Source organism: Geobacillus sp. FJAT-46040, assembly GCF_002335725.1.
Lineage (GTDB): Bacteria > Bacillota > Bacilli > Bacillales > Anoxybacillaceae > Geobacillus > Geobacillus thermoleovorans.
Genome location: NZ_NISS01000001.1, coordinates 2,331,598 through 2,378,853 on the forward strand (window position 1 = coordinate 2,331,598; position 47,256 = coordinate 2,378,853).

41 protein-coding genes and 10 pseudogenes are annotated in these 47,256 nt (G+C 42.2%); 13 read left to right on the forward strand and 38 right to left on the reverse strand.

The features are described 5' to 3' along the window. Positions 1 to 798 (forward strand): annotated as a pseudogene (locus CD000_RS12345) (IS66-like element ISGst1 family transposase); the annotation flags it as partial. A gap of 933 nt (positions 799 to 1,731) precedes the next feature. On the opposite strand, the gene CD000_RS12350 reads toward CD000_RS12345, so the two are convergent. From CD000_RS12350 to CD000_RS18850, 4 genes are all read right to left on the reverse strand, one after another. Continuing rightward, positions 1,732 to 3,252 (reverse strand): recombinase family protein, encoded by a 1,521-nt coding sequence (locus tag CD000_RS12350; protein WP_011230104.1) that lies wholly within the window; start codon positions 3,250 to 3,252, stop codon positions 1,732 to 1,734. Further along, positions 3,239 to 3,397 carry a hypothetical protein gene (locus CD000_RS19215; RefSeq protein ID WP_233130442.1) on the reverse strand — a complete coding sequence of 53 codons (159 nt, stop codon included), beginning with the start codon at positions 3,395 to 3,397 and terminating at the stop codon, positions 3,239 to 3,241. Before CD000_RS19215 ends, CD000_RS12350 begins: the two co-directional genes overlap by 14 nt. A gap of 94 nt (positions 3,398 to 3,491) precedes the next feature. Then, positions 3,492 to 4,325: a recombinase family protein gene (locus CD000_RS12355; RefSeq protein WP_233130443.1), complete on the reverse strand. Its 834-nt coding sequence runs from the start codon at positions 4,323 to 4,325 to the stop codon at positions 3,492 to 3,494. Further along, positions 4,322 to 4,486, reverse strand: coding sequence for a hypothetical protein (locus tag CD000_RS18850; protein ID WP_011230102.1), 165 nt, complete (start codon positions 4,484 to 4,486; stop codon positions 4,322 to 4,324). The genes CD000_RS12355 and CD000_RS18850 overlap by 4 nt, the downstream gene beginning before the upstream one ends. A 164-nt stretch (positions 4,487 to 4,650) precedes the next feature. Here CD000_RS18850 and CD000_RS12360 point away from each other — a divergent pair, with 164 nt between their 5' ends. After that, positions 4,651 to 4,998: a helix-turn-helix domain-containing protein gene (locus CD000_RS12360; RefSeq protein WP_011230101.1), complete on the forward strand. Its 348-nt coding sequence runs from the start codon at positions 4,651 to 4,653 to the stop codon at positions 4,996 to 4,998. A gap of 87 nt (positions 4,999 to 5,085) precedes the next feature. Here the strand turns inward: CD000_RS12360 and CD000_RS12365 are convergent, their stop codons facing one another. Beyond that, the gene (locus tag CD000_RS12365; RefSeq protein ID WP_011230100.1) at positions 5,086 to 5,328 is read right to left on the reverse strand and encodes a hypothetical protein; all 243 of its coding nucleotides are present in this window, start codon (positions 5,326 to 5,328) and stop codon (positions 5,086 to 5,088) included. Positions 5,329 to 5,460: 132 nt separating this feature from the next. On the opposite strand from CD000_RS12365, the gene CD000_RS12370 reads away from it, so the two are divergent. From CD000_RS12370 to recJ, 3 genes are read left to right on the forward strand one after another with little or no spacing between them, the layout of a single operon-like run. Then, positions 5,461 to 6,915, forward strand: coding sequence for a recombinase family protein (locus CD000_RS12370; protein ID WP_096225774.1), 1,455 nt, complete (start codon positions 5,461 to 5,463; stop codon positions 6,913 to 6,915). A 14-nt stretch (positions 6,916 to 6,929) separates the two neighbouring features. Then, the gene (locus CD000_RS12375; RefSeq protein ID WP_021322496.1) at positions 6,930 to 7,331 is read left to right on the forward strand and encodes a hypothetical protein; all 402 of its coding nucleotides are present in this window, start codon (positions 6,930 to 6,932) and stop codon (positions 7,329 to 7,331) included. Continuing rightward, on the forward strand, positions 7,312 to 8,973 hold the full coding sequence (gene recJ, locus CD000_RS12380; RefSeq protein WP_011230098.1) for a single-stranded-DNA-specific exonuclease RecJ: 1,662 nt from the start codon (positions 7,312 to 7,314) through the stop codon (positions 8,971 to 8,973). The genes CD000_RS12375 and recJ overlap by 20 nt, the downstream gene beginning before the upstream one ends. A 229-nt stretch (positions 8,974 to 9,202) precedes the next feature. Here recJ and CD000_RS12385 read toward each other — a convergent pair whose 3' ends face one another. The 21 genes and pseudogenes from CD000_RS12385 to CD000_RS12495 form a co-directional block, all read right to left on the reverse strand. Continuing rightward, a complete protein-coding gene (locus tag CD000_RS12385; RefSeq protein WP_011230097.1) occupies positions 9,203 to 9,694 on the reverse strand; it encodes a GNAT family N-acetyltransferase in 492 nt (163 codons plus the stop codon). Between the two features lie 127 nt (positions 9,695 to 9,821). After that, on the reverse strand, positions 9,822 to 10,616 hold the full coding sequence (locus CD000_RS12390) for an arsenite methyltransferase (protein ID WP_011230096.1): 795 nt from the start codon (positions 10,614 to 10,616) through the stop codon (positions 9,822 to 9,824). A gap of 13 nt (positions 10,617 to 10,629) precedes the next feature. Further along, positions 10,630 to 11,350 (reverse strand): annotated as a pseudogene (locus CD000_RS12395) (permease). 109 nt (positions 11,351 to 11,459) lie between these two features. Then, the gene (locus CD000_RS12400) at positions 11,460 to 11,906 is read right to left on the reverse strand and encodes a MarR family winged helix-turn-helix transcriptional regulator (protein WP_011230094.1); all 447 of its coding nucleotides are present in this window, start codon (positions 11,904 to 11,906) and stop codon (positions 11,460 to 11,462) included. Positions 11,907 to 12,054: 148 nt separating this feature from the next. Continuing rightward, positions 12,055 to 12,477: an arsenate reductase (thioredoxin) gene (arsC, locus tag CD000_RS12405; RefSeq protein WP_011230093.1), complete on the reverse strand. Its 423-nt coding sequence runs from the start codon at positions 12,475 to 12,477 to the stop codon at positions 12,055 to 12,057. A gap of 20 nt (positions 12,478 to 12,497) precedes the next feature. Then, positions 12,498 to 13,559 carry an ACR3 family arsenite efflux transporter gene (gene arsB, locus CD000_RS12410; protein ID WP_011230092.1) on the reverse strand — a complete coding sequence of 354 codons (1,062 nt, stop codon included), beginning with the start codon at positions 13,557 to 13,559 and terminating at the stop codon, positions 12,498 to 12,500. A 39-nt stretch (positions 13,560 to 13,598) separates the two neighbouring features. After that, the gene (locus CD000_RS12415) at positions 13,599 to 13,946 is read right to left on the reverse strand and encodes an ArsR/SmtB family transcription factor (RefSeq protein ID WP_011230091.1); all 348 of its coding nucleotides are present in this window, start codon (positions 13,944 to 13,946) and stop codon (positions 13,599 to 13,601) included. Between the two features lie 420 nt (positions 13,947 to 14,366). Next, complete coding sequence (locus CD000_RS12420) at positions 14,367 to 15,239, reverse strand: DNA-binding protein (protein ID WP_011230090.1); 873 nt, start codon at positions 15,237 to 15,239, stop codon at positions 14,367 to 14,369. A 184-nt stretch (positions 15,240 to 15,423) separates the two neighbouring features. Next, positions 15,424 to 17,082, reverse strand: coding sequence for an IS1634 family transposase (locus CD000_RS12430; RefSeq protein ID WP_096224667.1), 1,659 nt, complete (start codon positions 17,080 to 17,082; stop codon positions 15,424 to 15,426). A 340-nt stretch (positions 17,083 to 17,422) separates the two neighbouring features. After that, positions 17,423 to 19,561 carry a heavy metal translocating P-type ATPase gene (locus CD000_RS12435; protein ID WP_096225775.1) on the reverse strand — a complete coding sequence of 713 codons (2,139 nt, stop codon included), beginning with the start codon at positions 19,559 to 19,561 and terminating at the stop codon, positions 17,423 to 17,425. Continuing rightward, positions 19,554 to 19,922, reverse strand: a complete 369-nt coding sequence (locus CD000_RS12440) for an ArsR/SmtB family transcription factor (RefSeq protein WP_011230088.1) — start codon at positions 19,920 to 19,922, stop codon at positions 19,554 to 19,556. The genes CD000_RS12435 and CD000_RS12440 overlap by 8 nt, the downstream gene beginning before the upstream one ends. Before the next feature lie 223 nt (positions 19,923 to 20,145). Continuing rightward, positions 20,146 to 21,497: pseudogene (locus CD000_RS12445) on the reverse strand (Nramp family divalent metal transporter). Between the two features lie 325 nt (positions 21,498 to 21,822). Then, on the reverse strand, positions 21,823 to 22,869 hold the full coding sequence (locus tag CD000_RS12450) for a flavin-containing monooxygenase (RefSeq protein ID WP_011230086.1): 1,047 nt from the start codon (positions 22,867 to 22,869) through the stop codon (positions 21,823 to 21,825). Between the two features lie 25 nt (positions 22,870 to 22,894). Then, complete coding sequence (locus CD000_RS12455; RefSeq protein WP_011230085.1) at positions 22,895 to 23,842, reverse strand: cation diffusion facilitator family transporter; 948 nt, start codon at positions 23,840 to 23,842, stop codon at positions 22,895 to 22,897. Between the two features lie 14 nt (positions 23,843 to 23,856). Continuing rightward, entirely contained in the window at positions 23,857 to 24,165 is a 309-nt protein-coding gene (locus CD000_RS12460; RefSeq protein ID WP_011230084.1) for an ArsR/SmtB family transcription factor, read from the reverse strand. Positions 24,166 to 24,456: 291 nt separating this feature from the next. Then, entirely contained in the window at positions 24,457 to 25,179 is a 723-nt protein-coding gene (locus tag CD000_RS12470; protein ID WP_012749256.1) for a ZIP family metal transporter, read from the reverse strand. Between the two features lie 136 nt (positions 25,180 to 25,315). Next, the gene (locus CD000_RS12475; RefSeq protein WP_011230081.1) at positions 25,316 to 25,789 is read right to left on the reverse strand and encodes a PCYCGC domain-containing protein; all 474 of its coding nucleotides are present in this window, start codon (positions 25,787 to 25,789) and stop codon (positions 25,316 to 25,318) included. 317 nt (positions 25,790 to 26,106) lie between these two features. Then, positions 26,107 to 26,526 (reverse strand): annotated as a pseudogene (locus tag CD000_RS12480) (transposase); the annotation flags it as partial. A 230-nt stretch (positions 26,527 to 26,756) separates the two neighbouring features. After that, positions 26,757 to 27,389, reverse strand: a complete 633-nt coding sequence (locus CD000_RS19220) for a hypothetical protein (RefSeq protein ID WP_021322734.1) — start codon at positions 27,387 to 27,389, stop codon at positions 26,757 to 26,759. An 88-nt stretch (positions 27,390 to 27,477) separates the two neighbouring features. After that, the gene (locus CD000_RS12490; RefSeq protein WP_011230079.1) at positions 27,478 to 29,349 is read right to left on the reverse strand and encodes an RNA-binding domain-containing protein; all 1,872 of its coding nucleotides are present in this window, start codon (positions 29,347 to 29,349) and stop codon (positions 27,478 to 27,480) included. A 312-nt stretch (positions 29,350 to 29,661) separates the two neighbouring features. Beyond that, positions 29,662 to 30,456 (reverse strand): annotated as a pseudogene (locus tag CD000_RS12495) (SpoVR family protein); the annotation flags it as partial. Between the two features lie 161 nt (positions 30,457 to 30,617). On the opposite strand from CD000_RS12495, the gene CD000_RS12500 reads away from it, so the two are divergent. Next, positions 30,618 to 31,226: a DedA family protein gene (locus tag CD000_RS12500; protein ID WP_096225776.1), complete on the forward strand. Its 609-nt coding sequence runs from the start codon at positions 30,618 to 30,620 to the stop codon at positions 31,224 to 31,226. Positions 31,227 to 31,255: 29 nt separating this feature from the next. On the opposite strand, the gene CD000_RS12505 is transcribed toward CD000_RS12500, so the two are convergent. Continuing rightward, on the reverse strand, positions 31,256 to 31,504 hold the full coding sequence (locus CD000_RS12505) for a hypothetical protein (RefSeq protein ID WP_025039331.1): 249 nt from the start codon (positions 31,502 to 31,504) through the stop codon (positions 31,256 to 31,258). A gap of 180 nt (positions 31,505 to 31,684) precedes the next feature. On the opposite strand from CD000_RS12505, the gene CD000_RS12510 reads away from it, so the two are divergent. Then, positions 31,685 to 31,942: a YhdB family protein gene (locus CD000_RS12510; RefSeq protein ID WP_013146280.1), complete on the forward strand. Its 258-nt coding sequence runs from the start codon at positions 31,685 to 31,687 to the stop codon at positions 31,940 to 31,942. A 47-nt stretch (positions 31,943 to 31,989) separates the two neighbouring features. Here CD000_RS12510 and CD000_RS12515 read toward each other — a convergent pair whose 3' ends face one another. Both CD000_RS12515 and CD000_RS12520 read right to left on the reverse strand, forming a co-directional pair. Beyond that, on the reverse strand, positions 31,990 to 33,747 hold the full coding sequence (locus CD000_RS12515) for a phospho-sugar mutase (protein WP_096225777.1): 1,758 nt from the start codon (positions 33,745 to 33,747) through the stop codon (positions 31,990 to 31,992). Positions 33,748 to 33,863: 116 nt separating this feature from the next. Then, positions 33,864 to 34,310, reverse strand: a complete 447-nt coding sequence (locus CD000_RS12520; protein WP_011230073.1) for a CBS domain-containing protein — start codon at positions 34,308 to 34,310, stop codon at positions 33,864 to 33,866. Positions 34,311 to 34,483: 173 nt separating this feature from the next. Here CD000_RS12520 and CD000_RS12525 point away from each other — a divergent pair, with 173 nt between their 5' ends. Together CD000_RS12525 and CD000_RS12530 are read left to right on the forward strand one after the other, a co-directional pair. After that, positions 34,484 to 34,921 (forward strand): disulfide formation protein C, encoded by a 438-nt coding sequence (locus tag CD000_RS12525; protein ID WP_011230072.1) that lies wholly within the window; start codon positions 34,484 to 34,486, stop codon positions 34,919 to 34,921. Continuing rightward, positions 34,918 to 35,394 carry a thioredoxin family protein gene (locus CD000_RS12530; protein ID WP_096225778.1) on the forward strand — a complete coding sequence of 159 codons (477 nt, stop codon included), beginning with the start codon at positions 34,918 to 34,920 and terminating at the stop codon, positions 35,392 to 35,394. The genes CD000_RS12525 and CD000_RS12530 overlap by 4 nt, the downstream gene beginning before the upstream one ends. A gap of 35 nt (positions 35,395 to 35,429) precedes the next feature. On the opposite strand, the gene CD000_RS12535 is transcribed toward CD000_RS12530, so the two are convergent. Continuing rightward, positions 35,430 to 35,828 carry a YhcU family protein gene (locus CD000_RS12535; RefSeq protein ID WP_095858886.1) on the reverse strand — a complete coding sequence of 133 codons (399 nt, stop codon included), beginning with the start codon at positions 35,826 to 35,828 and terminating at the stop codon, positions 35,430 to 35,432. Positions 35,829 to 35,966: 138 nt separating this feature from the next. On the opposite strand from CD000_RS12535, the gene CD000_RS12540 reads away from it, so the two are divergent. After that, positions 35,967 to 36,878, forward strand: coding sequence for an RluA family pseudouridine synthase (locus tag CD000_RS12540; protein WP_096225779.1), 912 nt, complete (start codon positions 35,967 to 35,969; stop codon positions 36,876 to 36,878). A gap of 70 nt (positions 36,879 to 36,948) precedes the next feature. On the opposite strand, the gene CD000_RS12545 is transcribed toward CD000_RS12540, so the two are convergent. The 6 genes and pseudogenes from CD000_RS12545 to CD000_RS12570 form a co-directional block, all read right to left on the reverse strand. Next, entirely contained in the window at positions 36,949 to 38,295 is a 1,347-nt protein-coding gene (locus CD000_RS12545; RefSeq protein ID WP_096226290.1) for a hemolysin family protein, read from the reverse strand. Positions 38,296 to 38,393: 98 nt separating this feature from the next. Next, positions 38,394 to 39,086, reverse strand: a complete 693-nt coding sequence (locus tag CD000_RS12550; protein ID WP_033009347.1) for a zinc metallopeptidase — start codon at positions 39,084 to 39,086, stop codon at positions 38,394 to 38,396. Positions 39,087 to 39,233: 147 nt separating this feature from the next. Then, positions 39,234 to 39,902: pseudogene (locus CD000_RS12555) on the reverse strand (aldo/keto reductase); the annotation flags it as partial. A 148-nt stretch (positions 39,903 to 40,050) separates the two neighbouring features. Continuing rightward, positions 40,051 to 41,099: pseudogene (locus CD000_RS12560) on the reverse strand (RNA-guided endonuclease InsQ/TnpB family protein). Positions 41,100 to 41,104: 5 nt separating this feature from the next. Next, positions 41,105 to 41,500, reverse strand: coding sequence for an IS200/IS605 family transposase (gene tnpA, locus CD000_RS12565; RefSeq protein WP_081106632.1), 396 nt, complete (start codon positions 41,498 to 41,500; stop codon positions 41,105 to 41,107). A 361-nt stretch (positions 41,501 to 41,861) separates the two neighbouring features. Next, positions 41,862 to 42,383: pseudogene (locus tag CD000_RS12570) on the reverse strand (cation:dicarboxylate symporter family transporter); the annotation flags it as partial. Here CD000_RS12570 and CD000_RS12575 point away from each other — a divergent pair. Continuing rightward, positions 42,379 to 42,864, forward strand: a pseudogene (locus CD000_RS12575) (response regulator); the annotation flags it as partial. The pseudogenes CD000_RS12570 and CD000_RS12575 sit on opposite strands and share 5 nt — an antisense overlap. Positions 42,865 to 43,149: 285 nt before the next feature. Continuing rightward, positions 43,150 to 43,839: a hypothetical protein gene (locus CD000_RS12585; RefSeq protein WP_096225780.1), complete on the forward strand. Its 690-nt coding sequence runs from the start codon at positions 43,150 to 43,152 to the stop codon at positions 43,837 to 43,839. A gap of 70 nt (positions 43,840 to 43,909) precedes the next feature. Here the strand turns inward: CD000_RS12585 and CD000_RS12590 are convergent. Beyond that, positions 43,910 to 44,062 (reverse strand): annotated as a pseudogene (locus CD000_RS12590) (sporulation protein YhbH); the annotation flags it as partial. A 417-nt stretch (positions 44,063 to 44,479) separates the two neighbouring features. Here CD000_RS12590 and CD000_RS12595 point away from each other — a divergent pair. Further along, positions 44,480 to 45,856, forward strand: coding sequence for a hypothetical protein (locus tag CD000_RS12595; protein WP_143425244.1), 1,377 nt, complete (start codon positions 44,480 to 44,482; stop codon positions 45,854 to 45,856). 402 nt (positions 45,857 to 46,258) lie between these two features. Here CD000_RS12595 and CD000_RS12605 read toward each other — a convergent pair. Continuing rightward, the coding region (locus CD000_RS12605; RefSeq protein ID WP_096225782.1) for an IS701 family transposase at positions 46,259 to 47,256 on the reverse strand (998 nt) is incomplete at its 5' end.

Sequence of the window (47,256 nt, forward strand, 5' to 3'; positions counted from 1 at the left end):
CTTGCCAATATGGTGAAACGAGGACGCGAATCGTTGGAATCAAATATGGACATCATCGAAGACGCCTTACTTGAATCCAACATCCTGCATGTCGATGAAACGAGTTTGCGCATCAATGGGAAACTCGCATGGGTGCATGTCGCGTGTACATCGAGATATACATACTTGGCTCCTCACGCTTCTCGTGGAAAAAAAGCGACCGATGATATCGGGATTCTTCCCCGATATGAAGGGACGATGATGCACGATGCGTTCGGTACGTATCCGAAATACACACATGCCACCCATGCCCTTTGTCATGCCCACCATTTGCGTGAGTTAAAAGGATTCATCGAACAGGGGCATACGTGGGCGATGCGCATGACCACGTTTCTGTTAGCCGCCAAGCAAGCCGTCGAAGCCCATCACGGTGCACTTTCCGAAGAAGAAGCGAGACGGTGGGAACGAGTGTATGATCGCATCCTAGAAAGAGCACAACACCGATTAGAAACGATGACGCCTCTTCCGAAAAAAGCACTCGCTTTTGTTCGACGCCTTCAAAAACGAAAGGAAGAAGCGCTGCGTTTCTTACGTGAAGTACATGTTCCCTTTGATAACAACCAAGCCGAACGCGATCTTCGCATGGTCAAAGTCAAAGAGAACATTTCGGGTACGTTTCGCGAAGAAACATTCGCGCAGTCGTTTTGCATCGCAAGAAGCATCGTTTCCACACTGACGAAACACGAAAAAAACGTGTGGGATTCGTTATGTCTTCTGTTGGCAGGCGAAACGATCGATCGAGTTCTTTCCGCTACCTAGGGCATTTTCTATGACCGAAATGCCCTATTTGTGCTGGGCTTTTTTATACACTAGCACTGGGGTGAATAGTTACAACAAGGAATTCATAATTAAAAAATTTTATAAACAGTACCAAAAATAAAGGAAAATAAGACATAAAAAGAAATAATAAACGAAACCAAAATGGAATTAACAATTAAACCTCCCCCAATTGGCAGATACCACCAATATTTTAACGAATAAATTACCTTTATTTCAACAAAAACCCATTTAGTATTCTGATTCTTTTTAATATAAAACCTTCATATCCCTCAACTACCTCCTTGCCGAACTGCAAATCCTTGGATTTTCCTTGTTACTACTCCAAAACCGAACAATTTTGCTTGTTCGCCTAATCTAATTTTGAATCAAGGTAAATTTATGATCATAACATTAGTGATGTAACTTTACTTTAGTCGCTAAAAAACAAGGAAGTTCTCTCCTCCTTGTTTAAAGTTGTAATGAGAATAGAATTAGATCTTGTTGTTTAGTTTCGATTTCTTTTTCTAATTCTCATTATTCTGTTTTAAGCATTGACACGGTATTGCACTAACATATTCTTCAACACAGTTGGTCTAATCATCTTTGACATTGGATCGATAAGATGTAACAGTAATACTTAACCAACCTAATTACCGAGTTTCCAAATCTCCTCTATCCAAATAACCGAGAACTGTTAAAAAAGGACTTCCTTGTCCATAATAAAATTAGGACAAACCCCAGCTTGTCCCTTGAAATCAAAGGTTTTTCTTGAATTTCAGTCGTATCAATATCGGTAATTTGGGGCTGATCGCGATCGGGTCCTACCCTTAATTACCGAGAAAAATTGCTTTACCTACCAATATATGCACCTAATCACCGAGATATGTTATTACATAAATAAAAAAATCTCCTGCAAATGAGGAGATTTTTGTATCATTTATCATCTAAATTGAAACGTAGTTTACATTGCAAATGTCCTTTTTTATTAACCATAATTTCTTCAAATAAATACAGGAACAACGCTCGCATATCTTCATTGCAGCTAGAGACAGGAGCCTGAAATTGTTTTAAATGATCTCTAATTAAATTTTCATTTTTTTGAACCTCTTCTAAGAATTTTATTTTTGCCTCTTTTTCCTCAATCCAACGTTCAATTTGATGAACTTTGTTTAGGATTCGATCTTTTGTAATGATCAATATTTTGATGTGAGGTTCCTTTTCTTCCTTCCTTTTAAAGGCTTTTTCAATTTCAATATCGCAAAGCTGGAGTTTTCGTTTTTCTGTTTGCCATGACACTTTTAAATCCTCAATACTTTTCTTGATGTTGCTAATTTCTGTTTCCACTTTTTCCTGAACAGCCGAGATCAGTTTCTCTGTATCTACACCTTGATAACTTCTGAATACTTTTAATACCGTTTGATGTGCATCATCTGCATCTATTTTATAATTGCATGATTTGCATAAATACACTTTCTTTCCATATACTTTTCCCTGGTTGCTCGTCGTTCGCTGATCTTTTCCAATTAACCCCCCATTACAATTTTGGCACTTTAACAAACCTGTTAACAGAAAAGATGTTTTAAAGTGTTTCGGTGGAATTTTTCTCTCGTTCTTTGTTTTGTATAGATTCCAGCAATATTCCCATTCTTCAATCGTTAAAACCGCCGGAATAAGTGGACTTTTTTTCATTATCCACTCACTTCTGTCTTTTAACGCATTGTGTTTCTTTTCGTGCTTTCTTCTGATCGCGATATAACCTGCATAAAAGGGATTCGTAATGATGTTTTTTACACGGTCCTTAGTCCATGCTTTTCCACGATAACTGTTTTCAGGAAGCTGTCTGGCAATAGATGAAAAACCATGATGATTTTTATATAACTCAAACACTTTTTTCACCAATTCTATTTCAGCTTCCACTATATCAAACTTTTCAGTTCCTCCTTCCTTTTTGGAAGTATACTGATACCCAAACGGAGCCCTGCCACCTGTCCATCGTCCATTTTTCGCCAACGTTTCAATTGCATTTTTTGTATTGATCCGGATTTTATCCAGCTCATATTTGGCTATTCCATCTTTAATCGCTCTAAAAATAGTGTCGCCAAAATCATATAAACTTTCTGTTTCACTTTCGATGATTGGGATATCTAATATATGCATCGTTGCGCGTATCAGATCATGTTCTTCAGGTATGCGTGCAATACGGGAATGTGAGTAGATAATAACGAAGTCAAATTTCTTTTCATAAGCTGCAGCAATCAATCGCTTATATCCTTCACGATCTTTTTTTCGTGAAGACACTCCCTCGTCCAGAATTTCCTCCACAATTGTACACTGATATTTTTCGGCTAAATCATAGGCGCTACGACGCTGTGTTTCCATTGTCTGCTTATGCGTGGAATGCCGACCATAAAAAACCCCCTTCATGCCGGGTGTCAAAATCTTAGATAAGTCCAATTTCTTCCCTTCCCTCCAATCCTGTAAATAATGGATGACGGAAAATAATTTCAATTTTCTCTTTACTGACCCGAACACGAGAGATAATGTCCTGCAGCAATTCTATTTTTTGATCGTCTTCCATGTCCGGATCAATCATTTTCAACGATGATTCCTGTTTCCAATCATGTATCGTCTTAAACTTTTCGCTTATTTCGAAAATCCTGGATTCTAATTCGGATTTAACAAACAAGCTTTGTTCATATTTCTTTAACATCTGTAACATCGACTTGTTTAATTGAAGTATCGACAATCTTAAGATGCGGCACATCTTTTTCAATTTCTTCTCCCTTTATGTGAGATATTCTTTTTCCTTTGTAAATAGGGTTTGTAAGAACGTTTTGCATATTAGAATAGTTCCATTCCTTATTATCTTTAAAGCGCAGTCCCAATTCGTTTACTATCTCTACAAATTTTGTGAGGGAGCTAAAATCTTTTTGCAAAAATAAATCATAAACGTTTTGGATTGTCTTTACTTCCTCTTCAACTAAAATCCAATCAGACTCCTCCTTATCCTCTTCAAGATCCTCTCGGGGTGATCGATACCCAAATGGAATACGTCCCCCAGCATGTTTTCCTTCTCTTGCTACAGTTACTTTAGAATCTTGCAATTTTTGAACCAATTTTTCAGCATCTTCCTGGTTCATGGCGGCGACAATCCGTTCAATTAATTCAGCCTCCGCCGTATACATCATAGGAAATTCAAAGTCCGCTGCGAAAATGACATTTACCTTATGCTGCCTTAGTAAATCATATAAACTCATATACTGTTGTACATTTCGTGCCAAGCGGCAACGGCTGTACACAATTAAATTTTTTACCCGCCCCTTTTTTATTTCTTCGATTAGCTGCGCCATGCCCTTTCTCTCTTCCATTTTCTTTTTTCTGGCGGACGTTTCTCGATCCATAAACTCATCATCGATCAATAAACGGTTTTTTGCTGCTACCTCATGCACATGCTGCATTTGCATTTCAATGGATAACTTCTGCTTTTCTTTGCTAATCGAGTTGCGGTAGTAAGCAACCGTTTTCAATCATCCAACACCTCCGAGTCCCTTTTCGTTTCTTGCCTGTTCTGTATTTGCTTCAAAATAATATCTGTGTACAAGTCAAACCACTTTTCAGCTGCCTCTGGATCATGAACATATTGAATAGAAACGACTTGGCAAGTTACTTTTGGGATTTTTCTTTTCATTTCTATCTCTCCTCAAAAAATTTATGATGTTTTTCTAAAACTTAAGCTTACAAACAGGATTTTTTTGGATGAATGTTGAAATACAATAAAGCCTTTGTTTCTAACCAAACCTGTATTTCTTTGAAAATACATGCGTCTAGCCATTTTTATGGAGGAATTCGAATATGTTGCAACATATAGGAGAACGAATTCGTGTGCTAAGAAAACAAAAAGGAATCAGTTTAAATGCTTTCGCTGAACGGTTAAATGTTTCTCCCGCTTATCTCAGCAATTTAGAAACGGGTAAAACAGATACCATTCAGCTTTCACTTCTCGAAAAACTTCAAGAAGAACTCTCACTCCTTCCTGTTGAAACAACACATTCCAGTGATAGCGAATTCGATATTCGGATCCAGCATGTCATGAAACAACTAAAGGAATTGGAACAAAAGCACCCTGAAGTCGCTGATTACCTCCTTTCCACACTGGAACGAGGAGTTCATTTGTTTTTAAATGAAAACTCCACTCGCTAATTTTATGATAAACAAATTTTGGGAATTTTATTCACTATAATAAACATACGTTTATAATCATGAATAAAATTAACAAAAAAGGAGAGCCTAACCATCGATCGGTTGGCTCTCTTTTTGTTGGAAGGCAACTTGAATCTGTTTGGCTTGTTCCTGACCGATTTCTTTATGCAATAGGTGATGAATTGCGCTTCCCTTAAACTTCTGTTCCCATGCAACCATTTTTTCTTGGATCATTTGAGCAACGGGGTGACTATGAAGATCGTGGATGTCGTCAAATGAAAATTTTCCTAAACTGCTATTTACGGAGAAGCGAACTTTTACATCTTCCATCGGTATTCCCCCTTTGCTCATACATATGCAGAAAGTGAGGTAGGACAACCCTGCAAATCGGTCAAACTCATTGTTTGGTTCATCCAAACATATATATGGGATATGGGACAAACAGTGTTGGAGGCAATCTGTATGAAAGACACTTTTCAAGAAAGATCGATTGCTTTATATTGCCGCGTTTCTACGGACGAACAAGCTCGGGAAGGGGTTTCACTCGATGAACAACAAGAACGGCTAAAAGCTTATTGCCGAGCCATGGGATGGAGTGAAGAACCTCTACTTTTTATAGATGACGGTTATTCTGCTAAGAATCTTGATCGTCCGGAATTAAATCGTTTATTAAAGGAAGTAAAAAAGGGGACGATTTCCAAAATATTAGTCACGAAATTGGACCGTTTGAGCCGACGACTATTGGATCTTTTGAAATTAATTGATATGTTCCAGGAGCATAACGTTTCATTTATTTCGATTAGTGAATCGTTTGACACCAATACTCCATCCGGTCGTCTCACCTTACAGGTTTTAGGTGCGGTTGCTGAGTTTGAACGAGAACGAATTCGGGAACGTGTTTTTGAAAACATGCTGCACGCAGCCAGACAAGGAAAATGGTTAACACAAAGCCCTTACGGTTATCGGTTACAGAATAAAGAGTTGGTTATTTATGAACCGGAAGCACAAATCGTTCGAAACGTTTATGATTGGTACCTTAATAAAGGGCTCGGCTACTATGCGATTGCTAAAAAGCTAAATGAAGAAGGAATACCTTCTCGTCAGAAAAAAGAATGGTCGATTCGGGCTATTAAACTAATGCTTACGAATCCCGTATATAAAGGAACCCTGTTTTGGAACCGCATGGATTCCAGTAAATCGAAGCGGGTAAAAAAAGATGACGCTGATTGGGTTGTCCTTGAAGACGCTTGTCCAGCTATTATTGATCAAGCTACATGGGAACAAGTACAAAAAAGAGTAAATAAAAAACAAATGGCACCTCGAGCACAGACAAGTCCGCATTTGCTTGGTGGACTATTAAAATGCGGCAGATGTGGTTCAGGAATGAGCATTGGTTGGTCAGGTTCAGCGAAAAATCGCTATCGCGTTTACCGTTGTTCCGCTAACAAAAACAAAGGAACGTGTACAAGCAAACAGTACCGCGCTGACGATGTGGAATCATGGTTTAAACATGGGTTATTAAAGTTAGCCGATTCGATTAACTCCCAAATGATTCCTCATCTTATTCAAAAGGCTGCTGAAAACGAAGAGAGCACAATCGAGCAAAAAATTCGAACCGCTAAAAACCGTTATAAACGAAAAGTGGAAGCGTACACTGCAGGACTCATTGAATTAGAAGATTTAAATGAAGAAAAAAAGCGGATGGAACAAATCATTGCAGAAGTTCAAAAAACGGAAAATGCTTCTTCGGTGGATGTAAAAAAGCTTGAGGCAATGGTGAAAGAAAAAATGAACAATGTGATCGATGCAATCGATGTTTTACCAGTCCCGGAAGCAAAATCATTAATTAAAACGATTGTTGAAAAAGTGATTTTACTTGATGAAAAGGATATTGAAATCGTATTAAACATTCAGTAAATGGAGTTGACAGCATGAAACCGATCACCTTACGCCAATTGCTCGATACTAATCAATTTCAGAATCTGCTTCATCTAAAAAAAGAACTGATCTCTTACAAAAATTCGGGTGTCATTTTTTATAAAGAAGTGATGAGTTCGCTTGAAATCGACACGCCATTCGAGTTGTATTTTGTGTTGTCAAAAGGAGGAATTGAATACGAGAACGCATTCCCGATGCCAATTAATTTTTACAGAGAGTATTTAACATATAACCGTCCTCTAGAGTACCTTGCGTTTTTTTATCAAGAATACTACGGAACAAAAAACATCCCATCCGACCGATTTTTTCAAACATTAAACGTTTTTCAAGCCAAAAAATATGTTTGGTTTTACAACTCACGAGAGGACGGTAAGTATGGATTGGGTACCGTTTGATACATCACTAGAAAAACATCCCAATAAAGCTTTGATCACCTATATGGCAAGACAGTTTGATATCGAACCGGTACTGATGCACCACTTGTTTATTCACGGCATCGACAATTGCGAAAAAGTATCACGATTCATATTTCCGACCATAGATGATTTTCATGATCCATTTCTGATGAATGACATGAAAAAAGCGATTATACGCATTATTAAAGCCTTGACGCAAAAAGAAAAGATTTTCATTTATGGTGATTATGATGTAGATGGAATGACAGCAACGGCTATCCTGTACAAAGCTTTAAAGAAATTTAAAGCAGATGTCCATTATCGATTGCCACTTCGCAGTGAAGGGTACGGTTTGTCCCCGAAAGCAATGGAAAAAGTTCCGGAAGACACCACTTTAATTATTACAGTAGACAATGGATCAAGTGCCCACCCTGCCATGGAAGTGGCAAAAAGAAGAGGCATGGATGTCATTGTTACGGATCATCACGAAGTTTTAGGTCCGCATCCCGACTGTTATGCGTTTATTAATCCAAAGCGTCATGACAACACTTATCCTTTCCCGCATCTGGCAGGTGCGGGAGTCGCTTTAAAAGTCGTACAGGCACTATTTATGGCAGGAAAAATTCCTTGGGATAAACATGTTTACGAATTTATTGAGTTTGCCACGTTAGGTACGATTGCGGATCTAATGCCTCTCAAAGGAGAAAATCGTATTATTTGTAAACTTGGATTGCAAAAAATGAACTATACACCAACCCCTGTATTAAAAAAACTCTTTGAGATGTTACGAATTAAATATGTCGATAGTTCCACCATTAGCTTTCAAATTGGACCGATTTTTAACTCGTCGGGACGAATTGGTGATCCAAACCAAGCTGTGGATATCCTAGTCAACCCTTTATGTGCAAAAGCCGATCTTTATTCATTAATTACTTTAAATAAAAAGCGGCAACAAATGACAAAAGAACAATTCCAACGTATTGAGGAACAAATTATTCAAAATCAATGGTACAAACAAAATGTTATTGTTGTTTGCGATGATTTTCACAGCGGAATTATCGGTCTCATTGCTGCAAAAATAGCCAATAAATTCAAAAAGCCAGCGATTGTGATTTCCTTGACAGGAGCCGGTTCTGCCAGAAGTGTAAATGCGACGGATTTTTCCATGATTAATGTGATTAAGAAATGCTCCCATTTCTTAACCAAATACGGTGGTCATCGAGCCGCTGCTGGTTTTTCGATTAAACCCGATTTTGATCATATTCATGCTTTTAGAGAAGCGATTCAACTAGCAGCCTTAGACGAACCGCCACTAACTCCAAAATTAAAATATATTAGTACAATTCCCTTACATCAGTTCCCTATGCATATTTTTGATGACTTAGGCGTTTTAGAACCATTCGGAATGTCATTTCCAAAGCCGTTGTTTTATTGCTCACCGCTGGTAATCAAGCAATTCCAAGTATTCGGAAAAAACAATGAACATTTAAAATTAATAACAAATGATAAAAAAGCCATTGCCTTCTTTAAAGGAGCAATGGCAAACAAACTCCAACAACAATCGTTAGCTGAATGTCTTTACACTCCTAGCTGTCCGATAAAAAAAGATTTTTTAATTCATGATCTTCGTTTCATCCAATAACAAAAGAGCCTTGGAAAAAGTTAAATACAATTAACAAAATATACTGTTTTTTGCAGAGGAGGACATAACCCACAACGAGGGGCTGTACATTGACAGAATGGTATATGGAAATAACACAATTGTATTTGGATCTAACTCTAGTGGCAGATTTATTTTGGTTCGCTATGAATCCGAGAATAATCTGCCACTTTTATATATACAAAGTGATTACATAATATAAAATTCATAATCAGTCTATACCTACAACTGGACTGCGACGCTCAAGCAATACCACATCACGCCATACCCCATTTAACTTTCCTATACGTTGTCGGATACCAACTTCACGAAATCCAACACTTTGATGTAAACGTAAACTTGGTATGTTTTCAGGGAAAATCCCTGCTGTTAATGTCCAAAATCCTTTTGCCTCGGATTCTTTGATCATAGCTTGTAGAAGTTTTTTTCCCACTCCTTTTCCCCGACTCACATCTCGAACATACACACTCACCTCTCCCACCCCTTCATACACGCAGCGATCCGATACTTTACTTATCTTACACCAGCCTTGAATGCCTTCTTCGTTTTCAGCGACCAAACATAAATTTGCGGCAATGGTCGATTCCCATTTTTCAAACGATGGTGCTGTCGTTTCAAACGTTGCTTGTCCTGTCGCAATTCCTTGCTCGTAAATTTCCTTCACTTGCATCCAATCCTCTTTGCGAAAGCTACGAATGTTCATATGAAAAATCCCTCCTTATTTTCATACAGAAAAGGCACTAGGAATCGCCTAATGCCTTTTCCATGTAACATTAGCAACACTCACGCTTTTCTTCCCCAACGAGTTCCGATCTGTTACACCACATTTTTTAAGGTTTCATTGCTTTAATGATCGCAGAAACAATGTAATCCTCGATGTTCGCTCCAGGCACCCAATCTTTGATAAACTCCTTCGATTCATCTTTTGGTTCAATGGTGATCTGTGTGAATCCACTCTGTTGTAACATGGATTCCAGTTCACCAATCGATGCTGCTCCTGATACGCAGCCCGAATACAAGACATCCATATTGTTTTTGATTTCCGATGGAAGTTCTGCCGTCGCCACAACGTCGGAAATGACAAGGCGCCCTCCTGGTTTCAGCACACGATAGGCTTCCTTGAACACCTGGGGCTTATCTGGAGAAAGATTAATGACGCAATTGGAAATAATGACATCCACCGAACCATCTGCCACCGGTAAATATTCGATTTCTCCTAACCGAAATTCAGTATTGGTAAAGCCACCCTTGGCAGCATTGTTGCGTGCTTTGCTGATCATTTCTGGTGTCATATCCACACCAATGACGCGCCCGGTTTCTCCGACCTGACGAGCAGCCAAAAAGCAATCGAAACCGGCACCACAACCAAGATCCAACACCACATCTCCGGGGTTCAATTCCGCAATTGCTAGCGGGTTGCCGCAACCAAGTCCAAGATTAGCTCCTTCTGGCACGGCAGATAATTCCTCATCCGAGTATCCTAGTTTTGCTGATACCTCATTAGGTGTACCACAACATCCGGAAGAGTCTGAACAACAGCTTCTAGAATTTACTTCCTGCAGCGCAATTTGCTTATAGCGGCTGCGGACATTTTGCCGGATTTGATCGTTATTAACGTGATTCATAAGTTATCACTCCTTAAATGATATAGAATAAAAATCCTGATAACGTTGCCATCGTCATGACAGAACCTACAAACGCAAAGACCAGCTTCTTTCTAAAGATACTGTGTAATCATGTGATCTCCGGTAAGCTTGCCCCTGCTGAGCTAACCATCGGCGCCATAACAGGTCCTAATGCCATGCCTTTTGCAATCAACATTTGTGAAATGGGAATCATCGTGAAAAGGCGGATATACAAAGGAATTCCGATGATTGCTGCAAGTGGAACAAGCCACCACTTATCACCCCCCATATAGGTTGAAATCCATTCTGTCAGTACAGCACCATGAATAATGGCTTCAATGCCTGCACCCAAAAGCAAATATGGATAAACCGTTTTTATTAAGTGAAAGGTCTCCTGTAAAGCTTCTCTCATGTTTCGTTTCTTTCCGATCTCTACTTCTCCTTTTTTTACTCCGAGTGTCGCAGCCATGAGTGTCAATATGATTGGATCGAGCACAGGAGAATCAAAGAGAAAAATCATCACAATACCGAAACGGACCTTCTGGTTTAAAAGCGATACGACAACTGGGATCGTAGAACATGAGCAAAACGCAAACGCGACAGCAACCAATGCTCCGAATAACGGATGGCGCTTTGTTAACAAACTTTGCATTTTATCATAAGGAATATATCCTTACTGAAAAGTGAATGACGAACGAAATAGCCAAAAACAAAAGAGTTAATTCTAACGCAATATAAGAGAAAGTCTTGAAAAATCGCTATGCTCATTGATTATCTCTCCTTATTTTATTTGCAAATTACAACTATATGTTTAACAAACAGGCAAGCCTAGATATACTTGCCTCAAAATAACGGTTTACAACATACACTTGATTTTGCCATACACTCATTCAACAATTTAATCGAACGAATCACGGTTTCTTTCTCAAATTCCGTCATATGTGAAAACACTTCTTCTAGATATCGATTTATTTCTCGATCAATGGTTGTTGCGATAAACTTTCCTTCGGTGGTTAACGATAACGTGTATACTCTTCGATCTTCAGGAAGCGGCGTTTTTTTTACTAATCCCTTTTTCACTAAATTTTGAATCTGTCTGCTGAACGTGGTAATATCCATTCCTAATGCTTCAGCCACTTGTTGCATGGAGGGATGTTCTCTTTTGTCAATTTCATAAAGAATATGGCTTTGAACGAGAGAAATATCTACATCATCAATCGAACAGCAATTTTTATTTAGCAATCCAAAACGACGTGTCATCACTTGAAACAACTCTCTAATGTTTTCCATTTTTTCACCTCTATAATTATTTATATCACATTATTTGCATATTGCAACTTTTTAATTTAGAAAATAGAATAAAATTTCACCAATTTTTATCATGATTTCCCCTCCTGTAAAATCAGCCGAGAAGATTCTTCTCGGCTGTCATTTAGTCTTATTCGCCTGTTTCAGCAAATTTTTTGATGCGCGCGCCGATTTCATCGCGAACACGACGGAATACAGCTAATTTTTCCTCCTCCGTTCCTTCCGCCTTTGCCGGATCATCAAATCCCCAATGAACACGTTTCACATTTGGTGGGGTTACTGGACAATGGTCCGCTGCATGACCACATAATGTTACTACCAAATCCGCTTTATTTAAAATTTCCGGATCAATGATATCCGATGTCTGGTTCGAAATATCAATTCCTACTTCTTTCATGACTTTTACCGCGTTTGGATTTAGTCCATGCGCTTCAATACCGGCGCTGTACACTTCCCACTCGTCGCCAAGATATTTTTTTGCCCATCCTTCTGCCATTTGGCTGCGGCAAGAGTTACCTGTGCATAAGAAGTAAATGATCTTTTTGTTTTTCATATTTCCTTCCACCTCTGTTGTTAGTATGATACTGATTCTGTTTTAAAGTATTTTCGTTGAAACCATAGTGCCACGTTGACTAACGCAATCATGACAGGCACTTCCACCAGTGGTCCAATAACAGCTGCAAATGCTGCACCGGAATGGATCCCAAACACGCCAACAGCTACGGCAATCGCTAACTCAAAGTTATTACTGCCGGCTGTAAAGGCAAGTGTTGTGGTTACAGGGTATCTCGCTCCAAATTTCCTCCCTAAGAAGAAGGAAACGAAGAACATCAACACAAAGTAAATCAACAATGGAATGGCAACTCTCACTACATCCAACGGCAAGCTTACAATGACGTCTCCTTTTAAAGAGAACATGACGATAATCGTAAACAACAAAGAAATCAATGTAATCGGGCTGACTTTTGGAATAAATACTTTTTCATACCATTGTCTGCCCTTTGCTTTTACTAACAAAAAGCGCGTCAACATTCCGCCAAGAAACGGAATTCCTAAGTAAATAAACACCGACTTAGCGACTTCCATCATTGTAATATTAACGACAGCACCTTCTAGTCCTAACCATTCTGGAATGATCGTCACAAACACATACGCATAAACAGAGTAAAATAGCATTTGGAATACAGAGTTAAACGCCACCAATCCAGCTGCGTACTCCCTGTCTCCTTTCGCTAAATCATTCCAGACAATCACCATCGCAATACAACGTGCCAGACCGATCATGATGAGTCCGACCATGTATTCCGGTTTATCCGGTAAGAATATGATCGCCAACAAAAACATAAGAATCGGTCCAATAATCCAGTTTTGTACGAGCGATAACACTAATACTTTCACATCTTTAAAGACGCGCCCAATCTCCTCATAACGAACTTTTGCTAACGGAGGATACATCATTAAAATTAAGCCAATCGCAATTGGAATTGATGTGGTCCCTACCTGCAAACTGTTCATTCCGTCTACAAAGCCTGGAAAGACAAATCCTAAGCCAATTCCTGCTGCCATAGCAAGGAAAATCCAAAGCGTGAGGTATCGATCCAAAAACGATAGACGTTTTTTCCCCGTATTATTCATTTTTTCCCCCCTAATAATTTAAATTAGTAGATTAGTAGGTTAACAACCGCAACGGAGCGTAGGGTTGGTTTCCTCAATCTTACGAATATTCTCTGTTTGATCTGGAATATGTTGCAGAATATCTTGGATGAAATCATATAACTCATTTTGTGAATTGAGGGAATAATAAATCCACTGTCCCCTCTTATCTTCTTTTACTAATCCTGCATCTTTTAACTTGCGAAGATGCTGACTAATAGCCGGCTGACTCATGTCAAACACCTCAAGAAGCTCGCATACACAACACTCACGTTGTTTTAAAATTGCCATGATCGTTAAACGTGTTTTATCACCAAGCAACTTTAAAACGTGTGATGCTTTTTCTATTTCCACTACTGTCTTTTGCATGGAAACACCTCCTATTCTTTTATGATTATATAGTTATTTACTTATATATATGAGCGAAAATGAAATATGATACTCCTAAATCCCTTTATTTGCAATTTTGTTCCTCTCACACTAAATAATGATGTCACATCTTTCATATCCACGAAATGGATATGGTAGTATAACCATACTTACTCTTCCCTTTAATAAGTATATAACTACATACTTATATAAAACAAGAGAAAAAAACGACTTTAACATAATCTTTACAAATTCAAACGAAAGTGTGAAATTCGGAAGTAAACTTGCCTTATCTCGTCTCCATTTGTTGTTATTCTTCAGAACGAGAGATTCTCCTCCTCGTCATAAATTTCTTTTATTTGTTTCGGTTCGTTTGTTAACTCCATTTCAAATCCTTATTTATTTGATAAGTAAAAAAGACTAACGACTCGAGTCGTTAGCTAACACTGTTTCGTCAACTGAATTCAGGATTTGTTCTAATTTGGTTCGGATCGCGTTTTTAAGCATGGATCTTAAATTTTTTTTATACTTCTTCTTAGTCAATGGACAAATATATTCTCCATCATCAATAACCTCGTTTTTTAACTCTCCATCTTCATTGAAAAACAACGTATATATTTCGTTGATTAGTTTATTTTCTTGCTGTATGTAGTTTATTGTTTCACTTTTGTATCCCTTGATCACTTTTTCGAAAATCATTTTAAAATCTTCAATAGACATCTCTTTCTTTAATTTGCGTTCCATTGTTTTTGGTGTTTCATTACTACTTTCTTGTTGATTTTTCTTTTCTAATTCTTGATACATCTCATCCATTTGCTCATATAAACCGATTAAAAAAGCATTTTCTTCTTCCAGTTTTTGAACTTTAACCGTTAATTCAGTGATTTGCTCGTAAACCAAGTTCAACTCATCCTGCATATTAATGAGTTGATTTTCTAATTGATTCTTCTCCTCCATGAGCTGTTTCATTAATTCTTCCGAGTGAGTGCTATCACCTTTAACTTCTTCAGAATCCAATTTATTATGCTTTTCACGATGGTCATTCGCCAACATTGAAAAAGAGTTTTCTACATACCATTCATAAACTCCCATTACTTCAGGCAAACCTGGTCTCTGTTCTTCAATAAACTCGAATAAATCATCGTGATAAATTCGCCAACCCTCCTTTCGATTTGCCGAACGTTCTGCTTTAATCTTTCCTTCTCTGATCCAACGAGTAACCATTTGAATTGAGTCAGTAATGTAATATTCCTGAAGTATTTTTAGTGCTTGGTGAACATTATATACTTCCATCTCCTTCTCCCCCGCTCAAAATTATTTAAAATAAAAATATGTTGGTAATGTTATACCTCACATTTCGCACCCTAACAAGGTCAAAACAAAGGATTTTTTATTTAGTTTTTCAGAATAACTTTTTGACCAACACAACGAGCGATGGCAATCCTTTTTTTACCATCGCTGGTCGTTCCGTATGACGTTACACGTAAATGCTCTCATCCAGCCCCAACCCCTGCAGAATCCTTCGTTGTTCAGGGGTGAGGGAGCGATCCAGTGAGCGTTGGATGCGTCCATCCGGCAGCTTGAACAGGACGACGTTCACATATTGAAACAGCTGAAAAATCGCCTGTCCCGTCGGCCGGGTCAGCTTGCGGCCTCCAGGAGCCTTCAACGGGTGTTCTGGAGTAATAAACTGACGCACTCGGCGCTGAAAAACGCGGTAAATCGCCAAGGCCAACAGAAACAAATAGCCTAATACTGCGACCCGTTCTGGTTTTTTGACGTAAATCTCATCCGTGAAAAACGGATCTTTCAAAAAAGCGAAGTTCATTTCCACCGAGATCTGCCCTTTATACAGCTTCAAGATCTCTTGGGCATCCATGGGTTGGCCCTTCCATTCCTTCGGAACGGTCGTGACGAGGACAAACCGGGACGCTTTCCGTCTCGCCTGTTCCCACGCGTCTTGGTCGAATTCGACGTCAAGGTGCAAGAAATACAGCGTCTCCACCTCGGGTTCCGCCCCTTTTTTCGGCCGTCCGCGCCGTTTTTTCAGGCGTACGATCTCTTCGACCGCGGCCTCAACCCGATGAAACCGGGGGCGAAGGGACGCCTTGAGGGACGCCAAGGCTTGTTCGGCATCTTCCCGGCAGGAGAAGGGGTGACGCTCCCAACGGGCTTGTTCCTCGCGAAGAAGCTCCGCTTCTTTGGTTCGTTCTTTTTCAAGCGTCTTTCCTTTTCGCTGGTCGAGTGCGCTCGATTCAACAACGATCAGCCGAACGGGGTGGCCTTCATACGTCGAGGCCGTTTCCCATACCCGGTACGTGGCGCCGTTTCTCTCCGCCAACGTAAAGGGATCGCTCCACGTCGTGTCCTCAGCATCCGCTTCGGCCAGCGCGGTTTTCACGATCCGGAGCGACGAAGGGCCTCTGGTGATCAAAAAGGCGTTGGCCGCTTTGGTTTGCGCCAGGGTCTCTTTCGTCATCGCGGCGGAATCGGCCACGTAAATCCATTCGTCTTCGATTTTGGCCTGCTTCAGCTGTTCATGGACACGAGACAGCACCTCGGGATTCCATGTTTTGTCCGGCAGGTTGCCGTCGTGCACATCGCCGTAAAACGGGATGCCGTCCTCGTTGCCGACCAGTCCGAAACCGATCTGTTTTTGCCAACGATGATGGCGGTTGTAGCCATGTGTGATCTGCAAAGCCTCTAATGAGGCCGATTCATACGCGCCGTAAACCGTCTTGTCCGTCGTATCGGCGTGAAAGGCTCGGAGGGAAAGGCCTTCTTTGCGATAAATGTGAATCAAGCAAGTGCTGATCACCTTGTGAATATCCGCCTCATACAGGCGGTCGAGATGACGAGCCAAGGCATCGTCGTTCAACCAGGAAGGATGGAGACCGGGACGGATGAGTTTCTCTAGATCGATCTCCTGAGCCCATCGTTCCACGTGAACGAGGGCTTGCCGGCCGTCAAACATATTGTAGATGATGGCCTGAACGGCATCGCTGACTCGAGTCTGGCACTGTGGATCAACGGGAACGAGATGGTCAATCAATTGGGGCAGGCCCAGTTTCTTGAATAGGGCACTTATTATATTCAAATAATGATTGCGATAGACCTTTTTGACTTGAACGTTCATAAGAGAAAAACTCCTTTACGTTCCTTGTGTGTCAAGGATTCATTCGACATCGGAACGAAAAAATCCTCCCGATTTTCGTCGAGAGGGTGCGAAATGTGAGTTATACCTATGACATTACCTAAGTAATTTTAGGAAAATAAGAAATGCTTGGCTTTAAGCGCCAAGCATTTTTATTAAAATCCCATTTAATTAATTAAGATCTCTAAAATTTAGGTCATTTGTTTTGTTAGTTTTGACTGTTTTTAATCAGGGCTTTGTTAAATTTCAATGTTGATTTTTAAACCACACAAAAAGACCGAAATAAATTCGGTCTTTTTGTGTGTCTTCTTCAACTATTGCATTATTCTTTCACATTTAGCAATCGCATGCTGTTTAATGTTACGATTAATGTTGCTCCCATATCCGCAAATATCGCTAACCATAACGTTAACCAACCAGGTACAATTAACAATAACGCCAGCACCTTAATGCCCAAAGAGAAGGTAATGTTTTGCTTAATAATTGCTAAAGCCTTGCGGCTCAATTTAATCGTATATGGCAATTTACTTAAATCATCAGACATTAAGACAATATCGGCTGTTTCAAGGGCTGTATCGGTTCCAGCACCACCCATTGCCACACCAACGGTTGAAGCTGCAAGAGCTGGTGCATCGTTCACACCATCTCCAACCATCGCCACGCTTTGATGCTTGTCGCGAAGCTCTTTGATGAAATTCAGTTTATCTTCTGGAAGTAAATCGGCTTTAATATCGGAAACACCGACTTGTTTTCCGATGGCTTCGGCTGTTCTTTGGTTATCTCCCGTCAGCATCACCGTTTTTTCAATACCGACTTGATGAAGTTTTCGAATAACCTCTTTGGATGATTCTCTTATTTCGTCTGCCACGGCAATTAACGCCAGAATTTCTTTTTCCGTTCCTAATGCCATGACCGTTTTCCCTTGTATTTGAAGGGTTGTAATTTGTTCTTTTATTTCTGATTGGATGCCATTTGGAAGAAGTTCTTCAAAAAGACCTGGACTTCCGACATAATACATTGCGTTATTTACTTTGGCTTTGACCCCTTTACCTGTAATGGATTGGAATTCTTCAACCGATACATCATTAAAATTCAATCCATCTTCTTCTGCTTTTCTTATAATGGCGGAAGCAAGTGGATGTTGTGAGCCTTTTTCAATGGCTGCTGTAATGGTCATTAGTTCATTTTCATTGCCATTATAAGTGACTACATCGGTGACGGAAGGAATACCTTTTGTTAATGTTCCTGTTTTATCAAAAGCAATCACTTTTAAGTTTCCTGCTTCCTCTAAATAAATACCACCTTTAATTAACACACCGTTTTTCGCTGCATTTCCAATGGCAGTTACAATCGAAACAGGCGTGGAAATAACCAACGCACACGGACAACCAACCACTAATACAGCTAGACCTCGATAAATCCATTCGCTCCAATCAGCACCCATAAATAATGGAGGAATAACGGCTAGTAAAAGAGCAAAAATGATAATGGCTGGTGTATAGTATTTGGCAAAACGATCTACAAACGCTTGAGAAGGTGCTCGTTCTGCTTGAGCTTCTTCCACTAAATGGATGATTTTCGAAAGAGTTGTATCTTCCACTCGTTTTGTAACTTTTACTTCCAATAACCCTTCTTCATTCAATGTTCCTGCAAAGACTTCATCACCGACTGTTTTGGTTACTGGAACACTTTCTCCCGTAATGGCAGCCTGATTTAGCGTAGATGTACCCTTGATGACGATTCCATCCATCGCTAATTTCTGACCAGGCTTTACGATCATAATATCTCCGACTTGAATATCGTCAACAGGGACCATCATTTCTTCATTTCCGCGACGAATTAATGCTTCTTTTGGAGCAATATCCATCAACGATTCAATGGATTGACGAGCTTTATCCATGGAATAACGCTCTAAGGCTTCGCTAATGGCGAATAGAATAACAACCGTTGCACCTTCTCCCCATTCACCAATCGCTGCAGCTCCTAAAATCGCCACTGTCATCAGCGTATTCATATCAAAATTCAATCGAACTAGGTTTTTGAAACCTTTTATAAATAACGAATATCCACCGATTAAAATTGCTGCAGCATATCCAATTGTCGCAAAGATATGCTCTTCTCCGTATTGCTTCCCTAAAAACCAACTGATCACAAGCAAAACGGCGGAAATATACACTTTAATGTTCTCTTTTTGCTTCCAAAAAGGTTCACGCTTGACTGATTTTTCTTTATCTTCCCGAACCTTTAAGTTTTCAAAAGCTCCTGCTTTTTCTAATTCTTCGATGGTTGTTGTACCCCAAACGGTAATTTTAGATGCTCCAAAGTTTACTTTAGCATCTTGAACACCTGGCAATGATTTTACATTATTTTCAAACTTTGCCGCACAGTTTGCACAAGTAAATCCTTGAACACGGTAGGTTTTCGCTTCTGATTTAGATAATTTTGCTTGTTGTTCAGACACGGACTTTCACCTCTTTATCATGTGCTAACGCAATCATGATTAACTGCTTAATATGGTCATCATCCAGCGAATAAAATGCTAGCTTTCCTTCTTTTCGATACTTTACAATCCCTTGTTTATAAAGAGTCCGTAAATGATGGGAAGTGGTTGCAACAGAAGCCCCAATGATATTGGCAATATCACATACACATAACTCTTCATCTTGGCAAAGTGAATAGGCAATTTTTGCCCTATTTTCATCTGCCAGTGCTTTAAACAACAGGACAACACTGGATATATCTTCTTTTTGCAATTCCCCTTGTATTCGATTGACTTTTTCTTCGTCATAACAATAAATTTCACATGTATCTTTCTTACTCATTCATTATCCCCCTTTCATATTCAAATTTCCGTTTGAATATATTATACCTCATTTCTTTTATTATTCAAACATTTATTTGAATGAAAAACAAAAAAGAATTGGATGTAAAAAATCAACCTAATATTTACCAGGCATTTCATTTAATTAGCTACATCAAAAAATTCTATTAGCTAAAAACAATAAACCTCATTATCCGCAAAAAGATAATGAGGTTTACTATTTCTTAACCAAAGAATGTTTGGAACAATAAATATGCGTTTAAGCTGATAATCACCATCGCTACCATCCAAGCAAGAACTTTCAACCATAATGGATTTGCGAACTCGCCCATTTTCTTTTTATCGCTAGTGAATTGAACGAGAGGCACTACCGCGAAAGAGAGCTGTAAAGAAAGAATAACTTGGCTCAAAATAAGTAATTGAGCCGTTCCGCTTTCGCCATAAAGAGCAGTTACAACAACGGCTGGGACAATGGCAATCAATCGAGTGATCAGCCTTCTTAACCAAGCAGGAAGGCGAATGTTTAGAAAACCTTCCATCACAATTTGACCAGCTAAGGTTCCTGTTAATGTGGAGTTTTGACCAGAAGCCAACAAAGCAACTCCAAATAAAATACTTCCAAGTGTTGTTCCAAGCAGTGGAGCAAGCAAGTGATAAGCATCTTCAATCTCCGCAACATCTTTCATTCCTGCTTTATGGAATGTAGCAGCAGAAACAATAAGGATAGATGCATTAATAAATAAAGCGAAAAAGAGTGCAATGGTTGAATCCCAAGTGGCATATTTGATCGCTTGTCGTTTACCCGAGCTGGTTTGTTCGTATTGACGTGTCTGCACAATGGAAGAATGCAGATAAAGATTATGAGGCATTACGGTTGCACCTAAAATACCGATTGCAATATAGAGCATGGATGGATTGTTAATAATCTCTGGGCTTGGAACAAATCCCTTCAATATGCCACCTACATCTGGCTTAGAAAGAAAGATTTCAGTCACAAAGCAAGCACCAATGGTTAGAATTAAAACAATTACCAACGTTTCAATATAACGAAACCCTTTATTCTGTAATAGCAATACGACCAGTACATCCAGAGCTGTAATAATCACTCCATATATTAACGGAATGCCAAACAACAATTTCAAAGCGATTGCCGAACCGATCACTTCGGCTAGATCACAAGCTGCGATTGCCAACTCGCATAAAACCCATAAGATCATTGCTACAGGCTTGCTGTAATGGTCGCGACAAGCTTGGCTAAATCCCTTCCCGTTACAATTCCCAACTTGCCAGCCAATGCTTGAAGCAATATTGCCATTAAATTGGAAAGCAAAATAACGGAAAGCAACGTGTATCCGAACTGGGAACCTCCTGCGATATCAGTCGCCCAGTTTCCCGGGTCCATATACCCCACGGCAACTAAGTATCCTGGTCCAGCAAACGCAAGAAACTTTTTCATCCAAGAACCCGTTTTTGGTATACGCAAACTTCTATATACTTCGGGCAATGTTGGTTGTGTCCGTTTCTTTCTCCAACCTTCCTCAACGACTAACGGCAGTTTTTTTATATTTTCACTCATGATGATCACCTCATGATTGGTTTTCGCTAAATATTTTGCATTAAGGAAACTTTTGGGGTAAAAAAATTTGCTCCTACAACTTAGAATTAGATATATGTAAGAGCAAAGAAAATGTTGCCTAAATAAATTGTACATCAGAAACTTTTTTAGTCAATGGAAACTTTTATCGTTTGTTAGTTTAAGATCGCTAAAATATTGAACAAGGTACTGACCTTGTTCAAACCATTTAATGATATTTGAAGCTTATGTTTGAATGAATACTCTCCCACTTACGCTAAGCTTAGAAGGGCTATAAAAAGTTCTAACCACAACATTGCAAGCACCTTCAATGGTTTAAAATATCATTTATCAAATACTCTGCATCGGCACCCACTCCTCCAATAAGAGCAGATCCCCTTCGATACTGCCACGGCAATCCCAAGAAGTACAATCCTTTCACAGAAGTTACCCCTCTTTGGTGAATGGGCTTTCCTCTATGGTCTAAAACATTCGGAATTTGAATCCAACTGTAATCAGAATAAAATCCAGTTGCCCAAATGACATTTTGAACTTGAATTTGACTGTTATCTGCAAAAGAAATAACATCTCCTAAAATACTTTCTGTTCTGGGTTTAATTTTAATTTTGCCTTCTTGTATTAAATGTTTCAGTTCTTTACCGAAAATAGGGTCACTTTGCTTACTGATAAACTGACCTAACGAGCTGTTGATATGGACATTTAATAAACCTAATTTTTTAAACCACCAGAAAATACTTTTACCCATTATTTCAAGTGGAAAGAACTTCATTTTATGACCTACAGATAAATAAACTTCTCTGTCTTCGGACAATTCAACAGCAATTTGTGCCCCTGAATTTCCCGCACCGACTACCAAAACAGAGCCTTCTTGTAATTGAGATGGATTCAAATAACGGGATGTATGCACTTGATACACTTTATCGGATAAGCTTTCTGCAAATGGTGGAATGTATGGCTTTTGGAAAGGACCCGTTGCTACAACCACTTTCTCTGCCACATAATTACCATTATTGGTTGTAACTTTAAAAATCTCATCTTCTTTTTGAAGGGAAATGACTTCTGTGTTCAGATGAATAGGTAATTCAAATTTTTGAGCATAATCCTCTAAATAATCGGCAATTTCATCCTTGGTTGGATATCCGTTCGGGTCACCCTTTAAAGCCATTCCTGGCAAAGAACTGAACCAGCGAGGAGTAAAAAGAACTAAGGAATCATATCGGTTTCTCCAAACATCTCCGATTCGATTTTCCTTGCCAACAATGGCAAACAATATATTATTTTGTTTCAGATAATATCCCATCGCTAGTCCTGCCTGACTAGCACCGATAACCAGAACATCAACGATGTGTTGCATTTTATCACCTCTCTTCTGAAAAGGATTAAACTTTCATTTCCCCGTGATGGATTTGAGAGGTTTCAATTTGAATGGTTGCATGCTGAATTTTAAAGTGGTCCTCAATAAAATGGATCGCTTCTTGTAAAACCTTTTGGCTGTCTTGATGATCTTCAATCAAAATATGGCAACTTAATGAGTCTAACCCTGAAGTAATTGTCCAAATATGAAGGTCGTGAACGTTAATCACTCCTTCAATACTTTCTAAGGCTTTTTTCACTTCATTTTGGTCAATGGTAATTGGCGTTCCTTCCATCAAAATGTGAACCGTATGTTTAATCACTCCCCAAGCGCCTTTCAAGATTAATAAGGCAACCAAAATGGAAATAATGGGGTCAGCGACATACCAACTAAAGAGCCACATGACAAGCCCAGCGATGATAGCACCTACGGAACCCAAAGCGTCACCGATCACATGAAGATAGGCACTACGCAGATTGACATTATTTTTTACATCCCCTTTTTTCATTAACGCCCAGGCACTTAAAAGATTGGCAAAAAGTCCAATGGACGCAATCAGCATCATAGAGCCGCTAGCCACGGTTGGAGGATTGTAAAAACGTTCAATTGCTTCCCAAATAATAAATCCAGCGATAACAAACAAGGTAACTCCATTAAACAAAGCGGCTAAGATTTCAAAACGATAAAAGCCATACGTTTTATTGGGGGAAGCTGGTTTGGTGGCAAACCAAATTGCCACTAAGCTAAGAACAAGTGAACTAGCATCACTAAGCATATGACCAGAGTCAGAAAGAAGGGCTAGGCTGTTTGTGATTAAACCTCCGAAAAACTCTAACAACATAATTCCAGCGGTAATGAGAAGGGCAATTGTAAGCCCTTTTTTATTTCCTTCTCTACTGTGATCATGGTGATGTCCGTGGTGATGGTGATGACCATGGTGGTCGTGAGAATGATGGTGGTGATGATGATGCATGATAAAATACCTCCTTAATGATGTTCAGAATGGTCAATGGCTTGTTTTAATAATGAAATAACATGTTCGTCATCGCAGGAGTAAAACAGTGTTTTTCCTTCACGGCGATACTTAACCAGTCTCAGATTTCGTAACATACTAAGTTGATGGGAAACGGCTGATTGAGACATTTCCAACACTTCTGCAATGTGATTGACATTGCACTCTTCTTGCGATAACAAATAAAGAATTTTGATTCGTGTTGGATCGGCTAATACCTTAAATATTCGCGATACATTTTCAATGGTTTCAGATTTTAAGAAAGAATGGTCTTCCATCTTCATGATGATTCCCCTCACTTTATTTATTATATATGAGCATATGTTCATATGTATGTATCATATTTTATATTCATTTTTTTGTCAAGTTTAGGAAATGTTTTTTCATGAAAATGGGTTATTTAGCTCATAATGAATGGAAGGAGGATGATGACAACCGTTCAGGTGGAAAAATCGGACTTGCAACATGGCGATTTAAGGGTATAAAAAGGACAGCAGTGAGCTGTCCTTTCGAATATCAGCACATCTTTTGTAAATTCTTCTTCAAGTTCCCGTATGACGTTATCCTCAAGTTTTTTACAGAAAAAACAAGTAAAATGAAACCAATATAAAACCGATTATAGCCATGATAACACAGTATATTTTGGTAGATGCGCGTAAAGCTGTTCCAAAAATTTCTTTTCCCGTCACGGAAAGCATTACCCCCATCGCCAATGCGATAATCATTGCTACTAACCAAGGAACCCCCATTCCGTAATTGCTTCCGATGAATGCTCCAACTCCTATGGGGGCGGAGGCTATGGTTGCCCCAAGTATGATGCTGAGAATTCCAAACCCAGCCATCAGCAAGGGAGTAAAAACAGCAATACCTTCTGGAATATTGTGAAGCATAATCGCAGTCATCATTGGTTTAGTCAATGAATCGTGAGTATTGGCTCCAAGTGCGATGCCTGTTGGAAAATTGTGTAGGGCAATACTGAATGTTAAAAATAGACCAGAATGTACAAATAAGTCTTTTTTAGCGTCATTGGTAATAATGATCACATGATGGGAAACCTTTTCTAGATGCTTATAAATAAAATAACCAAAAATCAATCCGACAATAGCAATAAACCAACCTCCAATTTCTATGCTTTCAGGCAAAATTTCCATCGTGACCAGTCCAAATATCATACCACTACATACTGAAAAAATGGTTGGCGTTCCTTTTTGCCAGCCTTTAAACAACCAAGCAATCACTCCGCCAGATAACATTCCAATAGCAGAAGCAGAAAACCCTAAAAGCCAAAGTGAGTTCATCCATCATCCCCCTTGTACTAAGTTGTCTTTACTTTTATATCTGCCAAACTTATAAAATATGCCTTAAGAAAACAAAAAATCCTCCACCGTGGGAGGATTGTAAAGCCTTCGTTTTCGGAAAAGTGAGGTTTGTTTATTATAAAGGCATTGGAGTTTTAGTTGGTTTTGCGTAACCTTCTTTGTACTTTTCATCAATGTAATGGCGAATTTCCTTTATAGACTTACCTTCTTGTTTCATTTTAATGGATTCCGCTGCGATTTGTAAGCAAACACCACAACGAGTACCGTGGTCATCCCAGACAACAGAACCATCTTTATTGATTTTTTTGACAAAGCAATTCATACTACTTTTATGTCCCGCACTCTCGGCACAACCGCAATAACAAGGAATCCATTGTAACAACTCTATTGATTTGCCAGCAGCTTGATATACCAAGCGGACCTCTTCACTTTGACCTTTCAAAAAGGTCGGTAAAACGTCAGCAGAAGCAGTTTTTTCTTGCAAATCCCCATTGGAAGAATGCTCTTGATGTGATTGTTCTTTATTGGAACTGCAAGCCGAAATGATCAAAGTGAGCAGAAGTAAAACAATCATTCCCTTATATTTCATCCTTGTCACCTCTTATAACATTAGACATGACTAATATATCATAAGGGGTGGACATATTCAGCGTAATAATAAATTGTTCAAAATATTGTCAATTTATAAAGCTAAATCAACATATTATATTAGTCAACTATAATATGATCAGTTATAATAGGTACCGTCAAGAATTTTGTGTAATGCAAGATAGATAGGGTATCTCTGAAATGGATTTGGAATGGATAGGGGACTAGTTTCCTCCACACGAGGGACTGAATATTCAGTCTATTGCGCAGAAAGGGAGAATCCCCTTATCGTATTGGTTTGATATTTACATTATTTGGTTAATTGTAACGTTCTTCAAACATTCGCTCGAGGGCTTCCTGTGCTTCGGCAAATCCTCTTAACTTTCGCCCTGCCCATTTCTCATTAAAATCTTGGATGGTCAAATACACGACTTTTTCCGCGGCTTCTAAACTGCTCAAACTGTTCATCGGCTTTAGACGTTTCCGAATCTCTTTGATCGTTCGTTCAATGGCATTGGTTGTATAAATCACACTTCGAATACTGCTCGGATAGTCCATAAAGGTGAGAAGGACATCCAACTCATTTGCCCACGATTGGACTTCCCTTGGGTATTTGTGAGACCATTTGGATTGAAACTGTTGAAACATCTCCAATGCGATTTCTTTATTCGGAGAACGATAAATGAGTTTCAGGTCCTCCGCCATTTCGAATTGATCTTTTTTCCGAACACAACGGAGATAGCAGCCGTTTCTCCTATTCGGTGTTCGAGCCTGTTCGATTTCGAGGAAATGTTTGATTTCTTCCCGCATAATCAGCTCTAATTTTTCTTTCACAAATTGACGAATAACACTTTCCAGTTGATTTGCCCAGTCGACATTCGGTATACTTCTTTTAGACATAGGTAGGGTTCTCCTTTCTCTAAGATTTTTGGTCCAATCAGAGAATACCCTACCTTTTTTCTTTTGTTCTAGCAAAATGTTTTACACAAACTTTTATACATCACCAATCGGTCAGGGTGACTTTTTGGTAATACTGCTTGCTGATATAACTTGTGTTTAAGCATTGAATGGATTGGCAATTTGCGAATTTTTTCTATGTTTATCAAACTTCCTTCATTTTCCCGGGCTTTTTTGATTATGTCAAAAGGAATATCCGGATGGACAAAATAATTTTCAATCTCAGCTTGAGTAACTCCCAGCTTTCGGGCTATCGTGACAACCTTTACTCCGCTATTAACCATTTGATCAATCAACATATGTTTGTCCAACCACTTTGTTGTTTGATGATGGAACATCCTCCGTAGCAACTTAATTCTTTGTTCTGTTTCATTCGAATATCGCTGAATAACGCAAAATATTTTTGGGCACCTTTTATGCATTTCATTCATTTTTTTATATGCTAAGTATTCTGGGTACCCCGCAACTAACCAATATTTATCTTCCGTTCGATCCTTTTCAACAATAACATGGCTGCTTAACTGATCCCCTCCCTCTAATATTTTGACCATTTTCTCTACTGCTCTTTTTGAAACATTTTCAACGTATATGGGGACAATTTTATCTAATTCAATGGATTCCATCCAAATCCCATCAAGCTTCATTCGTACCCCTCCCCATCATATTTTGTAAAACTATATGAGAAGGGAAATTTGTCTAATAACAATAAACCAGCATTAGGAATCCAATATCCTAATGCTGGTTTGTAAAAAGAGATCGTGTCATATATGCTTGTTTCGGATGGTTTATTTGCTCTGGATATAGCGGTTCTAATTTCCCTTCCTTAAGCAATCGTGAAATGTACTTTTTGCGAAGAGGATCCATCTGCCTATTCAGTAATTGACTTAATTCTTTGAGCGTTAACGGCTTAATTGCACAAAGATTTAAAATGATCTCATCCATTTCGGAAGGATTTAATCTCTTTTTCTTCCTTGCTAATTCAGAAATATCCAATAGCACTTTTTCATGATCTTTTGTTTGTTCGTTTTCGTTAGGTCCGGAGTTAGCAGCGTTAGGTCCGGAGTTATTAACATTAGGTCCGGAGCTTATCCGATTATATCTGGAGTTCCCTATAGACTTTTGATGAAACATTTCCGTTAGCGTATATTTTGTACCTCTTCCTTGTCCATTTGGTTCTAAATATCCTTTTTCCACCAGTCCGGATAATAATTTGCTTATTTCATCACTCTTTTTATCTGTCAGGCTTTGCAATCTCGTATTGGTCACATAATTTTCTTGATGTGCCGTCACTAAAATTAATACTTCATCATTGGTTAAAAACTTATAATGTTTCCCAAGAACTGCTTTTAGAAAATCGACGCTTTCCTGCGGTAATAATGAAGTTGTTCGCAACGTAAGAATCGTGCGATCCGGCTGAAATTCTTCAATTAATTCTGGGGCAGTCCAATGTTGTTCTTTCCACGCCAAATGAATATTCTCAATCCCCGACCCTGCCCGTTCACCAAGTCCGATTAACATAAACATTTTAAAAATCGTTGGATTTCTCGGATCACTTATTCCACCTTTCAGTGCTTGTTGCAAAGGAATCCGAAGAACACCCGGGTTGGAAAATCGAAATAACATCTTTTCCTTTTCGATAACAATTCCGCGTTGCCCGTAGTAATCGGCATGAGCCAACGTATTGACTAAAGCCTCACGAAGAGCAGCGTGCACCCTTGTATCATCCTTGCGAAAAAGCCCCTCCATTTGAAAAGGAATGTTTAAATCATCCGTTAGTCTACGGATGACTTTAAAATAAAAATCATACAAATTCCCCGACCAAGTGCCGTCGGAAGAAATAATCCGATCTGTCCATCTCTCCCCCGGCACATCCGAACTCTTTTCCCGATATTCTAAGAAATACTGCGGTAAATACTCTGTAATGCTGCGCTCTTCCCCAAACATGAGCAACCCGGCTAATGTTAGCCCTTCCTCGTTGGTTTCGCGTAGCCTTCCCAAAGCTCCAATTTTATATAAAAATTCCTTCAGTTCTAAACCATTCCAAGGATGATCTGGTTTCAAAGAAGAAAAGCGATTTCGATAACTTCTCACCGATTCCATATTCAAATCATTTAAACCGTAATTGGGAAGAACTTTGCTGTCTTGAGGAATTGGAGATTGGTCCGCTATCATTCGCTGTACTTCTTCTTTTGTACATTTATAGTCTCCTTCATAATTGCGGCGATATGTACCTGTAAAAGGATTATGACCAATATAAATTGGCTTGTCCTCACGTGAAGCTCTTGGAACATAAATTTTCACGATTTCTTTTCCGTCAACTTCAACAATTTCTACATTTCGATCCACTAAGATATTTTTACTAATCCTTTGTGGATTATTAATTCCATCCCAAAAGTCTTTAACTAACTTTTTTGCATCAACATCGACTGGGAAAAACTCTTGTCCTTTTTGCTCGACCCCAAGCAAAATAATACCGCCATTTGTATTCGCAAAAGCAGAATACGTTTCCCAAACATCTTTCGGTAACCCGCCTTTGGCTGCCTTACATTCCAATTCGGCATTTTCTCCATCGTCTATAATACGCAACAAATCCTTCGCGTCCATTCCGCCATATATCCCCTTTAAATTTCTAATATTTAATACAAATTATTTGACAACGAAAAGAAACAATCCTTTTAACATTCAACAAATTATACAATTTTCCATTTGTCAAAGAAATTTATGATTCACTAAGACAAAAATGTATTACAAACGTTATTTTAGCATGATCACTAAACATTATCGAACCATACAGCAAACCATTAATCAAATGAGCAATAATTAAAAATTGCAACATCAAACAAATAAAAAAATCACTTCTGTATACAAGTGATTCCTCATTTACATATTTAAAGCTCCTTTGCAAAACGAAGCTCAGCCTTCGTTCATGATTTTTGTCTCTAGCTGCGGCCAAAAATAGAGCATTTCCTCGCGCATCATCGTCAAAATGTCGCGCTGCCAGTCCTCAAGTTCACGGCTGTATTCTTCGATAAACAGCAAAACGTCTTTTTCCGGCTGCGGCGGAAACTTGCGGCGCTTTTTCCGCGGCGGCGCTTTCGGTTTGTTTCGCTCATCGAGCGTCCATAAATCGTCATATGGCGTGGATGTCTTAGGCGGGGCTTCTTCCTCATACACCTCTGTATCCTCCCACGTCCATGACAACTTTGGCCGCAACAGCGACGGATCGATATGCTCCTGAATGGCTAAGACGGCATCCAGAAACTTTTCCACTTCCCATTTTCCGTATTGGTGCTCATAATGTTTGATCCGCTCTGCTGTCGCCGCCATGCTTTCCACCATATCCCGCTTCGTGTTGCTGAAGCGGACGTTGTTTTTGAAAAAGTCGCTGTGCGCCAATACATGAGCGACGATCAGCTTATTTTGGATGAGCGTATTCGTATCGAGCAAAAACGCGTAGCAAGGGTCCGAATTGATGATGAGCTCGTAAATTTTGCTTAACCCTAAATCATAATGAAGCTTCATTTTGTAAAACTGTTTCCCAAAGCTCCAGTGGGAAAACCGCGTCGGCATCCCGTAAGCGCCAAACGTATAAATAATGTCAGCCGGGCAAATCTCATAGCGCATCGGATAAAAGTCAAGGCCAAATCCTTCCGCAATTTCCGTAATCTCCGCAATGGCCCGTTCCAGCTCTTTCAGCTCGTCCTGCCGCATCCATCTCCCCCCTCTTTTTCCTCTTATCACAATGTATGAGGGAAACGGCGTTTTGATACGTTCCATCGTTTGGCATGAACGCGCAGCGCCCCATTTTCATTTGTGGACCGTTGGCTTATAATGGTCATATACAAGAAATCGCGGCAAAGCGTGGGGGTCATTTGCAGCACTATTTGCATTATCTTATCGAACACTTCGGCTACATCGGCATTATGGTTGCGCTGATGCTCGGCATTGTTGGGCTGCCGATCCCCGACGAGCTGCTGTTGACATATGCCGGTTACCGCGTTTCAACGGGGGCGTTTTCGTATCCGCTCGCCTTTCTCGCCTGTTGGTTCGGGGCGATCGCAGGCATTTCACTCAGTTATATCCTTGGCATCACATTAGGGCTGCCGTTTTTGCATAAATTCGGTGCCAAATTCCATCTAACCGAGAAACGGCTCGAGCAAACGAAAGCGCTTTTTTCAAAACTTGGCCCAGCGGTATTGTTCATTTGTTATTTCATCCCCGGTGTTCGGCATCTCGCCGCCTTTTGGGCCGGCACAAACGCCTACAGTTTGAGAAAGTTTGCCTTGTTTGCCTACAGCGGGGCGATGGTGTGGGTCGCCGTCTTTTTAACGATCGGCGCCGCCTATTTTGAAAGCCGCTGGATGGCCGTCAAGCAGTACATCCACGCCTACCGTCCGTTCTTATTTCCCATCTTTTTGGCCGCTCTTGGCTTCGCCATCCTTTATTGGTACATGCAACAAAAGCGGAAAACACCGGTGTAATCCCGGTGTTTTCCATTTCTCGATGCACGCTATACGTTCTCGCGCGGACCGCGGTGATACGTTTCTGTCAGCAATCCCATAAACAGGCCGAATCCGAACATAAACATCGAGGCCCCGATAATGCCGAGACTGATGATCGTCAAGAAATAGTCTTTGTTGTAAGCGCTTGCGATAAAACTAAGCAAAAACAGTACGACTCCGACAATCAATCCCACTGACGCCATCCATTTGCACATGTTGATCATTTCTTGCCCTTCGTGCCGTTTGTTCATTCTCATCATCCCCTTATTTTGAGGATACTACCCTTGTCACAAAATTGCAACATTTATTTTTCCTTTTTCGTTTTCATTTCGGTTATAATTTATATTTTGCCTTCTGTCGCAACATTTACAGGGCAACAAAACGCCTTCCCGTCATACACTAACAATGACTCCTTCTTGATAAAGGAGGCATGCCGCTTGAACACCGTCGACTATGATAAGGCGCTCTATTACACGCATCGCTCCGAATGGGACAATTTGCTCATTTTAATGGTGCGTACGCCTGATGATATTCTGTCAAAAAAAATTGAAAAGTTTCTCCACGCTTATAATTTTGAACATGACTACTCCGTCATCCAGGAGCGGTTGCACGCCTTGCTTCGCTATATTGACCATGCACTTGAAGTGAGCGAACAAAAAATGGGAGTCGAGCAGTACGCGCAGTTTTACTCGTAAAACGAACGGGGAATTGGCCGATGCCAATTCCCCGCAGATTGTGCTGATCATTGCGCATAAGAAGGAGAAACGGTGCTGAGCACATCCTTTACGCGCTGCATGACGGCTTCTGTTAAGCGGGCTAGTCTTTCTTCGCTGTCCTCCAGCGACGTCCCTTTGACGCCGAAGTACGCCTTCATTTTCGGCTCCGTCCCTGATGGACGCAGACAAAACCACGAGCCATCCTCCAAGATATACTTGAGCACATTGGATGTCGGCAAATCAATGGCCGTTTTTTCGCCGGTCAACGTGTTCGTCCGCTCTTTCGTTTTGTAATCCTCAATCACCGTCACCTTTTTCCCCGCGGCCTCCACCGGCGGCTGTTGGCGGAACGACGCTAAAATCGCGGCAATCGCCTCTGCTCCTTCTTTGCCTTTCAGCGTGAGCGATCGTTGTCCCTCGCGATAATAGCCGTACTGGTCAAACAATTGCAAGAGCGCCTCATACAACGATAGCCCTTGCTTTTTATAAAACGCGCACACTTCCGCCGCGAGGACAGCCGCCTGCACGGCATCTTTGTCGCGGACAAAATCGCCGATCAGATACCCATAGCTTTCCTCATATCCGAACTGGAACGCATATTGCCCTGTTTGTTCGTATTCCTTCATTTTTTCGCCGATAAATTTGAATCCAGTGAGTGTATCGACAGTCTCAAGGCCAAATGATGCAGCGATTTCCCGGCCAAATTCGGATGTCACGATCGTTTTTAAGACAACACCATTTTCCGGCAGAGTGCCTTGAGCTTTTCGTTGCGACAGCAAATAGTGGAGCAACAAGCCGCCGGTTTGATTGCCGGTCAGCACGACATAGTTTCCCTTGTCATTTGTAACCGCCACTCCCATCCGGTCGGCATCCGGGTCAGTGGCGATCAACAGATCGGCGTTCACTTGCTTGCCCAACTCCATCGCCATAGCGAAGGCCGCGTGTTCTTCCGGATTGGGCGAGGCGACCGTCGAGAAATTCGGATCCGGCAGCTCCTGCTCTTTGACGACAAAGACGTTTTGGTAGCCGAGCTCAGCGAGCGCGCGGCGCACCGGTTTGTTTGACGTGCCGTGAAGCGGCGTAAACACGATATTGATCGCCGCTTCCCGAGCGAGCTCCGGATGGATGGAAATCGTTTTGACCGCATGGATATAAGCATCATCGACTTCGCTTCCGATGATGCGAATAAGGCCTTTTTCTCTTAACGTTTCCTCATCTTCCACATGAATGGCGAGCTCATTTTCGACTTCATTGACATAGCGGATCACTTGGTCGGCGACAGCAGGCGGCAACTGTCCCCCGTCCTCTCCATACACTTTATAGCCGTTATATTCGGGCGGATTATGGCTAGCGGTGATGACAATGCCGGCAAACGCCCGCAAATAGCGAACAGCAAACGACAGTTCCGGCGTTGGACGCAATTCATCAAACACGTATGTTTGAATGCCGTTCGTCGCCAACGTTTTCGCCGCCTCCATCGCAAATTCCGGCGACTTATGCCGGGAGTCATAGGCAATGACGACCCCGCATTGCTTCGCCTCATCCCCAAACGATTGTATGTATCGCGCCAATCCTTCCGACGCTTTTCGCACCGTATACATGTTCATTCGGTTCGTCCCCGGGCCAATCTCGCCGCGCATGCCGCCGGTGCCGAATTCGAGATTTTTGTAAAAGCAATCCTCCAGCCATCGTTCATCATTGCGGCGTTGTTCCAACAACCGCTTCAATTCCGGATCGAGCTGCGGCTCACGCAGCCATTGTTCGTATTTTTGTCTCCACTCCATCCCTGTTCCCCCTTGATTTTCATTTTCCCTGTTTATGTATTCGCTCCCATCATACAATATACCTGCCAAAAGAAAAAGGATGCCCTGGAAAAAATGTGGGCATCCTTTTTCCCCCATTACCCTTGCGGCTGCGACGGCTCCGAAATGTTCGTCAACGCCTGTTCAGCCGCTTCGTTTGATGCGCTGTTCGTCGCAATATCGCCTAGCGCAACAATGCCTTGAAGCTGGTTGTTTTCCACGATCGGCAAACGGCGAACTTGATGTTGGGCCATGACATTCGCGGCTTCCTGTACGCTCATATTCGGCGTACCGGTGACGACTTGGTTCGTCATGACCTCCGCTACTTTGACGGTCGACGGGTCTTTTCCTTGGGACGAAACACGCAACGTAATATCGCGGTCCGTAATCATCCCTTTGACTTGCCCGTTTTCCACAACCGGAAGCGCCCCAATATTTTTTTGGCTCATGATTTGCGCTGCTTCTTGCACCGTTTGGTTCGGCGAAATCGTTGCGACGTTTTTCGTCATAATGTCCTGCACTTTGTTTCCGCTGTTGTTCGTCAATGTGATCCTCCCCTTTCACCGATTAGTATGGCTCGTTTGTCGAGCAATATAGATAGAAAATGTTGTTTTCTTTCCTGCCCTTTGCCGGTTATGAATGAACGTGCCGTTTTCCATCCCTTATAATGGAGCTAACGGAGGCAAGATCGGGAACATGATGGGAAGAAGGAGAGAACATGGAACGAGAAAAACGTGCGGAGAACTTGCTTTTGGCCGCATGGGCGACCGCGCTCATCGCCACGCTCGGAAGCCTTTATTTTTCTGAAGTGCTCGGCTTTATTCCTTGTGATCTTTGCTGGTTTCAACGCATTTTTATGTACCCGCAAGTCGTGATTTTAGGAATCGCCATTGTGCGCAAAGACGCTGCGGCAGCTCGCTATAGCTTCACACTGTCATTGATTGGCGGGGGTATTTCTCTGTATCATTATGGATTGCAAAAAATTCCGCTGCTTCAAGAATACGCCATCAGCTGCGGCCGCATTCCGTGCACAGGGCAATATATAAACTGGCTTGGATTTATCACTATTCCATTTTTGGCGTTCACTGCCTTTATGATCATTATGTTGTTAAGTTGGACCGTCATGCGCCAGCAAAGAAAGGAGAGCGAACGTTGAAAAAACTGCTCGCATTTGGCGGCATCATTGTCGTCCTGTTCGCTGCGATCGCGTTTATTACGATGTACGAACAAAAAGAAGCCGCAAGCAACAATCCTTACCATAAAAGTGAGCTCAACCCAGCCACCATCGCCCAACTTGACGACCCGAACTACCGCAACATTATTTTGCCCGCGGAGTTGAAACAGCAGCTGGCTGACGGCAAGACGCTCACCGTTTACTTTTACAGCCCGACATGCCCTCACTGCCAGCGGACAACGCCGATCGTCGTGCCGCTCGCAAAGGAGCTTGGCATCGATTTAAAGCTGTTCAACTTGCTTGAATTCGAAGACGGGTGGGACAGATACCATATCGAAGCAACCCCGACCATTGTCCATTATGAAAACGGCAAAGAGATAAAACGCATCGAAGGATACCATGATGAGGAAACGTTCCGCCGATGGTTTGCTTCGTTGCCAATGCCAAAAAAATAAGGGGATGCGCCTTTTACAAGACGCAGCCCCTTGCGCTACATCACCCACTGGCTTGCAGCGGGAACATACACGCTGCACGGCATCGCCCGCTTGTGGGCAAACTGCTTGGCCCGAAATGGGAACGTGATGCCATGGCGAGCCAAAATGTTTTGATTGCGGACAAACAACCACTCGTATTGATCGCACTCTCCATGTTCCCCGATATATTCAATGACGGTGATCAGCGACTGCAGCGCAGAAATAATTTGGAATGCCTCTTTCATCGTCCCATTATATGCAACATGGCCATCGTTCAGCGAAAGAATGCCCCATTCCTCAAACTGGCGAATTTGTTCATCATCGAAGTAATACGGGAACACATCGGTATAAAAGTAGTTGAGCAAATACTGCATGTAATGCTCTTGTTCCGGAGTCGCTGCATACATCATTTTCAACGTCCCTACCACCTTTTCTCGCCGCAATGCTTGCGTTTTCCATCACTAAGACGATACTATGAGTGTACCATATCTCGCGCAAGGATAGGGGTAGAAAGTGTTTCCACAGCTAACAAACAATTGGGAGTGTGACAACCTTTGTGGACAAGAAAAGGCGATTGGCTGGAATGCATCATCCCTAGCTGGTGGAGCGGTTTGACGATTGAACAGCTCCTGAAAGACGTATGGGCCGCCTCGAAAAAGCTCGCCCACCGTTGGCGGATGGAACACGGCGTCAAACTGAACGGCCAGGCTGTTCCCTGGAAGACGATGCTCAACGAACGCGACCGGCTTCAGCTTTACGCATATGAGCCGGAGCCGTCGTTCATCGTTCCAGAATATCGGGAGCTTTCGATTTTATGGGAGGACGACCATCTGCTCGTCTTGAACAAAGAAGCCGGCATCGACATTCATCCGTCCGAACCGGGGCAAACCGGCACGCTTGCGAATGCCGTTTCCTTTTATTTGCAGTCGCAGGCAATTTTAACAAAAGTGCGCCACATTCACCGACTTGACCGCGACACGTCGGGAGCGATTTTATTTGCCAAACACCCGCTTGCCGGTGCGACGCTCGACCGGATGCTCGCCCACCGTGCCATCAAGCGGACGTACGTCGCCCTTGTTCACGGTCGTTTGTCCCCGAAATCAGGAACCATTTTCGCGCCAATCGGCCGCGACCGCCACCATCCAACGCGCCGGCGCGTCTCGAAGACGGGGGCAAAAGCGGTGACACACTATCGCGTCATCAAAACATTCCCGTCAACATCGCTTGTCGAGCTTTCTCTCGAGACTGGACGGACGCACCAAATTCGCGTCCATTTGGCCCATCTCGGCCATCCGCTCGTCGGCGACACGCTTTACGGCGGCCAGCCGATATTTCATCGTCATGCGCTGCATGCCGCTAAACTAACGTTCCGCCACCCGTTTACAAATGAGGAAGTCGTCTGCCTCGCACCGACGGACGACTTTCCCGTTCCCCTTCCATCCGTTTACAGCCAAGAACACTGCTAACGTTTCGCGGCACGCCAAAGCAGGCGCCTCCAAGGCAGACGCAAAAAAGGCAGACGTTTCCCCGTCTGCCTTACAAACGCAGCTGCTCTTCTTCAACGTCCGCCGTTTCGCTTTCTTCCTCTCGATCCGGTTCTTTTTTCACCACCTCGAGCGTCTTGACGTGATGACCATCCATCTCTTTGACCGTAAAGAGATAGTTGTCGATTTCCACAGTATCGCCTGTTTTGATGTCATAATGCTTCGTCAACACCCAACCGCCGATTGTATCGACATCGTCATCATCGATTTCAAGCCCTAACAAATCGTTCACTTCACTAATGAGCACCTTGCCATCCAAAATGAACCGATCGCCAATGTTTTGGATAAGCGGCGTTTCATCGATATCGAACTCATCCTGGATTTCACCGACAATTTCTTCCAAAATATCCTCAACTGTTACCAATCCGGATGTGCCGCCGTACTCGTCGACTAAAATCGCCATATGGATGCGTTCTTTTTGCATTTTGACCAACAAATCGTGAATGGCGATCGATTCAATCACTTGAATAATCGGGCGGATATAGTCTTTGATCTGTTTATCATGGGACGGGTTGGCGATGAAATCCGTAAACACTTCCTTCACGTTAATGAGCCCGAGCACATGGTCCTTATCGCCATCAATGACCGGGTAGCGCGTATACTTTTCCTCCTGGATGATCTCCAGGTTTTCCTTCACGCTTTTGTTAATATCGAGCGCGACAATTTCTTTGCGCGGCACCATAATTTCCTTCGCTATGCGATCGTCAAAGCGGAAAATGTTGTTGACATAGCGATACTCGGATTGATTGATCTCCCCGCTTTTATAGCTTTCTGATAAAATTTGGCGCAACTCTTCCTCGGAATGGGCAATTTCGTGCTCCGCCACCGGCCTGAGGCCAAACAGGCGCGTCACTAATCGGGCTGTGTTATTTAACGACCAAATCACGGGGTACATGATTCTGTAAAACCAAATGAGCGGCTTGGCTGTCCACAGCGTAATCGCTTCTGCTTTATGAATAGCAAATGTTTTCGGCGCCAATTCGCCGACAACAACATGCAAAAACGTGATCAATGAAAACGAAATAATAAAGGCTAAAAAGTGGGAAACGGATTCCGATAAATGGAGGCGTTCAAACAGCGGCAGCAACATCCGCGCCACCGTCGGCTCCCCAAGCCAGCCAAGCCCAAGCGAGGTGAGCGTAATGCCGAGCTGGTTCGCCGATAAATAGCCATCCAAGTTCGAAATCACTTTTTTCGCCGCGATCGCCCGTTTATTGCCTTCATTGATAAGTTGGTCGATGCGCGTGCTGCGCACCTTGACGATCGCAAATTCCGAAGCGACGAAAAAGGCGGTGCAGGCAATAAGCAGCGCCACTAACAGCAAACTGGCTATGTCCAATTCATCTCCGAGCGCGGATGAAGCGCCCAGGTACACCTCCTGCGTGCAAAAGTTTCGCCATGCCGCCAACGGCGGACAGCCTAAGGCGGCACAACGCATTACGACTCTTCGTTATTGTTCCCTTGGGTAAAGATGAGCACATACTTCAACAGCTCAAATACGGCGATCAATGTCGCGGCCACATACGTCAACGCCGCTGCGCCGAGCACTTTGTTCACGCCGCGAACTTCATCCGGAGCGATAATTCCTTCCGCCAAGATAAACCGTTTCGCCCGGGCGCTCGCATTAAACTCGACCGGCAGCGTGATGACTTGAAACGCCACCGCCAGTGAGAAGAACAAAATGCCGAGACCGATCAATGAAAATTGATGGAGCAAAAACCCAACCAGCAGTAAAAACGGAGCCACGCCGGAAGCCAAATTCACAACCGGGAACATCCGGTGGCGAAGAACGAGCGCCGCATACCCTTGCTGATGCTGAACCGCATGACCGACCTCATGGGCGGCAACGGAAATGGAAGCGATCGAACGCCCGTAAAAGACAGGTTCCGACAAACGAACAGTGCGGGAAATTGGATCGTAATGGTCGGACAATCGTCCCGGAACGACCTCAACCGGCACGTGATGCAAGCCGTGGCGGTCCAAAATCATGCGCGCCACTTCCGCCCCCGTCAACCCCGATGAGGCTGGAACTTCAGACCAGGCATTGAAATTCCTTGATACCTTCCATTGCGCCCAAAGCGATATGAAGAAGGCGATAAAAATGAAAATATCCATCGGATGGAATAGCATCTCAGCACCCTCCGTTTTTTCAATTGTGTATACTATTATTTATTGTACTTGTTCATCATTTCATACGTCAAATATGTCACCTTGGTTTCATTTCTCTTATAGAAAAAACAGCGCCGACGACGGGCGCTGTTTGGCCGATCCTGTTTATCAAAAGTTGAAGTTGTCTGGATCGGCGCCAATCCGTTTATTCAAGTTTAACGCATCAATTTGCTTCATTTCCTCGGCTGTCAACGAAAAATCGAAAAGGTTGGCATTTTCTTTAATACGCGCCGGCGTCACCGATTTCGGGATCGTCACGACGCCGTGCTGCAAATCCCAACGCAACACGACTTGCGCTGGCGTTTTCCCGTATTTTTTGCCAATTTCAACGATTGTCGGTTCGGTTAAAATTTCCCCGCGCATAAGCGGCGACCATGCCTCAAGCTGGATGCCGTTTTCCCGGCAAAACGCCTGCAGCTCTTTTTGCGTTAAGCGTGGATGGTACTCGACTTGGTTGACCATCGGCTTAATTTCGCAGTCAGCCAGCACATCTTGCAAATGGTGAATTTGGAAGTTGCTGACGCCAATCGCGCGCACATAGCCGTCTTTATACAGCTTTTCCAGCGCTTTGTACGTCTCTTTATACTTCCCTTTCACCGGCCAGTGGATTAAGTACAGGTCAACATAATCAAACCCAAGCTTTTTCAAGCTTGCATCAAACGCCTTCAGCGTCGTCTCATACCCTTGGTCGGTGTTCCATACTTTCGTCGTCACAAATACTTGCTCGCGCGGAATGCCGGATTCACGGATCGCTTGCCCGACCCCTTCTTCGTTTTCTTGACACTCCACACGGCTAAAGCCGTGGGATTCTTGGGTCGTTAACGCCCTCATCCATTTCTGGTTCGGACAACGCCCAAGTTCAGGGCTGTGTCATCAGCCCGTCCTACGGCAGAGCGTATAGCTCCGTAGGCTGATGGACTTTCGCTTACGCTACTCCATCCATCACAGGTACACTCATAATATTTAATGCACCCACGCGATCTCGATGGGTCGTGTACCCACAGGCTTGACAACGGTATTGACGGTCTTTCGCTTTGTTCTTTGCTCCGCATTGCGGGCAGAGTTGCGATGTGTATTTCGGGTCCACATACACAACCGAGATTCCAGCTAATTTCGCCTTATATTCGATAAACTTGGAAAGTTGATAAAAGCTCCATGTATGCAAGTGTTTTTCGTTTTTACGGCTTGTTCTTGCCGTCTGACGAATGTTCGTCAGCTTCTCTAATTTGATAACAGATACCTCTTCTTGAATGGCCAGATTGACGATCTGGCGGCTGATTTTATGATTGATATCCGTCATTACACGATGTTCTTTATTGTTCAATTTTCGAATGGCAGACAACTTCTTGAGTTTTCCTAACTTCTTTCTCTGTTCTTGATATTTGCGGCGTATATATTTGTTCATACGGCCATTGCCAAAAAATCGAGTCTTTCCTGTGGAAGTGACCGCCACCGCCGGAACTTTCAATCCAAGATCGACACCCATGACTTTTTCATTGTCCTTTTCACTTACAGGGACGTCGATCGACACTTGAGCATACCATTTCCCTGACTTCTCAACGATTCGCATGAGTCCAAGTTTCGCATTCGCAAGAAACTTTTGATCACGTTCGGTGATCATGGCACGGAATTTCGTCTTTTTCACTTTCCCATTTTGCATAATAGGGAAAGCGATGATATCTTTGCCAATGGAATAGTTTTGATTATTGACAAAATAAACCCGCTTTTTGAGAATCGGACGTTTCCCTGTTTTTTTCATCTTTTTAAATACACTTCTTGCATCTCGAATCGCTTGATTTAACACAGCGGAAGGGAGATTGGCATTGACATGCTTCGTTGTGATTTTAGGAAAGGATTTTTGGTCTTCCATTTGTTCAGTCAATTCATTCACCACTCGAATATACTCTTCTCCCAACTGACGAAGCAGTTGAGGATTGTGGGGAAAAAACGAATATTCAAGGTGATGGTTTGCAACTGAATCACCCCCTTTTTTTCTGCGCTTCAACATATCGCTTAATGGTTTCGCTTGATACATTTCCTGCTGTACTCACAAAAAATGAGCGTGTCCATAAACTTGGCAAATGAGCAAGATGCTTAAACTCTTGCCTTAAGATTCGAGATGTCACTCCTTTCACTTTCGCCATAATTGCTGAAGGAGAATCCATTGGAAGACAGTTTAGAAACAAATGACAATGATCCGGCATTACTTCCATTGCAAGGATACGCCAATCATTTTCTTTACAAATTTGTTGAACAAGCTGTTTGAATCGAATTTCAACTTCACCAACCAACACTTTTCTTCGATAACGCAGACAAAAAACAAAATGATAATTGATGAGAGAAACGGTCGTTTTGGTGCGTCTGTACTGTTCCATACTTAAATTGTATCAGTTTGATTATTAAACTGCAACAAAATAGACGTTTCATCCCACCTCTAAAGAAGTGGGCTTTCACGTCTATTTTTTTTGTAATACAGCGCAGTCTTGCGAACTGTTCAATCTGCTTCCCCCTCCAACATCGATATAGCTTTATTATGGAAAAACGTCCAGGAAAAAGCAAAATATATGCACAAAAAACGAGGAAAATATCCCCTCTCCGTCTCGCTCCATCCTTTTTTCATCCGCCGATTTGCAATGTGCAGTGCGTTTCGGGGCTCGTTTTTCTATATTTTCTGCCAAAATAAAAAACCGCCCCCAAAGGCTGTTCATACAGCCCTTAGGGGCAGATTCCCGTTCCTCACTTCGCGATTGTCATCTTCCCTTCCGCTAGATTTTGTCCAGCAGAAGGATGAAACTCATTTTCCATTTTCGAAACGACAACAGTCGCCACAGCGTTGCCGATGATGTTCGTAATCGCCCGCGCCTCGGACATAAAGCGGTCGACCCCGAGCAACAAGGCAATGCCCTCAACCGGAATCATCGGGAACGCTGCTAACGTTGCCGCCAGCGTAATGAAACCGGAACCCGTCACTCCTGCAGCTCCTTTTGATGTAAGCATCAATACACCGAGCAACGTCAGCTCTTGCCAAATCGTTAGGTCAATGCCGTATGCTTGAGCGATGAAAATGGCCGCCATCGATAAATAAATCGATGTGCCGTCCAAGTTAAACGAGTACCCGGTCGGAACGACAAGGCCAACGACCGACTTCGAGCAACCGTATTTTTCGAGGCGCTCCATCAGCCGCGGCAGCGCCGATTCCGACGAAGACGTGCCCAAAACAAGCAACAGTTCCTCTTTGATATAAGCGAGAAACTTAAAACAAATCCGCGCCCGCGGCCATGAAGTTGATATCATCGCCATCACAGCGGCAAGCGACATTGAAACAGTGCGCCGCGTCCTGCAAAACGGCGCCTTCGATTACATTGTGAAACCGTTTAAATTTGAACGGCTCAAACAGGCGCTGGGAAATTACCGGGCGTTCCGCCAGTCGCTCGCCGAAAAGCAATCGCTCACCCAAGCGGAGCTCGATGCTTTACGGCAGACGACAGAGCATGCTGTCAAACCAGCAGCCGAACTACCAAAAGGATTGAACGAAGTGACATTGGAAAAAGTGATCGCCTATTTGCGCCAGCACCGCTTCCCTGTTTCCGCCGAGGAAGTGGCCGAAGGCGTCGGCATCGCCCGCGTCACCGCCCGCCGCTACTTGGAATACCTTGAGAAAACGGGACAAGTGATACTCGATGTCCAATACGGCGGCGTCGGACGCCCCGTCAACCGCTATGAGTTGAAACGACTATAGCCTACCCGGTAGCCCGCACGATTAACCGGGTGGGCAACTCTTCTTGTTTTCGCGGAACATTTCCTGTCTCCAGCCAATGGTAAAGAAGGTGAAACGCTCTTTCCCCAAGCGTAAAATGGGGGAGCGCCACTCGTCGCCGCTGTTTGGGGCGGGGCGCATGTCGCCTTGCACACCAAACAACAAGCCAAAACGAACAAACAGAAAAAATAGGGAAACGAGTCTGTTTGTTTCCACCGTTTCAATTGGTATAATGAGCGGTAATATGAAACGTAAGGAGGGATGAACATGAATCGATACGGGAAGCTGTTATTTTCCCTCGCTGTCGCCGCCGCCTTGCTTGCCGGCCGCGGCACAGAGGCGCCTGCATCAGAAGGGACGGCTGCGAAAGAAAAACAATCCGCAAGTTCGGACGAGAACTCCGCCAACACGCAAACAGCCGAGCCAAAGAACCAAGAAGCTCCCCCGGTTGATGAACAACATCAAGCAGGAGGTGGACAAAGCGGGGCGACAGGGGATGAAGCTGCTTCTTCCCGTCCAACAACTTCTTTGTCTTACCAAGTCGGAAATCAAACAGTCACAGGGACAGCAACGTTGACCACAAGCGACAACCAGCATTTCTCCCTCTACGTGCTGGACGGTTGGACGCTGGATGCCGAAGAGCCGCATGCTGATGTATTGCTCCACGGTAAGTCGTTCGCCCGCATTCGCTTGCTTTCAGAGGGGGAAACAAACTACGAGCAGCTGGCGAAAGAACATGCCCAAGCGATCGACGCCAACGCCGCCCGCCAACAAACGAACGGATTGCCTAAGCCGTTCGCTGATGCGGTTTGGTACACTGCACAAGCGGACGGCGCCACCGTTCATGTCATCGCCAGCGCCCAACCAGCGCCAATGCTATTGACCGTGCACGCTCCACGCAATGAAGACGTGCTTGGCGCCGTGCTCGCCATGGCGGCGACGCTGCAAAAGCAATAACTTATTTTAGGGAGGGCGATTGCCCTCCCTTTCCAAAAAGAAAAACCCCCTTTTTTCAGCTGCCAGAGGGTCAAACGAGCTGCTTGCTCTCTTCTTTGCGGAAAAATGTTTTCATCGCGTGGAACACATCTGATTTTTGCTTCAAAATATAATAGCGGAACTTTTCATCCTTAATATTGCGATACGCCGACATGAGTGTGGAATGGCGGTTGTACTGATACACTTATACACCCTATACACATTAACCAAAGTAGGCTATAAGCAGAATTATGACTAGACATACAAGCGTTATAACATCGCCGACCTTCGTTTTTTCTTTTACTACATAAGTACCATATGTTCCTTCAACTTTCACTACTTTAATTTCTCATTGTGAGAACGGACCATGTTTCAAAGATGGTTTATTTTGAGGATTTACATACAAGAAACCGATTGATGATACTTTTTGGGATATTGTGGATTTAGAAATAGATCGGAATGGAATTTTACCAATACAAGAATAAACAACCTGCACATGAGAAAATATTTTTATAAAAATAACTTAAATAAAAATGTTAAAAAAATACAAAAAATTTATTGTAAAAATAGATAATTTGAAATATAATTTTTCTGTAAATTACTATTTTTAGGAGTGGTTGTTATGCCTACTATTTCGGTAAAAACTTCATTCCAACAAAAAACAAATTCCCATACACCAATGATTGCAACTCCTAAGCCTTCTAGCCCTGTAGCAACATCGGTGTCACATTCAACATCCAACACGACGATTTCTAAAGATGTTGTAATTATTAGTGATGCTGCGAAAAAAGCCTATCAAAGTACAGTTTCCCAAAATAATGCTTCTAACACATTAACTAGCCAAGTGGTTCGACCGGTTAGCCCTTCCGTAACTTCTGTGATCAACTCGCCTGCAAACCCTAACAATTCGAAAGATGCTGTAATTATTAGCGATGCTGCGAAAAAAGCTTACCAAGGTGTAGTCTCTCAAAATAATACTTCTCAGACCGTAGCAAATATCGTCACCAATAAACCTTCTCAAATTCCTGCTGTTATTCAAGGAATAGCTAATAAAAATTCGGGAAATTTTGAAGTAAAAACAACAGCTAGTACCTCTGCAAAGACAGCGAACACTGTACAAGCATCTGCTTTTCAGGTAGCGGCAAATAAAAAATCAGATGCTACTGATGTAAAAACATTAGTTAATAATTTGAAGAAGCTTGAGAAATACACAAAATCTTACTTAATTATTGATACAACTAAACGTATTAATGATCATGATTTAGAATACTTAAGATCTACCAAGTATGACGGCTTTAAGTGGGATGTTACAGCTGGTACCATAGATGATAAACATGTGAAATATATTGAATCAAAAAACAAAAAATTAGATAATTTTTTTAGTCCAAATGGTCAAGGCGCTTTTATAAAAGATCCTGTCACTGGTGACAAGATTGACTTCATACATATGGCGGCAACCATTGATGCAATATTGTCAAATACTCCTGTTCCTGATTCTTGGGCTGGATGGGCGGGTGATTTGCATACTGCATTAGGAGACCTCCAAGAAAATACTAAAGATTCAAACAAGCTAAAGGTTCTTCAAAAAGAAGCAAAAAAAATTATTGGGGGTAACAGTTCATTCTCAAGGGCTGATATATTGGCGGATGTAGACGCTGTAAACATTGCTAATATGATGAAAGAAAATAAAAATTTACTACTATCTGATGCAATTAAGAAATATTATTCAAAGTCTGGTGATGTACATCATCGCTTCAGTGAATTTATCGAATCTTTCGGAGGTACAAAGAAATTTAAAGAATCTGTTGACAGAAACTTAACTAAAGTTGATGTTCATATTAAAATAGGCACAGCCGATGTAACACCTATATCCTTAATGGCCCCATTAGCAGAAAAAAAACGTAAAAAATACGGAATCCCAACAGATAATCAAATTAAAGCAATAGGTGATGCCTTCAAAAACTATATCATAAAAGAAGCTTCGAAAGAAAGAAAATAAAATTAAGACAAGGGGTATTTTATGTATAATTTTTCTGCTAATAATAACAATAAAGGAAGAATTTTTACTTACAGTTCTTTAATATTATCTATAATCTTCTTTATTTATGCACTAGGTACATTAATAGTAGGGCCAAATGATCACGTTACTTGGTTTAACACATTATATAGAGGCTTCTTAGGGATAATTTTTGGTGCTATTTTTTTAGTAACATTTAGAAGTAATTCGGACAAGAAAATAAAAATTTTTAGAAAAGTTGTGTGGTTAGGTATCGCCTTAGTTACTTTGTTTTTCTTATTTGTCGTTTTTATCTATCTAGTCTTCATATTTGGTTAATGAACTGTAGATGAGTATTTTTCATTACAGTAATTTCCATTCCCTAAGAGACAAACAGGGGACCCCTTAGGCGACATGGAGCTGTTTTTTGATCACATCAATGGGAATATCTCGCTTTGCGGCGTCATAGATGAACTCGACGACGCTGTGCCCTTTCCGAGACCGAAGAAGCTCCAGGCCGGAAGAGATGTCTTGTTGAGATTCCGCGATGCTGTATACGCAGGCTAACAGCACCACGACCCAATACCGTTTCACCGCCCGAACGTGGCGAACACGGTACCCATCGAGCTTCAGCTGGTCTTTTGCCTGCCGGAAAAAGCACTCGATCGTCCAGCGCTGGGCGTAGTAACGCAAGATGTCTTCGTCCCCGAGTTCCCGGTCGGTGCTCAAGATGCAATGAAGATGTTCCGGCGCCATCGGCTGATCCGCCTTCCAAGCCAGCAGCACCACCGCGTCATCGAGGCCATGGATGGCCCCCTCATAGCGATACACGCGATAACGCTCCTGCCCCACCGTGACGAGGCGGGTGTCTTTGGACTCGATATAGCGGGCGAACTGCTTGGCTTGGATGGCGATGCCTTTCGGGTAGAGAATCCGGTTCGTCTTGAGCATCGCGATGACATGGAATCCCTGTTTCAAGCAGGCTTCAATGAGCTTTTTGGACGGATACCACGAATCCATGAGCACATACACCGGCTGAGCCCGCTTCACCTTGAGCGAGGAAAGCATCTCGATCGCCAGGTCGATCTTGCTTTTTCCCGCTTTCTTGTCATACAGGCGGAACGCAAATGGGAACGCCTGCGTGAAGGTGTGCACCATCAGCCAAACGAGCGAATGTCCCCAGATCGATTGATGATCTTTATGCGAGTAGTGCCAGTCGCACCCTTGAATGGCGTGCGCAGCCCGTGACGAAGGCTTCGTTTTTTGGCAAATCGTATCATCAATCGAAACAAAAAGGGGTTGATTCTTCCGTTTGGCCAGTCGTTCGACCTGGGAAAGGATCCACTCTTGAAGCTTCCCAAGCAGCCTTTCCTCGTTCCAAGGGCTTTTCGTGAAAAAGTGAC

Coding starts and splice junctions, on each gene's coding strand:
- CD000_RS18850 (WP_011230102.1), bottom strand. CDS start 4,486: ATGAAAAGAAAAATCCCAAAAGTAACTTGCCAAGTCGTTTCTATTCAA.
- CD000_RS12360 (WP_011230101.1), top strand. CDS start 4,651: ATGTTGCAACATATAGGAGAACGAATTCGTGTGCTAAGAAAACAAAAA.
- CD000_RS12365 (WP_011230100.1), bottom strand. CDS start 5,328: ATGGAAGATGTAAAAGTTCGCTTCTCCGTAAATAGCAGTTTAGGAAAA.
- CD000_RS12370 (WP_096225774.1), top strand. CDS start 5,461: ATGAAAGACACTTTTCAAGAAAGATCGATTGCTTTATATTGCCGCGTT.
- CD000_RS12375 (WP_021322496.1), top strand. CDS start 6,930: ATGAAACCGATCACCTTACGCCAATTGCTCGATACTAATCAATTTCAG.
- recJ (WP_011230098.1), top strand. CDS start 7,312: ATGGATTGGGTACCGTTTGATACATCACTAGAAAAACATCCCAATAAA.
- CD000_RS12385 (WP_011230097.1), bottom strand. CDS start 9,694: ATGAACATTCGTAGCTTTCGCAAAGAGGATTGGATGCAAGTGAAGGAA.
- CD000_RS12390 (WP_011230096.1), bottom strand. CDS start 10,616: ATGAATCACGTTAATAACGATCAAATCCGGCAAAATGTCCGCAGCCGC.
- CD000_RS12400 (WP_011230094.1), bottom strand. CDS start 11,906: ATGGAAAACATTAGAGAGTTGTTTCAAGTGATGACACGTCGTTTTGGA.
- arsC (WP_011230093.1), bottom strand. CDS start 12,477: ATGAAAAACAAAAAGATCATTTACTTCTTATGCACAGGTAACTCTTGC.
- arsB (WP_011230092.1), bottom strand. CDS start 13,559: ATGAATAATACGGGGAAAAAACGTCTATCGTTTTTGGATCGATACCTC.
- CD000_RS12415 (WP_011230091.1), bottom strand. CDS start 13,946: ATGCAAAAGACAGTAGTGGAAATAGAAAAAGCATCACACGTTTTAAAG.
- CD000_RS12420 (WP_011230090.1), bottom strand. CDS start 15,239: ATGGAAGTATATAATGTTCACCAAGCACTAAAAATACTTCAGGAATAT.
- CD000_RS12430 (WP_096224667.1), bottom strand. CDS start 17,082: ATGAACGTTCAAGTCAAAAAGGTCTATCGCAATCATTATTTGAATATA.
- CD000_RS12440 (WP_011230088.1), bottom strand. CDS start 19,922: ATGAGTAAGAAAGATACATGTGAAATTTATTGTTATGACGAAGAAAAA.
- CD000_RS12450 (WP_011230086.1), bottom strand. CDS start 22,869: ATGCAACACATCGTTGATGTTCTGGTTATCGGTGCTAGTCAGGCAGGA.
- CD000_RS12455 (WP_011230085.1), bottom strand. CDS start 23,842: ATGCATCATCATCACCACCATCATTCTCACGACCACCATGGTCATCAC.
- CD000_RS12460 (WP_011230084.1), bottom strand. CDS start 24,165: ATGAAGATGGAAGACCATTCTTTCTTAAAATCTGAAACCATTGAAAAT.
- CD000_RS12470 (WP_012749256.1), bottom strand. CDS start 25,179: ATGAACTCACTTTGGCTTTTAGGGTTTTCTGCTTCTGCTATTGGAATG.
- CD000_RS12475 (WP_011230081.1), bottom strand. CDS start 25,789: ATGAAATATAAGGGAATGATTGTTTTACTTCTGCTCACTTTGATCATT.
- CD000_RS19220 (WP_021322734.1), bottom strand. CDS start 27,389: ATGAAGCTTGATGGGATTTGGATGGAATCCATTGAATTAGATAAAATT.
- CD000_RS12490 (WP_011230079.1), bottom strand. CDS start 29,349: ATGGACGCGAAGGATTTGTTGCGTATTATAGACGATGGAGAAAATGCC.
- CD000_RS12505 (WP_025039331.1), bottom strand. CDS start 31,504: ATGAGAATGAACAAACGGCACGAAGGGCAAGAAATGATCAACATGTGC.
- CD000_RS12515 (WP_096225777.1), bottom strand. CDS start 33,747: ATGGAGTGGAGACAAAAATACGAACAATGGCTGCGTGAGCCGCAGCTC.
- CD000_RS12525 (WP_011230072.1), top strand. CDS start 34,484: ATGGAACGAGAAAAACGTGCGGAGAACTTGCTTTTGGCCGCATGGGCG.
- CD000_RS12550 (WP_033009347.1), bottom strand. CDS start 39,086: ATGCTATTCCATCCGATGGATATTTTCATTTTTATCGCCTTCTTCATA.
- tnpA (WP_081106632.1), bottom strand. CDS start 41,500: ATGGAACAGTACAGACGCACCAAAACGACCGTTTCTCTCATCAATTAT.
- CD000_RS12585 (WP_096225780.1), top strand. CDS start 43,150: ATGAATCGATACGGGAAGCTGTTATTTTCCCTCGCTGTCGCCGCCGCC.
- CD000_RS12595 (WP_143425244.1), top strand. CDS start 44,480: ATGCCTACTATTTCGGTAAAAACTTCATTCCAACAAAAAACAAATTCC.